The sequence below is a fragment of the Neochlamydia sp. EPS4 genome (assembly GCF_000813665.1).
Taxonomy (GTDB): domain Bacteria; phylum Chlamydiota; class Chlamydiia; order Chlamydiales; family Parachlamydiaceae; genus Neochlamydia.
The window spans coordinates 1-57671 of sequence record NZ_JSDQ01000037.1 but is presented as its reverse complement, the minus strand read 5'-3'; the positions used below and the strand labels follow the sequence as shown (position 1 = coordinate 57671).

General features: G+C 38.0%; 46 protein-coding genes (1 of these 46 running past the window's edge). 32 read left to right on the top strand and 14 right to left on the bottom strand.

Features of this window, described 5'->3' with window-relative positions; genetic code table 11:
• Both rho and DB42_RS03255 read left to right on the top strand, forming a co-directional pair.
• Positions 1-192, top strand: partial view of a transcription termination factor Rho gene (rho, locus tag DB42_RS03260; protein WP_039386142.1) — the 3' portion only. Its footprint begins 1176 nt before the window's first position; 192 of the gene's 1368 nt are visible here — the last part of the coding sequence; its start codon lies off the left edge, out of view; it ends in the stop codon at positions 190-192.
• A 93-nt stretch (positions 193-285) separates the two neighbouring features.
• Positions 286-1146: a hypothetical protein gene (locus DB42_RS03255; RefSeq protein WP_044881715.1), complete on the top strand. Its 861-nt coding sequence runs from the start codon at positions 286-288 to the stop codon at positions 1144-1146.
• A gap of 1370 nt (positions 1147-2516) precedes the next feature.
• Here the strand turns inward: DB42_RS03255 and DB42_RS03250 are convergent.
• Both DB42_RS03250 and DB42_RS03245 read right to left on the bottom strand, forming a co-directional pair.
• Positions 2517-3374 carry an AMP nucleosidase gene (locus DB42_RS03250; RefSeq protein WP_044881714.1) on the bottom strand — a complete coding sequence of 286 codons (858 nt, stop codon included), beginning with the start codon at positions 3372-3374 and terminating at the stop codon, positions 2517-2519.
• Between the two features lie 420 nt (positions 3375-3794).
• Positions 3795-5024, bottom strand: coding sequence for an MFS transporter (locus DB42_RS03245; RefSeq protein ID WP_044881713.1), 1230 nt, complete (start codon positions 5022-5024; stop codon positions 3795-3797).
• 242 nt (positions 5025-5266) lie between these two features.
• On the opposite strand from DB42_RS03245, the gene DB42_RS03240 reads away from it, so the two are divergent.
• Positions 5267-6871 (top strand): peptide chain release factor 3, encoded by a 1605-nt coding sequence (locus DB42_RS03240; protein ID WP_044881712.1) that lies wholly within the window; start codon positions 5267-5269, stop codon positions 6869-6871.
• A 197-nt stretch (positions 6872-7068) separates the two neighbouring features.
• Here DB42_RS03240 and DB42_RS03235 read toward each other — a convergent pair whose 3' ends face one another.
• Positions 7069-7638, bottom strand: a complete 570-nt coding sequence (locus tag DB42_RS03235; RefSeq protein WP_044881711.1) for a flagellar export chaperone FlgN — start codon at positions 7636-7638, stop codon at positions 7069-7071.
• On the opposite strand from DB42_RS03235, the gene mutY reads away from it, so the two are divergent.
• Together mutY and DB42_RS10305 are read left to right on the top strand one after the other, a co-directional pair.
• Positions 7633-8703 carry an A/G-specific adenine glycosylase gene (mutY, locus tag DB42_RS03230; RefSeq protein WP_044881710.1) on the top strand — a complete coding sequence of 357 codons (1071 nt, stop codon included), beginning with the start codon at positions 7633-7635 and terminating at the stop codon, positions 8701-8703. The two genes, DB42_RS03235 and mutY, sit on opposite strands and share 6 nt — an antisense overlap.
• Positions 8704-8933: 230 nt before the next feature.
• Complete coding sequence (locus DB42_RS10305; protein ID WP_052435948.1) at positions 8934-11549, top strand: leucine-rich repeat domain-containing protein; 2616 nt, start codon at positions 8934-8936, stop codon at positions 11547-11549.
• Positions 11550-12453: 904 nt separating this feature from the next.
• Here the strand turns inward: DB42_RS10305 and DB42_RS03220 are convergent.
• Complete coding sequence (locus DB42_RS03220; RefSeq protein ID WP_052435947.1) at positions 12454-14073, bottom strand: leucine-rich repeat domain-containing protein; 1620 nt, start codon at positions 14071-14073, stop codon at positions 12454-12456.
• A gap of 567 nt (positions 14074-14640) precedes the next feature.
• On the opposite strand from DB42_RS03220, the gene DB42_RS10300 reads away from it, so the two are divergent.
• Positions 14641-15849: a leucine-rich repeat domain-containing protein gene (locus tag DB42_RS10300; RefSeq protein ID WP_052435946.1), complete on the top strand. Its 1209-nt coding sequence runs from the start codon at positions 14641-14643 to the stop codon at positions 15847-15849.
• A 295-nt stretch (positions 15850-16144) separates the two neighbouring features.
• Here the strand turns inward: DB42_RS10300 and DB42_RS03210 are convergent, their stop codons facing one another.
• Positions 16145-16888, bottom strand: coding sequence for a glycosyltransferase family 2 protein (locus DB42_RS03210; RefSeq protein ID WP_044881709.1), 744 nt, complete (start codon positions 16886-16888; stop codon positions 16145-16147).
• 618 nt (positions 16889-17506) lie between these two features.
• On the opposite strand from DB42_RS03210, the gene hemB reads away from it, so the two are divergent.
• Complete coding sequence (hemB, locus tag DB42_RS03205) at positions 17507-18532, top strand: porphobilinogen synthase (RefSeq protein WP_193365274.1); 1026 nt, start codon at positions 17507-17509, stop codon at positions 18530-18532.
• 576 nt (positions 18533-19108) lie between these two features.
• Complete coding sequence (locus tag DB42_RS03200) at positions 19109-21505, top strand: phosphoketolase (RefSeq protein ID WP_044881708.1); 2397 nt, start codon at positions 19109-19111, stop codon at positions 21503-21505.
• A 202-nt stretch (positions 21506-21707) separates the two neighbouring features.
• On the opposite strand, the gene DB42_RS03195 is transcribed toward DB42_RS03200, so the two are convergent.
• Together DB42_RS03195 and DB42_RS03190 are read right to left on the bottom strand one after the other, a co-directional pair.
• Positions 21708-22694 carry a glycosyltransferase gene (locus DB42_RS03195; protein WP_155117404.1) on the bottom strand — a complete coding sequence of 329 codons (987 nt, stop codon included), beginning with the start codon at positions 22692-22694 and terminating at the stop codon, positions 21708-21710.
• Positions 22695-23566: 872 nt separating this feature from the next.
• Positions 23567-25705: a YjbH domain-containing protein gene (locus DB42_RS03190; RefSeq protein WP_052435944.1), complete on the bottom strand. Its 2139-nt coding sequence runs from the start codon at positions 25703-25705 to the stop codon at positions 23567-23569.
• A 1174-nt stretch (positions 25706-26879) separates the two neighbouring features.
• Between DB42_RS03190 and DB42_RS03185 the strand changes: the two genes are divergently transcribed.
• The 13 genes from DB42_RS03185 to DB42_RS03125 all read left to right on the top strand — a co-directional run bounded on the left by DB42_RS03185 (position 26880) and on the right by DB42_RS03125 (position 34560).
• Positions 26880-27161 carry an F-box-like domain-containing protein gene (locus DB42_RS03185; RefSeq protein ID WP_044881707.1) on the top strand — a complete coding sequence of 94 codons (282 nt, stop codon included), beginning with the start codon at positions 26880-26882 and terminating at the stop codon, positions 27159-27161.
• Positions 27162-27306: 145 nt separating this feature from the next.
• Positions 27307-27690, top strand: a complete 384-nt coding sequence (locus DB42_RS03180; RefSeq protein ID WP_044881706.1) for an F-box protein — start codon at positions 27307-27309, stop codon at positions 27688-27690.
• Positions 27691-27835: 145 nt separating this feature from the next.
• A complete protein-coding gene (locus tag DB42_RS03175) occupies positions 27836-28210 on the top strand; it encodes an F-box-like domain-containing protein (RefSeq protein WP_044881705.1) in 375 nt (124 codons plus the stop codon).
• 144 nt (positions 28211-28354) lie between these two features.
• Positions 28355-28729 carry an F-box protein gene (locus tag DB42_RS03170; protein ID WP_044881704.1) on the top strand — a complete coding sequence of 125 codons (375 nt, stop codon included), beginning with the start codon at positions 28355-28357 and terminating at the stop codon, positions 28727-28729.
• A gap of 145 nt (positions 28730-28874) precedes the next feature.
• The gene (locus DB42_RS03165; protein WP_044881703.1) at positions 28875-29252 is read left to right on the top strand and encodes an F-box protein; all 378 of its coding nucleotides are present in this window, start codon (positions 28875-28877) and stop codon (positions 29250-29252) included.
• 316 nt (positions 29253-29568) lie between these two features.
• Positions 29569-29946, top strand: a complete 378-nt coding sequence (locus DB42_RS03160) for an F-box protein (RefSeq protein WP_044881702.1) — start codon at positions 29569-29571, stop codon at positions 29944-29946.
• Positions 29947-30090: 144 nt separating this feature from the next.
• The gene (locus DB42_RS03155) at positions 30091-30465 is read left to right on the top strand and encodes an F-box protein (protein WP_042244125.1); all 375 of its coding nucleotides are present in this window, start codon (positions 30091-30093) and stop codon (positions 30463-30465) included.
• A 316-nt stretch (positions 30466-30781) separates the two neighbouring features.
• Positions 30782-30982, top strand: coding sequence for an F-box protein (locus tag DB42_RS03150; RefSeq protein ID WP_162180747.1), 201 nt, complete (start codon positions 30782-30784; stop codon positions 30980-30982).
• A gap of 322 nt (positions 30983-31304) precedes the next feature.
• Positions 31305-31688, top strand: a complete 384-nt coding sequence (locus tag DB42_RS03145; protein ID WP_044881700.1) for an F-box protein — start codon at positions 31305-31307, stop codon at positions 31686-31688.
• A gap of 145 nt (positions 31689-31833) precedes the next feature.
• The gene (locus tag DB42_RS03140; protein ID WP_044881699.1) at positions 31834-32211 is read left to right on the top strand and encodes an F-box-like domain-containing protein; all 378 of its coding nucleotides are present in this window, start codon (positions 31834-31836) and stop codon (positions 32209-32211) included.
• A 455-nt stretch (positions 32212-32666) separates the two neighbouring features.
• Positions 32667-33638: an IS5 family transposase gene (locus DB42_RS03135; protein ID WP_080502705.1), complete on the top strand. Its 972-nt coding sequence runs from the start codon at positions 32667-32669 to the stop codon at positions 33636-33638.
• Positions 33613-33957 (top strand): hypothetical protein, encoded by a 345-nt coding sequence (locus tag DB42_RS10820; RefSeq protein WP_080502704.1) that lies wholly within the window; start codon positions 33613-33615, stop codon positions 33955-33957. The genes DB42_RS03135 and DB42_RS10820 overlap by 26 nt, the downstream gene beginning before the upstream one ends.
• A gap of 387 nt (positions 33958-34344) precedes the next feature.
• Positions 34345-34560 carry an F-box-like domain-containing protein gene (locus DB42_RS03125; protein ID WP_162180746.1) on the top strand — a complete coding sequence of 72 codons (216 nt, stop codon included), beginning with the start codon at positions 34345-34347 and terminating at the stop codon, positions 34558-34560.
• Positions 34561-34892: 332 nt separating this feature from the next.
• Here the strand turns inward: DB42_RS03125 and DB42_RS03120 are convergent, their stop codons facing one another.
• From DB42_RS03120 to DB42_RS03100, 5 genes are all read right to left on the bottom strand, one after another.
• Entirely contained in the window at positions 34893-35762 is an 870-nt protein-coding gene (locus DB42_RS03120; protein WP_044881696.1) for a hypothetical protein, read from the bottom strand.
• A gap of 29 nt (positions 35763-35791) precedes the next feature.
• Positions 35792-36052 (bottom strand): hypothetical protein, encoded by a 261-nt coding sequence (locus tag DB42_RS03115; protein ID WP_042240358.1) that lies wholly within the window; start codon positions 36050-36052, stop codon positions 35792-35794.
• Positions 36053-36270: 218 nt separating this feature from the next.
• Positions 36271-37617: a hypothetical protein gene (locus DB42_RS03110; RefSeq protein ID WP_044881695.1), complete on the bottom strand. Its 1347-nt coding sequence runs from the start codon at positions 37615-37617 to the stop codon at positions 36271-36273.
• A 982-nt stretch (positions 37618-38599) separates the two neighbouring features.
• Positions 38600-39991: a Na(+)-translocating NADH-quinone reductase subunit A gene (locus DB42_RS03105; protein ID WP_044881694.1), complete on the bottom strand. Its 1392-nt coding sequence runs from the start codon at positions 39989-39991 to the stop codon at positions 38600-38602.
• Between the two features lie 334 nt (positions 39992-40325).
• Positions 40326-40733 carry a hypothetical protein gene (locus DB42_RS03100; protein WP_044881693.1) on the bottom strand — a complete coding sequence of 136 codons (408 nt, stop codon included), beginning with the start codon at positions 40731-40733 and terminating at the stop codon, positions 40326-40328.
• Between the two features lie 366 nt (positions 40734-41099).
• On the opposite strand from DB42_RS03100, the gene DB42_RS03095 reads away from it, so the two are divergent.
• From DB42_RS03095 to DB42_RS03065, 8 genes are all read left to right on the top strand, one after another.
• The gene (locus tag DB42_RS03095) at positions 41100-42506 is read left to right on the top strand and encodes a hypothetical protein (RefSeq protein WP_052435943.1); all 1407 of its coding nucleotides are present in this window, start codon (positions 41100-41102) and stop codon (positions 42504-42506) included.
• Positions 42503-45082, top strand: a complete 2580-nt coding sequence (locus DB42_RS03090) for a type II secretion system protein GspD (protein ID WP_039386173.1) — start codon at positions 42503-42505, stop codon at positions 45080-45082. The genes DB42_RS03095 and DB42_RS03090 overlap by 4 nt, the downstream gene beginning before the upstream one ends.
• Positions 45069-46697, top strand: a complete 1629-nt coding sequence (gene gspE / locus DB42_RS03085) for a type II secretion system ATPase GspE (protein WP_080502702.1) — start codon at positions 45069-45071, stop codon at positions 46695-46697. The genes DB42_RS03090 and gspE overlap by 14 nt, the downstream gene beginning before the upstream one ends.
• Before the next feature lie 6 nt (positions 46698-46703).
• Positions 46704-47888, top strand: coding sequence for a type II secretion system F family protein (locus DB42_RS03080; protein WP_044881692.1), 1185 nt, complete (start codon positions 46704-46706; stop codon positions 47886-47888).
• Positions 47889-47908: 20 nt separating this feature from the next.
• Positions 47909-48298: a type II secretion system protein gene (locus tag DB42_RS03075; RefSeq protein ID WP_044881691.1), complete on the top strand. Its 390-nt coding sequence runs from the start codon at positions 47909-47911 to the stop codon at positions 48296-48298.
• Positions 48276-48929, top strand: coding sequence for a Tfp pilus assembly protein FimT/FimU (locus tag DB42_RS03070; RefSeq protein WP_044881690.1), 654 nt, complete (start codon positions 48276-48278; stop codon positions 48927-48929). Before DB42_RS03075 ends, DB42_RS03070 begins: the two co-directional genes overlap by 23 nt.
• Positions 48930-49281: 352 nt before the next feature.
• Positions 49282-49449: an IS630 transposase-related protein gene (locus DB42_RS10815; protein WP_080502701.1), complete on the top strand. Its 168-nt coding sequence runs from the start codon at positions 49282-49284 to the stop codon at positions 49447-49449.
• Positions 49446-49784 (top strand): transposase, encoded by a 339-nt coding sequence (locus tag DB42_RS03065; RefSeq protein WP_080502700.1) that lies wholly within the window; start codon positions 49446-49448, stop codon positions 49782-49784. Before DB42_RS10815 ends, DB42_RS03065 begins: the two co-directional genes overlap by 4 nt.
• Before the next feature lie 18 nt (positions 49785-49802).
• Here DB42_RS03065 and DB42_RS10295 read toward each other — a convergent pair whose 3' ends face one another.
• Positions 49803-53816, bottom strand: coding sequence for a tetratricopeptide repeat protein (locus DB42_RS10295; RefSeq protein WP_052435942.1), 4014 nt, complete (start codon positions 53814-53816; stop codon positions 49803-49805).
• Positions 53817-54548: 732 nt separating this feature from the next.
• The gene (locus tag DB42_RS03055; RefSeq protein ID WP_044881688.1) at positions 54549-55580 is read right to left on the bottom strand and encodes an aldo/keto reductase; all 1032 of its coding nucleotides are present in this window, start codon (positions 55578-55580) and stop codon (positions 54549-54551) included.
• Positions 55581-55961: 381 nt separating this feature from the next.
• Between DB42_RS03055 and DB42_RS03050 the strand changes: the two genes are divergently transcribed.
• The 3 genes from DB42_RS03050 to DB42_RS03040 form a co-directional block, all read left to right on the top strand.
• On the top strand, positions 55962-56570 hold the full coding sequence (locus DB42_RS03050; RefSeq protein WP_052435941.1) for a hypothetical protein: 609 nt from the start codon (positions 55962-55964) through the stop codon (positions 56568-56570).
• Between the two features lie 37 nt (positions 56571-56607).
• On the top strand, positions 56608-57285 hold the full coding sequence (locus DB42_RS03045; protein WP_155117402.1) for a hypothetical protein: 678 nt from the start codon (positions 56608-56610) through the stop codon (positions 57283-57285).
• Positions 57286-57301: 16 nt separating this feature from the next.
• A partial coding sequence (locus tag DB42_RS03040) for a hypothetical protein (RefSeq protein WP_044881686.1) occupies positions 57302-57671 on the top strand: 370 nt, incomplete at its 3' end.

Here is a 57671-nt window from a genome sequence, read left to right as displayed (position 1 = left end):
CCAGCGATTGATATTATTAAGAGTGGAACCCGTAAAGAAGAGCTTCTCTACCATCCTAACGAGCTAGAAAAGGTCTATTTACTACGGCAAGCTGTAGCTGATCTAGCGCCTAACGATGCGATGAATCTAGTTGTAGGCCGCCTGAAAAAAACTAATAGCAATGTGGAATTTTTATTATCTATGAAAGAATAAGTTATTTAAGCTACTTTTTTTATTTGATTAATTTAAGTAAGCAAAAATGCCTTTATTTTTTAAGTCGAACACATACAGAAAATAGGATGCAACATGCGCAAAATTCAACTTCTCGTCATTTCTTTAATCCTTCTAGGAGGAGGATGGTGGCTCTGGTCTAATAAGGGAGATGTAAAAAATATAGTGAGTCGCTATGTAGAAAATGGTGAATTTCAAACACTAGAAGCGCGCTATACTCCCCAGCAAATTATGGATGCTCATTCTCGCGAGCTTCTAGGAGATACTAGCTATCAATATAAGGAACCCCAGTATAAATATCATCCTTACTTGCTGATGGAAGTTAAATTTACAGCCGATAAAAAAACACGCGAAGGGGTAATTTTATGGAGTTTAACAGATGGAGAAATGGTTCTAAACACTGAAACATGGGAAAGGACCCATGGTTTTGAAGATGCTATTAATGCACAGGCCACACGTGAAGAATTTAAAATACTTAACGCTTTAGCCAAATTTAATGGCATTCGCACGAAAGAAGATTTGCTAGCAGATCTGCAACTAGAAGCTGATGTGGTAAACCCATGGATTGAAAGTGCTCTCCAAAAGCAGCTAATCACCCGTAAGGGCAATCTATTGCAATTACATTTTGAAAACCCTAAAATCCTTGTGACTCCACAAACAAAGTTTAATAGAATGTTGGTTTCTAAGCCTTACAATTATTCTCAACGTGTTTCTGAAAAGTATACTCCTTCTCAAATCGAAAGGGTTGCTAAATGCGCTTTTGGCCATGATTTCAGCATTCGTCGTATAACTGAAGTATATCTACCTGTTTACGCCATCCATGTGGAAAATCCCGATGGTTCTCTTACCATCACCCATTGGAATGCTGTAACAGGCCAGATGATCAATCCTAAGTACTTTAAAAATGGCCAAGAAAGAATTAAACCAGCCGGGTAACAGCAGCAGGCGCGCACTTTGAAAATATACATGGCGTTTTTGATCGTTAAGAAGCCATCTTAACCACGCGGAATATTTTAATAGTTTTTGCCTGATCACTTAAGATATTTAGGTTTATTAAGCCCCTTCATGAGAGAGGATAATATTTGCTTATCACCTCAAATTCTATCCTCTCTTTTTAAGCAACCTTCAATAAAAACAGGCTGAATGTTTAGCTGCTAGTCTAAGCTTCCTACCTGCATCGGAAATTTAGAAGTCCAACGATCGTGGCAATTCTCAATTCTTTCTAATGTTTTACTCGCCCTGCCTCACCTTATCAACTGACGCAAAGCGCAAATCTTTTACCTCTATTTCTCTATCGATCGAGTATGTTGTTACTTTACCTGAGGAGAGGTAATAAACTGAGTGTAGGTGATCTACCTTACATTCTTCAGCATAAAAAATAATTTGGGGGTTCTAAAAGACTATCGAGTAAAATATTTTCTATAATCTAAATAAGGAGATTAAGAAATAGGCAAATAGATATGCAAAACGCTGACCATTCAGGATGGGTAGCTGAGAATATATGAGGATATAGGATGAGTTGGCTTTATTGATCAGGCAGTAGGCAACAAGGCAAAGAATAAGCATTTAGCCTATGGACAAGCTGTTAAATGCACAATCTTTAATGAAGAGAACTTTGTAAGCCACCCCCCTTTGCATGTATTCTGAATATTTTGAAGACAACCCGATGGGGCATTTATTAGATACGCTCCTATTCCCTAGCCAGATTGAGAAGAATATTTTTAAGGAGAACACTTGATAAGATATTTGGAATGGGAGTGACTAGGCTTTTTACTAGGGTAGCTTTGCATACGATTAAAGTGCTTGGCATCCAAGTAAAAGCCTACATTTAAGGGTGACAAGTTTTCATCCAGATGACAGCTAAAGGGGGGCGTGTATTTAGCACAAGGGAGAATCGTGCATTCGTCTAGCCAAAGGTTATAATCGCAATCCTAGACTAGATTTCAATCAAGCTGCCTTGCAAGTTATCAGTTCCAAGGAAGGAAATATCTCTTTATATATGCTGCAAATGGCATTAACAGCAACAAAACAACGTCGACGTTACTTATTGCCAAGCACTCTACTAAGGAGCTTGCCTCAGGCAGAAGAGAATCGCTATACAGTAGTAGACTGCGCTCTTTAGACCCCGGACACCTTTTACATAAGCCTTAAAGAAAGTACAGAGCTTATTTACCATGCCTATGCCCATGAAAATTACTATAAAATTTTAAAACAAAATATTTATAGATTATTTTAATTGCTAAGAGGTTTTAATATCGGTAGCTCCTGATCCCCTACCTGGCAGTTGTAGCTTAAAGCATTGGTTACTAACTGTCAGAAATGGCTACCTTAGGGGACTCAAAGCGGCGCCTTGCTCCTCGAAAAACACCTTTGGCTTGATGATTTAAAGTCGCATCCAGTTCAAGCATAATTTTCACGCCTTTATCTACATGATCGATCGTATATTCTTGGTAAACTTTTTCAGAGCTTTGTTTAGTTTTCACTCCATCTTTACCTAAAGGCAGATCGGAAATAAGAAGAAGAGCCCCAAGGGGAAGCTTATGGTAGTAGCTAGCCATAAAAAGGGTGGCGCATTCCATTTCTATCGCTTGAGGACGTGTTTTTTCTAAACGGCTTTTAAAGTTTTCGTTAAACTCCCAAAAACGCTTGTTCGTGGTATGCGTAATGCCAATGTGATAAGTGGAATTTTGCCGATCAAGAACATTACTTACACATTTTTGTACAAGAAAATTAGCCATCGAGGGCACCTCTTGCGGAAAATAAAAGTCTGATGTTCCTTCTCCCCTTATACCTGCCACCGGCACAAAGTAATCCCCAATTTTATGATGCTTTCTCAAGCCTCCACACATACCTAGCAACAAGGCGGCACGAATAGGCAAAAAAGCGCACAGATCGATGATAAGGGCTGCTGCTGCAGACCCTATTTTGAAATCCAAGATACTTACTTTTTCCTCTGGAGAGTGGGCTACAGAAAACATAGATCCCTCTAGGATAGGTAGATTACGATCATTAGCAAATTGCCTAACATAGCGAGGGAAATTAGTAAGCAGCAGGTAAGGTTGAAAATCTTGCACGGTCGAGCCTGAATAACGCTCTAAAGTATCTGTAGCAATCTTTTCTTCCAGGGGATTCACATTGAAATTATAATTACAATCTTCTTCCATTAAATTTACCTTATTTATTAGTGTCATTTCTCAACTTCTAACGAATCAAAGTTGCGTATAAAAGGCCAAGGAGCAATTTCTCAGCTACTCCAAAAAGAATAGTAACCATTCAAAAAAAGACTTTAAAAAAGCAATCTAGCCCGGGCCTCATTCTTTTCTCAAGCATTCTTTGTCTCTATCCTTTTAAGAAAGGGAGAGATAGAGCTGTGACAAGTGATTTGCCTGTCTTTTTCTTCTTTTAAGATCTTTTTGGTTCCTCCCCCTCTTCTTCGATAAAAAATGCATTTATCATTGTGGGAAAAAAAGTGCTACCTTTTTATACAAAAAGAATATTAATCCCCTCTTAAATTTTTAATCCACAATTCATGAGGGAAGCCCATTATCTGCAGAATTTAAAGTGGAGAGATTCCCCTATTTTTACTAAGAAGGTTTTGACAAAAGTTCCTTCTCTGCATATTTCTTGCTACTGTAGATCGCACACCCTGTTCCACACAGGCAAAAAAACCCTCCAACTATTAAAGGTAAATAGGAATTAGCAATAAATCCTAGATAACCTCCTAAAAAAGGACCTACACATCCTCTAAGTCCCACCAATACTACATTGATTCCCGTGAAGGCAGCACTATTTTCTTTCCGAGCAAACCTAGGCCCTGATAGATTCCAACACATCTCACTGCCTGCCTGCATAATTCCATAGACAAAATAAGCCACGTACACCCATATCCAATGTAAGCTAGCTGTTATCAAGAATATAGGGAATAAAGTAGCTAGAAAACAAATCAAAAAAGTTAAAATATAAATGTTTATCTTATTAAAAAACAAAGCCCATATACGGGTAGTCAACGCAAAGCCTATCCCTTTGCAAACAGAGATAGCAATGACTAATTCAGTATAAGAAAGGTGTAGCACTTCTAATGTAAAAACAGGTAATGCTGGCTGCATAATCATAAGCCCAAGCCCTCCACACATAAAGATCAGTTGAAAGTGGGCAAAGTCTGGACGCGCTCTCATTAACTTGATAAAATTTCTCCACGGCTGCACGAGGGTGTCTTTTAAATTCTGCTTATCATTTAGAGGAGGGGGTTCCTCTTTAGGCAAAGGGATAGTAGCCAATAAAAAATTGCTCAATAAACTTATTCCTGCTGCTATAAAAAATCCCCACCGCCAAATGCCAGGACTGTGATCCATCCATCGAGAGATAAATAAAGGAAAGAAAAGGCTAGTTAAATAATTAATTGAAGAGCCTACGGAAAAGATTTTACTTCTTGCTTCGGCATGAATTTTAATTTTTAGGATTTCCATCCATGCAGGTATAATGGCTCTGCTGGCCATCATATAAACTGCAAAAGCGAAGATATAAAACCAATTATTATCAATAAAGGGGAAGAAAAAACAGGGCAAAAGTCCTATAACACTTGCACATCCTATGCTCTTCTTTAGCAAGTCATGCCTTTTCTCTACAAAGGAGTTCCAATAGAATGAAGCAATAGCTACTACAGGCTTAGAACTAATGAGCAAAGTGATCTGTAAAGGCGAGGCATGCAAATCTTTATAAAAGATAAAAACTAATAAAGTATACATCGCCCAAAGCGGGGCATTTAAGAGATGGCTCCCTATAAAGACATAACGTGTGTTTTGGCAGACTTTCATAGCAGAGAATTGTATAAATTATTTTCTGAAAATACAATAAAAAATATGGAGGGCTTTTAATAATTAAGCCTCTAGTAGCTCAATCCTTTATTAAATTATTTTAATTAATAAAAGAAAGCCTTAAGCTTCTCTAACATTCACCAAGCTAATTTATCGGAACTTCCTCCTTTAAGATGTTTGGGTTATATTAGCTAAAATGTTACACTACTTTTCATTTTAAACTAAACAATTACTGGAAAGATGTGAGCCCCTTAGAAAATAAAGTAGACCTGCAAGCTGAGATTTTTAAACGCCGGACATTTGCCATTATCAGCCATCCTGATGCGGGCAAAACGACTCTGACAGAAAAGCTGTTGCTTTATTCCGGTATGCTTCATACCGCAGGAATTGTACGGGGGCGTAAAGGACGCAAAGCTGCCGCTTCCGATTGGATGGCTATGGAACAAGAAAGAGGGATTTCTATTACCTCCTCGGCCATGCAGTTTCCTTACAAAGAAACATTGATTAATATTTTAGATACCCCTGGTCACGAAGATTTTTCTGAAGACACCTATAGAACTCTCACGGCTGCTGACTGTGCTATTATGGTTATTGATGCTGCTAAAGGGGTTGAGAAACAAACGCGTAAGCTCTTCGAAGTGTGCCGACTTCGCAAAATTCCCGTCTTGACCTTTATTAATAAAATGGACATGCCTGGACGCGATCCCCTCGACCTTATGAATGAAGTAGAGAATGTGCTCGGCATTCAATCTACAGCTTTTAATTGGCCGATTGGCTGCGGAGCTTCTTTTAAGGGTGTATACGATCGATTAGAAAAGCAAGTGCTTCTTTTTGCAAAAACATCAGTAGGTGGCGCGCAAAAAGCTGAAATTACCCGTTATCCTCTAAACAGCCCTGAAATCGTTCTGCTTATGGGAGAAGAAGCTCACCATCATTTAATGCAAGAGCTAGAATTATTAGAAATGGCTGGTAACCCTTTTGATTATAAGCATTTTTTAGCAGGTAACGTGACTCCCGTATTTTTTGCATCGGCTTTAACCAATTTTGGTGTTGAACCTTTTTTTGATGCCTTTATCCATCTTGCCCCGCCTCCGCAACCGCGCCTAATTAATCTAAACAATGGAGAAGAAAAAACGCTCGACCCTGTGGAAGCACCGTTTAGTGCCTATGCTTTTAAAATACAAGCTAATATGGATAAAAAACATCGTGATAGCATGGCTTTTTTAAGAATTTGCTCAGGTAGATTTGAGCGCGACATGCTTGTTAAGCATCATCGCACGGCTAAAGAAGTGCGCCTTTCGCGCCCTCATGGCATGCTAGCTGGAGAACGTACCATTGTGGATACAGGCTATGCTGGCGATGTAATCGGTGTAATTAATCCAGGTGTATTTTCCGTAGGCGATACCATTTCGACTAAAGGCGGTTTCAACTTTAAACCTATTCCGCATTTTCAACCCGAAATTTTTGCGCATGTTTCCCCCAAAGATGTGGGTAAGCGTAAATCCTTTGATAAAGGTGTTTATCAATTAACAGAAGAAGGAGCCATACAGCTTCTTAAACCTTACGAATATGGCGCTGAGCTAATCTTTGCTGCTGTAGGACAGCTACAGTTCGAAGTGATGCAATACCGCTTAAAAGATGAATATGGTGTCGATACAACAGTTTCTTCCTTACCCTACAAATGCAGTGCTTGGCTACTGGGTGATATTAAAACTTTTCAAAAACCTAGTAACAGCTTAATCGTCCAAGACCGTTACAATCGGCCGATCGCTTTATTTACTGAGACATGGGAAAAGCAGTATGCTGTTAAACAAAACCTTGAGCATCAACTGGTAGATATCCTCTAATAAAAAAGTTCTTTTTAAAATTTTCATTAACTTTTTTGCTAAAGCACCTAACTTTTATCTGGGTTAAAAGCTTAACAAGCATAACTTTGCTTAACCTTGTCCCCTCAGCCTTCAAAGGCCAAGCTTTACTACAATAGACTTTAAGTGAGCTAACTTATGGACTGTTTCCTAAAAAATTAAAGACCTATCTAAAAGCTTTAATTTTCTTCGGCCGTTCTTTCTATTGTTTGAAGAATCTGCTTAGGGAGAATAGAACTTTTTTGAGGCTTAACCCTAGCGGCTAGTCGAGGTTTGTATTGATGGGAATAATTTTCAGTATCAGACTCATTTTGCTGATTACCTAAAAGTAGTTTATTATAACTGTTTTGCTTTTCCATCTGTTCTGAAAGAGCTAAAATTTGATCCCGCAGAGTTAACAGCTCAATGTTATCAGCGCCTGCCAATCGAGCTAAATTTTTTAACCTTTCTTGATCGCTTTCAAGATCGGCGTGCTCGGGATGAAGGTCTTTTAACTTATTGATTTCCTGCACCATTGCACCTCTGAAAGCTTGCATAGAATTTAAAAGCGGCTCTCTGCTATTCATGATCACTTGAAAAGCTGGAGCATTTTGCGCCATAATAGCATACTGCTCTTCTTCCATATTGGCTAACAACTCGCGCAAAACATTTACGAGAGCGCTCATGGCAATTTTTAATGCTTCGTCTATCATCTTTACCTCATTAAGCTCATCACGTATAATATCATCTTTTCTATTGGAAAAATGCATATTTTATTAGGTTTTATGTATTCAATTGATTTTAAAAGACTTAAAGAATGGTTCTTAGCTGAGAAACGCTCTCTTCCCTGGCGTCATCATCCATCTCCCTATGCTGTCTGGGTATCGGAAGTCATGTTGCAGCAAACTCAAGTCTCCGTGGTTATTCCTTACTTTCATCGATGGATGCAGCGCTTTCCCTCTATCGCTTCCCTTGCTGAAGCAGACCTTGATGAGATCATCAAATTATGGGAGGGCTTAGGATATTATTCAAGAGCAAGAAGCTTACATCAAGCCGCTCAATATGTTGTAAATCATCATCAGGGGCAACTCCCTTCTAATGAAGAGGAATTAAAAAAAATAAAAGGATTAGGCCCTTACACCGTGGGGGCCATTTTAAGTTTTGCTTTTCGCCAACGTGCTGCAGCTGTAGATGGCAATGTTATTCGCGTCTTATCCCGTTATTTTGAGATTAAAGAGGATTTTGCTAAAAATAAAACCGTAAATAATTTACGTAAAATTGCCCTAGAAATCCTTCCTGAGGATGAGGCTTGGATTCAAAATGAAGCTCTCATTGAACTTGGGGCAACAATATGTAAGAAAAAGCCTAAATGTATGGAGTGTCCTTTAAGATCTAGCTGTAAGGGCTATAGGAATAGTACAGCTCAGCAATTACCCTTTAAATCCACCAAAGTGGAAACAAGCTATCTATATCGAGCAGTTCCTATTATTATATTTGATAATAAATTACTTGTCAAACGAGGGCAAAAAGGTGAAATCATGTCCGATTTGCATGAATTTCCTTATTTTGAAACTCCTCCCCTAGGCTGGAGCTATCAGCGTCTTCAGGAAGAGATGTTTTTGCAATGGTCTTTAGAAACTCAATATATTAAAGAGCTTCCGCAAGTTAAGCACTCTTTTACAAGATATCAAGCTAGTTTAAAGCCCGTACTCTTTCACTCTTCGTATGAAAGGCCTATTACGGATCATACCTGGCTTACTCATGAAACGCTGATGCAGCTGGCCTTTTCCTCAGGCCATCGTCGTATCTTCATGGACCTAAATTTAAAAACATGACTTTAAAGGCTCCTTTTTTTCCACCCCTCACAGTGAAAGCTTTAAAATTTATCCCTTAAAATGCTAATAATCTTACCAAAACTCCCCCTTAAAATAGCGGCGCAAGCTTTTGCCTTTATTAAATAACAACTTGCTAAAAAAAAGTATGAGGAGTAAATCTATTAGGCAAAAAGGAACACCTTCACCTAAACCTGAAAAAAGTGTTAACTTATAAAACTCAAGGAGCCTAAATGATCCCCTCCAATTCAACCTCTAGCATACAGACAGACTTTCGAGCTACAGTTTCAGCGAATATAGAAGATGCTGTGTCAGGGGAGTTGATGACTAAAGCGGTTACCTTAGTCCCTTGTGGCCATACCTTTAATGAAGATACCATCATCCAATGCTTAGCTCGTAATAAGCTCTGCCCCTTAGATAGGCAGCCCATCAAAAATTATGTACCCAACTATACGATCAGACATCTGGCTGAAACAGCCACCTCTCATCCTTTAGAAAAAGAACCTAGTGAAGAAGCCGAAAAGCATTTTTTAAGAGGTAAAGAATATGTTGAACAAGAAGACCATGAAGCAGCCATAGGAGCTTTACTGCAGGCTTTACAATTAAGCCCTACTTATGAAAAAGCCCAAGCCTACCTAGAGTTTTGCCTTAAACGCCCCTCTCATTCTTCTTCATTTCACCCATCTTCTTCACTTCCTCAGCCTATTTCTCGCCCTCTTTCCGAAAAATCCCAGGAAAAGACACTTTCCTCTTCAGGACATTCTAGGGAAGGTTATACTGAACTTTTATTCAATCTTTTAGAAGAGCCCCCAATTCAAGAGAATTTAGCTTTAAAGAAAATGCTAGAAAGCCAATTGGAAGAGTTGATGAGCCAGGAGAGTGAAGAGCTGACCGAGAAAGAAAAGATAAGCTATAAATGGACAAAGAATTTGCTAGGCGAAAATAAAAAGATAAGGCAATTTGCGCTAGAAAAACTACAGCAAATCCATAGACCTTCTTCCCCTCTCCCAACAGTTGTTCCTCAATCTCCTGCTTCCTCATCTTCTTTAGCTATTCCCGCAGCTAAAGAAACTCAAGCTGTTTCTCCGCAGCCAATTTCTGCGGTTACTCCTCAATCTCCCCTTTATACACCTCCTTTATCTAGCTTACCTGTTAAAGAAATTCAAGCCCATTCTTCACCAGCTATGAGCTCTCTTTACTACGAGATAGTACATTTCCATTTTCCTCACAAAGGGGGAGATTTTACAGAGCAAGCTCGTATTATAGATCAGATTTATAAAATTGAACCTACCCTTGCTGTGGAAGAAAAAGCCCCTTACATCTTTAAGCAAGTCTTAAGCCTAGCCAAAGATCTTTCTCCTATAGATTTTGGAGAAGAAAATACCATCAATGAAGCTCTCACCCTCTCTAATTATTCTTCCTATCTACTCAATATTAATCGCCTCATACTTTGGCAGAAGCTGCCTGAAGGGAAAGAGAACTTAAGCAAAGAAAGCATTAAAGCTTTGCCTTTAAAGCAAAAAGGAGAGCTTTTAAAGGCTTATATAGAAGAACTAAGCAAATGGATGAAAGAGCAAGATAAAAGTTTTACTCACCTAGATTTAAGTGAATCAGGCTTAACTTTTTTACCTCCAGAGATAGGGCAGCTGTCTCAGCTGCAAGAGCTTGACCTAAGCAAAAACAACCTCACCACCCTCCCTGCTGAGATAGGCCAGTTAGCTCAACTATGCAAGCTTAGCTTGCAGCAAAATCAGCTAGTGGCTCTCCCTGTTGAAATTGGGCAGCTTTCTCAGTTAGGATCGCTTGGCTTGCAACAAAACCAATTAACCGCTCTTCCTGCTGAAATGAAACAGCTTTCTCAATTAAGATCGCTTGTCTTAGATGGCAACCAGCTAACCTCTCTTCCTGCGGAAGTAGGGCGCCTTTCTCAGCTGGAAAAGCTTTTTCTATTTGGCAACCAACTTACCTCTCTTCCTGCTGAGATAGGGCAGCTTTCTCGGCTACGATTGCTTTGGCTAGACCAAAACCAGCTTACCGCTCTTCCCTCTGAAATTGGACAGCTTTCTCAGTTGAAAGAACTTTACTTAAGCAACAACCAGCTAACCGCTCTTCCTGCTGAAATGAAACAGCTTTCTCAGCTGCAAGTGCTTAATTTGAAGCACAACAAGCTAACCATCCTTCCTGCAGAGATAGGGCAGCTTTCTCAGCTGAAACACCTCGGGTTAAGCAACAACCAGCTAACCACTATTCCTGCTGAGATAGGGCAGCTTTCTCGGCTACGATTGCTTTGGCTAGACCAAAACCAACTTACCGCTCTTCCCTCTGAAATAGAACAGCTTTCTCAGCTGCAAGAGCTTTACCTAGACAGCAACCGACTTGCTTCCCTTCCTGTTGAAATTAGAAAGTTGCCTCAGCTGGCATATCTCGGGTTAGGCAACAACCAGCTAAACGCTCTTCCTCCTGAAATTGGACAGCTTTCTCAGTTGAAAGAACTTTACTTAAGCATCAACCAGCTAACCTCTCTTCCTGCGGAAGTAGGGCGCCTTTCTCAGCTGGAAAAGCTTTTTCTATTTGGCAACCAACTTACCTCTCTTCCTGCTGAGATAGGGCAGCTTTCTCGGCTACGATTGCTTTGGCTAGACCAAAACCAACTTACCGCTCTTCCCTCTGAAATTGGACAGCTTTCTCAGTTGAAAGAACTTTACTTAAGCTTCAACCAGCTAACCTCTCTTCCTGCGGAAGTAGGGCGCCTTTCTCAGCTGGAAAAGCTTTTTCTATTTGGCAACCAACTTACCTCTCTTCCTGCAGAGATAATAGAGCAACTTTCTCAGTGTGTCATTTTGGATTAAATAAATAATTTTTTTTGGAATTTCTGATGAAGAATGCAGATAGGCTTCTTGCGCTTTAGCGAATCTAGAATCTTTTTAGAATAGAAAATAGACATCCTATAGCTAGTTATGTTGCTTAGTACTACTAGTGGCCACTAATAAGCTGGTAGACGCTTTTATAGGAGGGTAAAAAAATATCAAGGAATGGGCTACCCTTTTTGCTCTCAACATTAACTAAAGAACGTCTAATTGCTCGTGTGAGTGCAATAGCATCTACCTTGAATACCTTTAATTTTATCTAATTTGCTATACCGAATTAAAACAAGAGCATCCCTGTATTTTACTTTAAGCAAAGCATTTCCTTTGCTCTGGCAACAAGCTGTAAGCTCCTTAAGATGTATGCTTATACATAGACTTAGGGGTCAAAATAAAAAATTTATCGAATAAAAGATTAAGCCAAATTCTTAAAAAGCCTTTTTAACTTAATCTTGTTGAGCAAAGGACCATAAAACTGAAAAAGCTTATAGATTACTCGCTTTCAAATTTAGCACAAAGGCAACCCTTCGGGTCCTCTTAAATGTTAATCAAACGAGCCTTTGATCACAGAGCTGGCTTATCTAATAAAAAAAATGGGTTACTTAGATACAAGCAATAAAGATGCTTCTACCCGCTCCTTCTCTAGCCTAAAGTACACCTTTTCAACCCACATTTTGTTTTCTCCTAATCTCTACATGAGCAAGTAATTCTTTCTACCTTCACTATCCATTCTTAATCTGCAAGTTCCAAGCCTCAGCAATTTCTTAATACCATCCTATATATCCATAAAATTGAGAAGAGAAAGAAGAGCAGCATGTTTAACCTCCACTATTAAGGATAGTTAAACAAAATGCGAGAAGACATTTTTTCTTCTAATAAAGCAAAGCCTCTACGGCTGAAAATGCTGCCTAATCTTTTCAGGAATAGTTTTAAAAGGATTTCCCGTTAAATTTAGCTCATATAAAGATGGAGATAGCTTTTCTATCTCAACAGGAAGGGAGTTGAGCTGGTTATAGTCTAAATGAAGCCATTTTAGCTTGGGAAGATTTCCTATATTAGGAGGAAGGCAGATAAGAAAGTTTTGGCTTAAATAAAGTTCTTCCAACTGATTCAGTTGATCGATTTCTGCAGGTAGGGAGACAAGCTTATTTTGACTTAAGCAAAGCTCTTCTAGCTGCGTTAATAGCCATAACTGCTCAGGAAGAGTAGCAAAATGGTTTTGGTTTAAGTTAAGACCATATAACTGAGTCAGCTGGCCTATCTCTGCAGGAAGGGAGGTTAGCTGATTTCGGCTTAAGTTAAGCGTCCTCAATCGAGCTAGTTGCCCTATTTCTATAGGAAGAGATTTGAGCCGGTTTTTGCTTAGATCAAGCCTCTGTAACTGAGTCAATTGACCTATCTCTATAGGAAGGACATCCAATCTATTATGATTTAAACATAGCCATTCGAGCCTAAAAAGCTTTCCTAACTCTAAAGGAAGAGAGTTCAGCTGGTTTTGACTTAAATCAAGCTTTTGCAAACGAGATAGCTGAGCTATTTCTTTAGGCAAAGAAGTGAGAGAGTTTTGGCTTAAGTGAAATGCTTCTAAATGAGTGAGCTGGCCTATTTCGGCAGGAAGGCTTTTAAGACAATTTTGGCTTAAGTTAAAATTTTTTAGCAAAAACAGCTGGCCTATTTCTGATGGAAGGGAATTAAGCCGGTTTAAGTTTAAATAAAGATTTACTAGTTTAAAAAGCTTTCCTATCTCTAAAGGAAGCCAGCTGATTAGGTTGTCACTTAAGTCAAGCGTCCGTAGATGAGAAAGTTGACCTATTTCTCCTGCTACAAGGGTAAGACGATTACGGCTTAAGTAAAATCCCTCCAGCTGAGTTAGTTGGCCTATTTCTTTAGAAAGAAAGGTCAGCTGATTGTAGCTTAAATTAAGAGAAACAAGAGCAGAAAACATGCCTATTTCAGGGGGCAAATAAGTCAAGCCTAATCTAGATAAATCTAATCCTTTGATTCCTTTGCCATAGCTTTCAATCCACTGACTAAAAAGCTTACCTTTTTCTTCCAAAGATAAAAGCTTAACTTCTTCTTGTGCTAAGTATTCCTTTCCTCCAGGGATTCTTTTCCAGATAAGCAGACGATTAATGTTTAAGAGATAGGAAGAATAGTTAGCAAGCGTTAAATATCTTTTTTCTTCCGTTTTATTTTTAAACTCTAAAGGAGAAAGAGATTTAGCTAAGGTAAAAACTTGCTTAAAGATTCGATCCACTTTCTCTGAAGCAGCCAATTTAGAGTCTAATTGATAAATCTTGTCTAAAAGGCGAGCTCGCAGCTTTTCATTTCCATTAATGACATGCATAGCCGCTATTTTTTTATAAAGGGAGGGCAAGATTTCAATAGCCCCAAGCTCTTGCCATCTTTTACAGATGCTAAATAAAGGAGGTGTGATACATTCCTTTAAGATAGGCAGCAGCAATTCATTAGGTAGGTTATCAATAGAGGTAGAAGAAAAAGGCTGCATTATATTTCCTTTTAAAGTTTCTTAACAGCTGGAGCGGTATTTCTATAAAAGTCGATCAAAAAAAATTAAAAGGCCTGAACTGGTTATGAGTTTTTTAACGATAGGCTAAACCTTTATATATTTCATGAAGAGTAGCAGGAGGTATCTTTTACTCTTAAAAAGCTCTTAGCTCTTTCTTTTGCACTTTTTTTCTCAAATTAGCCTTTTTCGAACTTTAAGCCTAGAAATTTTTACTCGGCTAGCTATTTGCCTAAAGACCGACTATCCTCTTTTTTCTTTAAAAATTTTTCGATCTGCTTTAAGCGATAAGCGCTTAATTTTGTCGCCCATCTCCTAGAAGTTAATCCTTTCAAAACAAGGCAAAATGCCAAATATAAAAATTGATATTTATTAATATAAAAGGCTGCCAGTAATCTCTCCTTCTCTTTAGTTGCCTAATAATCTGAAGGTCCCTGCTGCCAAACTTCTTCTATTTTCATACAGCAGCCCAAGATGCTGCCCTAACTTTTTAGATGCTTTTTATAAAAAACTAGATAATAATTTGAGAAAATTTAAAAAGGAAATACAATGCAGCCTTTTTCTTCTACCCCTATTGATCATCTACCTAATGAATTGCTGATTCCTATCTTAGAGGAATGTGTCACACCTCCTTTATTTAGCATCTGTAAAAGATGGCAAGAGCTTGTGGCTATTGAAATCCTGCCCTCCCTTTATAAAAAAATAGCGGCTATGCATGTCATCAATAGAAATGAAAAGCAGCAAACTCATCACTTGGACAAAATTTATCAATTAGACTCTAAATTGGCTACTGCAGAGAAAGTGGATCGAATCTTTAAGCAAGTTTTTACCTTAGCTAAATCTCTTTCTCCTTTAGAGTTTAAAAATAAAATGGAAGAAAAAAGATATTTAACACTTGCTAACTATTCTTCCTATCTCTTAAACATTAATCGCCTGCTTATCTGGAAAAAAATTCCTGGAGGAAAGGAATACTTAGCACAAGAAGAAGTTAAGCTTTTATCTTTGGAAGAAAAAGGTAAGCTTTTTAGTCAATGGATTGAAAGCTATGGCAAAGGGATCAAAGGATTAGATTTATCTAGATTAGGTTTAACTTATTTGCCCCCTGAAATAGGCATGCTTTCTGCTCTTGCTTCTCTTAATTTAAGCCAAAATCAACTAACCTTTCTTCCTAAAGAAATAGGACAATTGACTCTGCTACAAAACCTTAATTTAAGTCAAAACTACCTTACCTGTCTTCCTAAAGAAATCGGCCTGTTTCTTCAGTTACTTTCCCTTAATTTAAACGAAAACCAACTCACCTGCCTTCCAAAAGAAATAGGCGACTTACATCGGCTGCGACATCTTAACTTAAGTAACAATCAACTCGTCTCTCTTCCAAAAGAAATCCAGCAGCTGTCGCGGCTATATTCGCTTAACTTAAACCAAAATCGACTATCTTTTCTTCCCAGGGAAATAGGTTTGATACCTCGGCTAGGATGGCTTTATCTCAACCACAACCAATTGGCCTCGTTTGCTATGGAAAGCAGTCTATTCTCTCAGTTGTATTCTCTTAGCTTAAGTCATAATCAGCTCAGCTCCTTCGTTATAGCAATGGGGCAGCTTTTTCCGATGCAAAACCTTGATTTAAGCTATAACCACCTTAACACCCTTCCTACATCAATAGACCAATTACCTCAACTTGTCTCCCTTAAAACACAAGGAAATCCACTCGAAAATATTTCAGAGGAAATAAGGCAGCGTTTTCCACCCATGGAATAATAAGCCTTGTTTTAATTTAAAGAAGGGCTAAAAAGAAATAAAAGGTTTTTGCTAGCCATGTTGTAGGCTAATGAAAATAATATTTTTAGACTCGCATCACTCTTATACGCTTTAAAAAACTTAGCCTATCTATTTAAACCCTCTGCAAGCTATCTTTCTCCTTAACGAGAGTCCTTTTATAAAGTACGGGGCTGCATAAGAAGTAGTTTAAAAGCGGTATTCTCGTCTGTCATAAAGATTAAAAAGTCCAACTCCACCTTTCTGTTTTTTTAACCTTGAGAATGGATCTAGCTATTTATTTGCGATTAGCTTCGTAAAGTTTAAGATATTTATAAAAAGCGGTATGTCCATTATAAGCAGAGATTATAAACCCCTCATATCCCCCCATAAACCCTCTTTTAAGGATATAACTCTTAAGGAAAGAAAAGATACCATGCGTCAAAGCTTTAGATAAGGAGGCAGTTTTTTTACCTTTGTTCTGCTCAGCAAATAATGTCGAATAGGTCTGCATCTTACTTAAAAAGTCAGCGATAGAATTATAAGAATAATGAATAAGAGGGCTGTTTAAAGGTACATGTTGCATATGCTTGACAATGATAGCTTCATGCACTTGAACATTAGTAAAGCCTGTTTCTTTTTTATTATATAGCCGATATTGACGATCTGGATACCAACCACACCAGCGAATAAACTTATTATTAAAATAATTATGGCGTGGGAAAGAATAAACTACTTTTTCTTGCAAAGAAGTTGCTAAAATCTCTTGAATCATCGCTGGTGTCACAAGTTCGTCACTATCTAAAGATAAGATCCAATCATGTTTTGCATAAGCAGAAGCCTTATTATGAGTAGGACCAAATCCTTCAAAAGTAGCTAAGATAACACGCACATTAGAGTAACTTTTTGCTATCTTTATAGTATCATCTACAGATCCCGTATCATAAATTAGGACTTCATCAAAAAGACTTACACTATCTAACACTTGAGCCAGGTATTGGCAGCTGTTCTTGGTCAAGATAGTGACTGAAATAGGTATCATGACATCCTCATCATTTTAATTTTTTAATGTTTTTTATTCTTTCTGGTTCGCCTATCTTCCCTATTCCTCTTTTCATCTTAAGATGGCAAAAAATTGTCCTCTTAAAACAACTAAAGCTAAGCCTCTATAACTTTTCATGCTTCAAGAGTCAATCCTCCCTCCTCTCTTAAAAAAATTTAGCCACCAGCCCAGGCAAAAACCTATTCTTTTGAAAACAGTTTTTGATAATTAATTTCTTGATAAGGTTTTTTAGTAGATTAAACAACAACTTGAGGTAGGATCTACCCTTCTTGCTAAAGAAGCAAGCTTTCTATGTAAATGCTAAGCGTTTTATTTCAAAAGTAAAGTAAGGGCCTCTAAGCTTTAAAAAAATTATCGAACGATAGCAAACAGGAATATAATGCTTTAATTCTACTAAAAAGATTTATATTTCCCCACCTTGGAGGTTGTAAGCCTTCACAAATTTCTCATTTGTTTGCTCCATCATAAGATTCCTTAGGTTCATTGGTCAAAATAAATTTCATCCATATTGACAGGGATTAGCAGCTTCTATATTTTTTCGTATTATAAAGGTTATAAATGCCTAAAAAATATGCCAAATATTAAGGAAAGCTATTTATGCGTCCATTACTCCCAGACTCCCTTATTAGCAGCCATCATGTCGATTTAGCCATTCGCCCTCGCCGTAATCGCAAAAGTCCTGCTATACGCTCTCTTATCCAAGAAAACCATCTCCTTCCCCATCAGCTGGTCGCTCCATTATTTATCATAGAAGGCCATCAACGCCAAGAGATGATTGCCAGCATGCCTGGCATCTCCCGTATCTCTGTGGATCTGCTTGTCAAAGAAGCCACTGAACTTTATCAATTAGGTATTCGTGCCATTGATCTTTTTCCTGTTATTCCTGAAGAAAAAAAAGATAACTTAGGTAAAGAAGCCATAAATCCTCATAATTTACTCTCTCGAGCTATACAAGCCTTAAAGCAAGCGATCCCTGAGATGTGTGTAATAGTCGATATTGCCTTGGATCCATACACTAGCCATGGTCATGATGGAATTGTAAACGAGTCAGGCCATATCCTCAATGACCCTACCCTTTACATGCTGGGAGAAATGTCTATCCTTGCAGCACAAGCTGGTGCTGACATTGTCGCTCCAAGTGATATGATGGATGGACGTGTAAGATACATTCGTGAAAATTTAGATAAAGCAGGCTTTAAAGAGGTTAATATTTTATCCTACGCAGCCAAATATGCCTCCTCTTTCTATGGCCCCTTTCGTGAAGCACTCCATTCTGCTCCTAAATTTGGTGATAAAAAAACTTATCAAATGGATCCTGCCAATAGCCGAGAAGCCATTCTTGAATCTATTTTAGATGAAGCGGAAGGAGCGGACATGCTTTTGATTAAACCTGCCTTAGCTTACTTAGATATTATCTCTATTATCCGAGAAAAAACTCTTCTGCCTCTTGCTGCCTATCATGTGAGTGGGGAATATGCCATGGTCATGGCTGCTGCGGAGAAAGGATGGCTAGATGCAGATAAAGCTTTTATGGAAAGCCTTTTGTCCATCAAACGAGCAGGCGCTGATTTTATTCTTACCTACGCTTCAAAAAGAATCGCTCGCTTAATTAAGATGCAATAGCCTTTTCCTTGTTTTTTTCATTCCCTCCACGATTGGAGGTAGATGATAGGAGATCAAACTTCTTTTAACTTTTCCCGCACTAGCTTAGGGAAAAGAAGTAAATGAGACGAGGTTAGACAGCGGATGGGATACAAAACTACTGAGCTTTAATTCAGCTTCCTACCTTTAAAAGATGCGAAAAAAATAAGCCTACTTGATTAGCTTGACAAATAAATTATAGTAAGCGGTTGTTTAGCAAGAGGATAGCTTATCTTTCTACATAAGGCTCTTTTTATACCCTTCTTCATTAAGCTTTAAGAGTAATTGTGAAATTTATCCTTTTTTTCTGCTTATTTTTTTAGTTAATGCTCAGTCTATCTTTCCATCCCACGCTTAAATGAAGGGCTTTAATTGTTAGCACTACCTTCATTCTCTTTTGCCTACATTTACGTTTCATTATTAGTGGCTTAAGTCAAAAAAAATTTTTTTAGTTATTTTACTCAAACTTTAACTACAGCTTTTCTTTAATCCTCCATTGAATTAAATAAATTACTAGTTGTATGAATAAAATAACTACAGGATTTTTAAGGAGTAAGTATGGTAAGAGAAATTCCTAGTACCATTTGCCAAGGCGGACCCTTAACAGAGGAAGACCTTTATAAAATGGATGCTTATTGGCGGGCAAGTAATTATCTCTCTGTTGGGCAAATTTATCTGCTTGATAATCCGCTTCTTAAACGTCCCCTTACTATTGAAGATATTAAGCCGCGCCTATTAGGTCACTGGGGAACAACCCCGGGCTTAAATTTTATTTATGTGCACCTAAATCGCCTGATTAAAGCTAGAGATTTAAATATGATCTACTTAGCAGGACCCGGTCATGGCGGTCCAGGTCTGGTAGCCAACGTCTATTTGGAAGGAACTTATAGTGAATATTACCCTAACATTTCTTCTGATGAAGAAGGTTTGAAAAAACTTTTTAAGCAATTTTCTTTTCCTGGTGGAATACCTAGCCATGTAGCCCCCGAAACTCCCGGCTCTATTCATGAAGGAGGAGAGTTAGGTTATGTACTTTCTCATGCCTACGGGGCTGTTTTTGATAACCCCGACCTTATTGCGGCATGCGTAGTGGGAGATGGAGAAGCAGAAACAGGACCGCTTGCCGCTTCCTGGCATTCTAACAAATTTCTTAATCCCGCAAAAGATGGTGCTGTTCTTCCTATCCTTCACCTCAACGGATATAAAATAGCTAATCCTACTCTCCTAGCTAGAATCAGTCCTGAAGAGCTAAAGAGCCTTTTCGAGGGATATGGCTACAAACCTTATGTAATCGAAGGTTCCAATCCTTATCAGATGCATCAAAATATGGCTCATACACTTGACATTGTCATAGCAGAAATTAAGAAAATTCAAGAAGATGCGCGTAAAAACCAACTTATCGAGCGTCCACGTTGGCCTATGATCATTCTTAAAACTCCTAAAGGGTGGACAGGGCCACAAGAAGTCGATGGCAAAAAAACTGAAGGATTCTGGCGCTCCCACCAAGTTCCTTTATCCAATATGGCTGCTAAACCTGCCCATGTACAGCAATTAGAGAAATGGATGAAAAGCTATCGTCCTGAAGAGCTCTTTGATGAAGATGGAAGATTCCTCGCTGAGCTTGCCGCTTTAGCTCCTCAAGGGAAACGTCGTATGGGAGATAATCCCCATGCTAATGGAGGTTTACTCCGCAAAGAATTAAAAATGCCTGATTTCCACGAGTATACCCTTAAAATTGAAAAGCCTGGCCAGATTGAAGCTGAGTCCACCCGTATCATGGGAAAATTCTTACGCGATGTCATGAAAAACAACCTACATAACTTCCGCGTGATGGGTCCTGATGAAACGGCTTCCAACCGCTTAGATGCCATCTATGAAGTCTCAAAAAAAAGTTGGATGGCTGATTATCTTCCCGAAGATGAAGATGGTAGTGAGTTATCTGCCGAGGGGCGCGTGATGGAAATATTAAGTGAACATACATGCATGGGCTGGCTGGAGGGCTATGTTTTAACAGGCAGGCACGGTTTCTTTTCTACTTACGAGGCTTTTGCTCATATTATAGATTCTATGTTCAACCAACATGCTAAGTGGCTACATACCACCTCCTCCTCTATCCACTGGCGTGCACCTATTTCATCGATTAACATTTTGCTAAGCTCCCACGTTTGGCGACAAGATCACAATGGTTTTTCCCATCAAGATCCAGGCTTTATTGATCATGTGATGAACAAAAAAGCTGAAATCGTACGTGTGTACCTTCCACCCGATGCTAATACCTTATTATCTGTTACCAATCACTGTTTACGTAGTAGAAACTATGTGAATGTGATCGTTGCAGGCAAGCAACCGGCATTGCAATACTTAGACATGGAATCTGCTATTAAACATTGTGCCGCAGGCATAGGAATTTGGGAATGGGCCAGTAACGATCGCGGACATGTTCCTGATGTAGTGATGGCTTGTGCTGGTGATGTGCCCACGCTAGAGACTCTAGCCGCTGTAGATATTCTTCGCCAACAAATTCCTGAGCTAAAAGTTCGAGTAGTTAATATTGTCAATTTGATGAAGCTCCAAAATCCCACCGAGCATCCGCATGGATTATCTGATAAAGATTTTGATGAATTATTTACCACGGATAAACCTGTCATTTTTGCCTATCATGGTTACCCTTGGCTCATTCATCGACTTACCTACCGCAGAACTAATCATGAGAATATTCATGTGCGTGGATATAAAGAAGAAGGCACAACTACAACCCCTTTCGATATGTGTGTGCGCAATCAAATCGATCGCTTTAGCCTTGTAGGAGACGTGATCGATCGAGTACCCAAGTTAGGCTATCTGGCAGCCTATATTAAGCAAGATATCCATAATAAGCTTATCGAACATGAAGAATATATCACTAAATATGGAGACGACATGCCGCTTGTTCGTCAATGGAAATGGCCTTACTAATGCAAGCATAAAGACAGAAGATGGCATGCATTTTAAAAAAGTATATTGTTACTTAAAAGAGAGTAAGCTGCTTATTACCTTCTTCTTTATTTAAGAACATACTTTAAACATACTTTTTTAAGTGCATAGATAGACAAGGAGCCGCTTGAACGAATAAGGCAGATAGCATTCATTAGTTCCCTTTATCTTTAAAATTGCTTTTTTATTTAACGCTATCTATCAATTTTTTCAGGCTGTTAGTAAATTGGTAGGTTTTCTTTAAATACATGGCTCTATTTTCTAAACCTATTCTCCTTAATTCTTCGATAGGTAACTCTTTTAGATTATTAATAGCCACCTCAAGCTGTACCGGATCCACATAATAGTTTGTTCCTAATAATTGTGGGCTACAGTCCTTGAAGGGAACAAGGCAACGTGGATCCTTGATAAATTCATTCATCGGAGGAGCATCTACCGTGACGACTACCGCCCTAGTTGATAGGGCTTCCATAATATAATGACCGAAGCCCTCCGTTTCACTGAGACATAAATGAATTCCGCAGCTATTTTGCAAATCTCTTAGTGTAGGCTCTTCTACCCGGTGAGTAATCCAATGCAAGTTAGCTTGGCGCGGTCTAACAGTGCAAAAATGTTTAAGGATAATTAATAAAGGAAAAGAAGAATTACGTAACCAGCTATCCACTATCGGCTGCGTTCCTTTCTGCTCACTTCCTCCTGCTAAATGAAAAAACAAAGAAAAGTCTTTTTTTATATGGGAGAGATAACAATCATGACTTGTAAAGCCTAAGAAAAAACATTTTAGTTTTAAGTTTTCAAAAATCCTTTGTGTTTCTTGAGTACGGCACAAAACAAGATCTATTAAGTTTAAAAGCTCTAAATCTTGCGTATACCATTCGGCATTAGGAATAAACCAATTGAGGGAAGCATAAGGAAGCCATGAAGGATTGATAGACTGAAAGAATATATTAATATCTACCTCAGAGGGATGGGGCTCATCATATATATTTCCTAAGTAAACTTGATGTCCCAGCTCTTTAAGAGCCCTGCTAAGGATTTTTTGGTCTGCTTCCAATCCCTTTCCATTCAACTCACTCAATATATTAAACTTAAGTTCTGCAGTTTGAACTGAAGGGGGCGTTAATAGCCAAAAGCTTATTAAAAGCCCTAGTCCTACCATTATTTGATACATATCCTTTAACCTAGGAAAAGTCTCTTTTAAAAAAGGAAATAAGGAGACCAAGATTGAGAGGTATCGATCCCTTTTTCCTTTTTACAAATTTATAGTATATATGAATAATATCGAAATTAAGGAAAAGAGATTTTTTAATTCTTCCCCATTTTTGTTAGGGGATGCCTTAAAATTCTTGTTTTACCTTTATTGGGGTGCCCATTATTAAAGAAATTCTAAAATCCGTAGCTTAATCCCTTATAAGGGAGAACTAGATCTATTTGCCGATGATTAAGCTGATGTTAAGCCGGATTAATAAGTTAAAAGAAAGGTTTTGAGATAACTGCTTAGTTTGAAGGAAACCCACGGCTTGAAATCTCTTAAAAAACTTTTGAATTTTAAGCCATGGGGCAAGCTTCCTATGAAACTAAAATTAAAAGTACTAAAAATTTAAAATTTTCCCCAGCTCTGTTAAAACACACTACATTTACATATAATTTAAAAGAAAATTTTATCTTTTAAAGTCTCTTTTTCTGCTTAAAAACAGGTTCTCGTATGGATTATGTTCACCTAAAGAGCTGCTTAAGTATGTATTAATTTTTTCTTTCAACAGACTTTTAAAGTTAGTAGAAAACTCGGGGAACCATACAGATATTTTTTATCTTACAAACGCACCCATTTCTAACCTAGCTAATTTAGGCAACCAAGCTTTACATAAAGCTTCTCTATGTCTGTTTTTTAATTTCTTTCTTTTTATCATGCCATTTGGCTTTAAAAAGCAGGATTGAGAGATATTTACAGAAAAGCTAATAGACCACCTGAGCTATCTATATAGAGATAGTTTTTTTAAGAAAGCTAAAATAAATGGTTTTTATATCTATCCTCTTCATCCTTTAGAAAGGACTGCTTTGAGTAGAAATCTTCCAGCGCTCATCTTGGATGAGGTCATAAAGATCTCGGCCAGTGAAAGCTGTCACCCCTACATCTCGTAGCCATGCAGAAAGCCCATAGCGCCAGTAATCACGAGCATAGCAGGTATAGAAGACATCCAACGGCATAGAAAAAGATACCCCTTTATCATGATAAACAGAACCGTTAATGACATCATGGCCATTAGTATGGGTGTACCAAATAGTGATAGTAAGCCCACTCTTAAATTTGCGAGACACCTCCCCGCGGATGCCCCAGTCGTTGGCAAGAAATTTTCCTGCTTTTAATTTAAGGTTTACATTCGCCCACTCCCAATTATAATAAAGATTTAGAAAATATTGGGAGCCAATAAATTTTTTATGAGTGAGCGTGTAAGAATGAGGAGTAGAGAACTTTAATTGACGAATTTTATTCGTAAACCAAACGCCATTTAATGCACGCTTTCCAACTAAAGCACCTTCTATACCTACAGCCAAGGGCTTGTTAAGCGGGCAATATAAAAATTCTGTCGCTAAGCCGCCATATTCCTCTTCAAAGAGCCCCAAGGCTACTCGGCTATACCACCCTTTACCCATATTCCAATTTTTTTGAAGATATGCCTCATCAACAGTTAATCCTTTTTGTTGGAAATAGCGAATCATATCTGTACGCACATGAATAAGATGCGAAGGATTCAACCGATCCACGGGAGAAATATGGTGAAGATTAGAAAAAATATTCCACCCGAGTAATACACTATAATAAACATCTCCTGCCAAGAAGCCATTAAAACCAGCGTTTAATCCTAGCGAGTACTTCATTTTGCCACGAGAACTGCCAAAAAAAGAATGAGTCTTAGGAAGCAGCTCAAAATTAAAGCAAGAGCGAGTATTTTTGAACAGCTGTAAATCTTCTCTTGCCGGTGAGGAGGAAAGCTCTGTTCTATGGGTTAATAAATCTAATTCTTGTGCGCCTCTTTTCCCCTCGCCAAATTGTCTGACCCACTTCATATGATACTGATATTCTTGCACAGGAAAACCTAAGTCCGATTCCACGACTATGTTAACTTTTTCTATATCGCTGGGGATCAGCCCAGCTAGAAGATAAGACAGCTGCTCTTGCACATCATATTCCGAGCGAAAAAGACGATTGATTAGATGAATCCGCAAGGCCGTTGGGCGACAGACAGAGGTGTTTTGATTCGCAAGCCTAATTTGTAGGATTTCAAAACCTTGCTCTCGAAAAGCATTGATAAGTTCTTGAGCAAGAATAAAAGGAGGCCTTAACTCTCCCATAGATTCACGGTTAACGGGGGCCTTATAAGGTAGAGGAGTGCCAACTTTAGGAAGAAAACCTTTAGTCGTACCGAAATTGTAAAAAGTCGATAGGGAAAAGGCTAAAGTATGCCCTTTGACATAGCTAACAGCCAAATCATACTGGTCTGCTAATCGATATTTAAGCCCAAAATTTATAGGACTTTTTTTTACCCTTCCTCTTGGATGCTTTTCTATTTCTGGATCTTTATACGGTGTAGCGTCATATTCAGCAACCAAAGCAAGATTTTTAAGGTAATTTTGCTGACTTTGCCGAAAAGGTATCCACACAACCCCTCCAAACCATTTTTTTAAGCGCTTAGTGCCATATCCTAAGCTTAATTCCAAGTTTTGGTTAAGCAACACTTGGGTAAAGACTATATAGTTAGCTATAAAATTTTTAGTTCCCATGAAGTCTTGCAAGCCTACAGCTACACCGGGCAGCTTATAGCCACTCTCTTCAGGAAGTAGGAGAGCAAATTTTAAATTGGCCCCCTTATCGGATAAATCTCCAAAGCCAAGAGGCGTTAAAATGGGATCTGCCACTCCCTTAAAGACCCTATAGCTTCCTGAGACTTCAAGTCTGCTAAATAGTTGAGCTCTTAAGCTAAAGTTTTTATAAGGATGAACATGAGAATATCCTACACCTATTTCACCTGGCTCTCCCATGCGTGCTGAGGGCATATTAAAATAACCGCCCTGCTGATAAAAATCATAGGTAACAGGCATCTTTTCAGAAAGCTTACGGTTAACATATTCAATAACGATAAGATCATTAAAAAGCCTCTCCGCTTGATCTTCAGCACTCATGCAGATGGACCCTCTCCCTATAAAGGAGAGTACACATGCCGAAAAAAATATGAATCTGTAGAAAAAAGATGCTTTTGTCATGAGCCAAGTTAAGCTTTTATAATGAAAAAAAGAATAATTCTTCATCATAGAAATTGCAAGAGGGAAAGCTGATCACTTTCTTCTCTAGCGTTGTTGCATAAATGGGAAAAAGCATCTGCAGTAAGATGACCCTCTAACGCTTAAAAGCTATAAAATTTAATCTGCTAACTCACAAAATTTAAGGCAGATAATGCAAAAAAGCTCACCTACCGCCTATGCAGTTAGCTCAAATATAATACAGCTTTAGCCTAAAAGAAGAAGCATAACTTAATGATCATAGGAATAGAGTTATTAAAGGAGGGTGGGAAAATAAAAGCACAGCAAAGATGAGGTCTATTCTAATAACTCCGTCCTATACGCGTTGATGGATAAGGCTGCTAGCATTTACTTCTTCCAAGCTCAACAAGAATTTTTATTGTTGCTGATTGCCTTGCTGGCTTTATGACTACCTGTTCCCTGTTATCCTTGCATTTACAGGCACGCTAGAGAGCTTGGGCAGTATCTTAAAAAGTTAAGTAGCAAGCGTCCAAAAGAGATAACCTTCGATTCGGGTAGAGTAAAGGTTTAGGGCGAAGGGGAATGAAAAGTGTACCAGCATGCCAACACTAAGCGGAGGACATGAAGTAAGACTCACCTAGACGTCTGCTTAGATATGCATAAAATTATTTTTAAGTGAGCTAATAAAAAAAGCAGTAAAGCCGATGAGCTGATACCCAACATAGATGTATCACAAGCTACCAAAAGGTATAAAAAACACTTACAGAGATGGCCGTTATAATAAATAAGCTTTCTACCGATCATGTACATTCAGGCCATAGATGCTCGAGAGTCCTTCTTAGAAGAGGAAGAAGACTACAAAAAAGAGGCAAATCATCCTTTAAGAGACGAGTTTATTAAGCGTTTTATAAAAAAGCACCACATTATTTAAGCTTTAAACAAAAATATATTGACTTAAAAAATAAAAACAAAAATAATAATTAGTTTAATTAAAAAACAATAACAGATTTTTACCTGCATATGTTGGCAACCATACAAATAGGCTTATTATTTTCCCTTACTAAATTTACTGTTATCTCTATAAGACAGCTGCCCGATGAGCCTGCTAGTGCATATTTTTTCTTTTCTACAAGCTCTCGACCTTTTAGAAGTTGAACTAACATGCCATCGATGGAAAAATTTGGCCGAGGACAAGACCTTATGGAAAAACCTATATCAAAAGCATCTTAAAATATATTGGCGTGAGGGGAAATCTAACAAAAAAAGTTATTTTATCACCCTTCACGGAGAGCGTGAAGATGAAAAAATAATGGCATTTTTAGGGTCTATAAAACATGTGCATAACCTTGAATTAGCAAAATATATAGGTCTGCCATGAAATCTGTAAAACCGATGATGAGAATAATAAATTCTTAATCTTATCTTTGAAAGCAAATCAACCTACAAACAAGAGTAAAGCGGGGTTTGCAACCGCTAATAGTTTACACAAAACGTTCATTAAACATGATAATCAAGGAGAAAAGATGGTAAATACATTGACAAATGCTGATAACCATAAAAATGGGACGACTATTTCCCCCAATGATTCTACTGTTACATCTATAAAACAACTGCCAAATGAGCTGCTACTGCATATTTTTTCTTTTCTGCAAGCTTTCGACCTCTTAGAAGTTGAACTGACATGCCATCAATGGAAAAATTTGGCCCACGACGAGACTTTATGGAAGGATCTGTATCGAAAGCATTTTGAAATATATTGGCCCGATGAGGGACCTTTCAAAGAAAGCTATTTTGCAGCCTATCGAGAAAAGCGTGGACATGAAAAAATAATGACATTTTTAAGCTCCTTAAAACAGGTGGAGCGAAACTTTGAGCTAGGAAGATATATGGGTATAGGTCTGCCATAAAACCTGTAAAATACATGAAGAGAATAATATATTCTTAATTTTACCTTCAAAAGCAAATCACGCTGCAAAGGCAGTGAAGCAAAGGTTGCGGCTGCTAATAGTTTATACAAAAACGTTCTTTATACATGATATTCAAGGGGATAAGATGGTAAATACATTGGCAAATGCTGATAACCATAAAAATAAGATAGCTATCTCTTCTACTGAGTCTACTGTTATCTCTATAAAACAGCTTCCTGATGAGCTGCTATTGCATATTTTTTCTTTTTTGCAAGCTTTCGACCTCCTTGCAGTTGAACTGATATGCCACCGATGGAAAAATTTGGCCACGGACGAGATTTTATGGAAGAATCTTTATCAAAAGCATTTTGAAATATATGGGCCCGATGAAGGACCTTACAAAGAAAGCTATTTTGCAGCCCATCGAGTAGAGCAAAGAAATAAAAAAATTGATGAAATTTTTCGGTCCTTAAAGCATGTGCATAACCTTGAATTAGCAAAATATATAGGTCGGCCATGAAATCTGTAAAATGCATGAGGAGAATAATAAATTCTTAATCTTATCTTTGAAAGCAAGTCAACCTACAAAGGCAGTGAAGCAGAGTTTGTAGCTGCTAATAATTTATACAAAATGTCCTGCGCACACCTTAATTAAGGAGATAAAATGGTAAATACATTGATAAATGCTGATAACCATAAAAATAAGATAATTACCTCTTCTACTGAGTCTACTGTTATCTCTATAAAACAGCTGCCCGACGAGCTGCTATTGCATATTTTTTCTTTTTTGCAAGCTTTTGAACTCCTTGCAGTTGAACTAACATGCCATCGATGGAAAAATTTGGCCCACGATGAGACTTTATGGAAAAATCTATATCAAAAGAATTATGAAACAGATTTGCCCGATGAGGGACCCTACAAAGAAAGCTATTTTGCAGCCCATCGAGTAGAGCAAAGAAATAAAAAAATTGATGAAATTTTTCGGTCCTTAAAACATGTGCATAACCTTGAATTAGCAAAATGTATAGGCCTGCCATGAACCCTGTAAAATACATGAGGAGAATAATAAATTCTTAAGCTTATCTTTGAAAGCAAATTAACCTACAAACAAGAGTAAAGCGGAGTTTGCAACCGCTAATAGTTTATACAAAATGTTCTTTAAACATGATAATCAAGGAGATAAGATGGTAAATACATTGACAAATGCTGATAACCATAAAAATGGGACGGCTATTTCCCCCAATGATTCTACTGTTACATCTATAAAACAACTGCCCGATGAACTACTATTGCATATTTTTTCTTTTTTGCAAGCTTTCGACCTCTTAGAAGTTGAACTGACATGCCATCGATGGAAAAATTTGGCCGAGGACAAGACCTTATGGAAAAACCTATATCAAAAGCATCTTAAAATATATTGGCGTGAGGGGAAATCTAACAAAAAAAGTTATTTTATCACCCTTCACGGAGAGCGTGAATATGAAAAAACAATGGCATTTTTAGGGTCTTTAAAAAAGGTGGAGAGAAATTTTGAGTTAGCAAAATATATAGGTCTGCCATGAAACCTGTAAAATACATGAGGAGAATAATAAATTCTTAATCTTACCTTCAAAAATACATCAAATAGCAAAGGCAGTGAAGTAAAGTTTGTCGCTGCTAATAATTTAGTAAGCGGTCACGAGGGTTAGCAGTGATTAAGTGTTTGACGATAAAACAATAATGTAAATTAATAAGTGCAGTAGATAGAAAAACAGCTATTTGCAAGCATTTTTGGCTTTACAGATGCCCGCAGAATCACATCTAAAGCTAGGTATACCCCTTGACCGCTTACATCCTTCACACAAAACGTTCTTTAAACATGATAATCAAGGAGAGAAAATGGTAAATACATTGGCAAGTACTGATAACCATAAAAATGGGCCGGCTATTTCCCCCAATGATTCTACTGCTACATCTATAAAACAACTGCCAGATGAGCTGCTACTGCATATTTTTTCTTTTTTGCAAGCTTTCGACCTCTTAGAAGTTGAACTGACATGCCATCAATGGAAAAATTTGGCCAACGACGAGACTTTATGGAAGAATCTTTATCAAAAGCATTTTGAACTATATGGGCCCGATGAGGGACCTTTCAAAGAAAGCTATTTTGCAGCTCATTGGGAAAAGTGCCTAGACGAAAAAACAATGGCATTTTTAGGGTCCTTAAAACAGGTGGATCGAAACTTTGAGTTAGCAAAATATATAGGCGTGCCATGAAACCTGTAAAATATATGAGAAGAATAATAAATTCTTAATTTTACCTTCAAAAGCAAATCACGCTGCAAAGGTAGTGAAGCAGGGGTTACGGCTACTAATAATTTATACAAAACGTTCTTTAAACATGATAATCAAGGAGAGAAGATGGTAAATACATTGACAAATGCTGATAACCATAAAAATGGGACGACTGTTTCCCCCAATGATTCTACCGTTACATCTATAAAACAACTGCCAAATGAGCTGCTACTGCATATTTTTTCTTTTCTGCAAGCTTTCGACCTCTTAGAAGTTGAACTAACATGCCATCAATGGAAAAATTTGGCCCACGACGAGACTTTATGGAAGGATCTTTGTCGAAAGCATTTTGAAAATTGCTGGGTTGATGAGAAGCCTTACAAAGAGAGCTATTTTGTAGCTCATCGAACAAAGCGTGAACACGAAAAATTAATGGCATTCTTAGGGTCTATAAAACATGTGCATAACCTTGAATTAGCAAAATATATAGGTCTGCCATGAAACCTGTAAAATACATGAAGAGAATAATATATTCTTAATTTTACCTTAAAAAGCAAATCACGCTGCAAAGGCAGTGAAGCAGAGTTTGTCGCTGCTAATAATTTAGTAAGCGGTCACGAGGGTTAGCAGTGATTAAGTGTTTGACGATAAAGCAATAATGTAAATTAATAAATGCAGTAGATAGAAAAACAGCTATTTGCAAGCATTTTTGACTTTACAGATGCCCGCAGAATCACATCTAAAGCTAGGTATACCCCTTGACCGCTTACATACTTTACACAAAACGTTCTTTGAACATGATAATCAAGGAGAGAAAATGGTAAATACATTGACAAATGCTGATAACCATAAAAATGGGACGACTATTTCCCCCAATGATTCTACTGTTACATCTATAAAACAACTGCCCGATGATCTGCTACTGCATATTTTTTCTTTTTTGCAAGCTTTCGACCTCTTAGAAGTTGAACTGACATGCCACCGATGGAAAAATTTGGCCCACGACGAGACCTTATGAAAGAATCTTTATCAAAAGCATTTTGAAATATATGGGCCCGATGAGGGACCTTTCAAAGAAAGCTATTTTGCAGCTCATTGGGAAAAGTGCCTAGACGAAAAAACAATGGCATTTTTAGAGTCCTTAAAAACAGGTGGATCGAAACTTTGAGTTAGCAAAATATATAGGCCTGCCATGAAACCTGTAAAATATATGAGAAGAATAATAAATTCTTAATCTTATTTTTGAAAGCAAATCACACTACAAAGACAGTGAAGCAAAGTTTGTAGATGCTAATAATTTATACAAAATGTCCTGCGAACACACTAATTAAGGAGAGAAAATGGTAAATACATTGACAAATGCTGATATCAATAAAAATGGGATGACTATTTCCCCCAATGATTCTACTGTTACATTTATAAAACAACTGCCCGATGAGCTGCTACTGCATATTTTTTCTTTTTTGCAAGCTTTCGACCTCTTAGAAGTTGAACTGACATGCCATCGATGGAAAAATTTGGCCCACGACGAGACTTTATGGAAGGATCTTTGTCGAAAACATTTTGAAAAATGCTGGGTTGATGAGAAGCCTTACAAAGAGAGCTATTTTGCAGCCCATCGAGCAAAACGCCGATATGAAAAAACAATGGCATTCTTAGGGTCTTTAAAAAAGGTGGAGAGAAACTTTGAGCTAGGAATATATATGGGTATAGGTCTGCCGTGAGACCTGTAAAACATATGATCAGAATAATAAATTTTTAACCTTATTTTCGAAAGCAAATCAACCTACAAACAAAAGTAAAGCGGAGTTTGCAACAGCTAATAGTTTACACAAAACGTTCTTTAAACATGATAATCAAAGAGAAAAGATGGTAAATACATTGACGAATGCTGATATCAATAAAAATGGGACGACTATTTCCCCCAATGATTCTACTGTTACATCTATAAAACCGCTGCCCGATGGGCTGCTATTGCATATTTTTTCTTTTTTGCAAGCTTTCGACCTCTTAGAAGTTGAACTGACATGCCATCGATGGAAAAATTTGACCAACGACGAGACTTTATGGAAGAATCTTTGTCGAAAGCATCTTGAAAAATATTGGGTTGATGAGGAGCCTTACAAAGAGAGCTATTTTGCAGCCCATCGAGCAAAGCGCGGATATGAAAAAATAATGACATTTTTAGGGTCCTTAAAACAGGTGGAGCGAAATTTTGAGTTAGCAAAATATATAGGTCTGCCATGAAACCTGTAAAATACATGAAGAGAATAATAAATTCTTAATCTTATTTTTGAAAGCAAGCCAACCTACAAACAAGAGTAAAGTGGAGTTTGTCGTTGGTAATAATTTAGTAAGCGGTCACGAGGGTTAGCATTGCTTAATGCTTTTGATGCTAAGGCAATAACGTAAAATAATAAGTGCAGTAAATAGAAAAAACAGCTATTTGCAAGCATTTTTGACTTTACAGATGCCCGCAGAATCACATCTAAAGCTAGGTATACCCCTTGACCGCTTACATACTTTACACAAAACGTTCTTTGAACATGATAATCAAGGAGATGAGATGGTAAATAGTCCGACATGATTTAAAGAGTATTTCATGCTGGAACAATATTTTGAGAGCATTTTTTCCCCTCAATTGCTATGATTTCTTTACGTATAAATCATTTTAAAGCTCTTAATTTCTTGCAAAGTTTACTATGAAACCAATCAAACTAGATAACCAACAAGGCCCTCTTTCTAAATCCCGCTTTAGCGATGAACTTAATCCAGATCATCCTCTTATCCAGCTATCCAAATTGATTGAATGGAAGCAGCTGGAAGAAGAGTTTGATAAGCTGTTTGTAGAAAAGATAGGGCAGCCAGCTAAACCTGTAAAGCTAGTTGTAGGGCTCTTTATCTTGCAACACATGTATGGACTTTCGGATAAAAATGTAGTTTATCGATGGGTAGAAAATCCTTATTGGCAATACTTTTGTGGGTATGGCTTTTGGCATCATGCGCTGCCTATCCATCCTACTTCTTTAATTAAATGGAGGCATAGATTAGGCGAAGCTGGACTTAGCAAGATTTTACAAGGGACGATTGCAGCAGCTGTTTTGACAGGCGCAGTGAAAAAAAGAAGCCTTAAAAAAGTCATTGCCGATACAACCGTAATGCCTAAAGCTATCGCTTTTCCTACCGATGCCAAGCTTTACTTTAAGTCTATTCAAGTGATTGTGAAAATGGCCGATAATTGCCAAATCACTTTGCGCCAAACCTACAAAAAGCTAGCTAAGACAGCATTGTGCATGCGTGCTCGCTATGCCCATGCCCGTCAGCTGAAAAGAGCTAAAAGAGAAGAAAAAAGGCTGCATAATTATTTGGGAAGAGTAATACGAGATTTTGAAAGAAAGATAGAAGGACAAAATCTAGATCAGGAAAGCGCCTTTCTTTTAGACACTATTAAACGTATTTTTAACCAAAAAAGAAACGATTCACCTAAGGTGTATAGCCTGCATGAGCCTCATGTAGAATGTATTGCTAAAGGCAAAGTGGAGAAAAAATATGAATTTGGCCGCAAAGCTTCGCTAGTCATCACTCATCAAGAGGGGTTAGCTTTAGATCTTAGAGCCATCCATGATAACCCGTACGATGGGCACACACTTGAAGAAGCCATTAAGAAAGCTTAAGCATAATAGCGGCAAGAACATCGAAGTAGCGTTTGTCGATAAAGGCTATCGAGGCCATACAGTAGAAGGTAAAACCATATTTATCTCTGGGCAAAGAAAAGGCCTCACACATTGGATTAAATCCCAAATCAAAAGACGCCAAGCGATAGAACCTCATATCGACCATATGAAGAATGATGGCAAACTGGGACGCAATTATCTTAAAAGTCGGTTAGGAGATTGTTTTAACGCCATTTTATGTGGAATTGGCCATAACATGCGTTTAATTTACAACTGGCTAGCCGCTAAAAATTCTCCCAAGCGTCTTTATTCAGGCTAAAAAAGCTCATTTTCTTTTTTAATTGCTTTATCACTCTACCTGGAAGGCTACCTCCTGCTCTAAAACTCTTAATTTTTAGCCAATTTTCATGCTCATCAGCAAAAATTCTTGGATTTTCAGTTTTTTCGCTTAGTACGAAAAGAAATTTCACAATTTTTCTTTCTAAAATGGATGCAATGAAGAAATTTTTTAGGTTAATTCAGGTCGAACTAATCCTACTTCGTTAGGTTTAAGAAGTATCAAAAAATAGCCTTTTAGATGAGTCATGAATAGCTTGGCAAAAAGGGCAAATGATAATCCCGACTTTGACAGCTGTTTTCTAAGTAGATAATTATTAAAGGATTACATTCAAAAATTCAAGCACAACATAGGCGTTGTAACGTAGTAGTGCTAAATACATTGACAAATGCTGGTAACCATAAAAATGGGGCTACTATTTCCCCCAATGAGTCTACTGTTACATCTATAAAACAGCTTCTCGATGAGCTGCTATTACATATTTTTTCTTTTTTGCAAGCTTTCTGCCTTCTTGAACTTGAACTAACATACCATCAATGGAAAAATTTAGCCAAAGACAAGGCCTTATGGAAAAACCTATATTAAAAAACTTTTGAAATATATTAACCCGATAAGGGACCTTAAGAAAAAAGCTATTTTGCAACCTGCCGATTAAGGCGCCGTATCATGAATAGTTGAGAGAAAGTATTCTATGATAAAATTTTTAAAAAAGACACAAAATAGTTTATACTTCATCTTATCCGGGTGTAAACAAAAGTGTTGGCAATCTTTTTTAAGCAGCAGCCTTGTAGGAATTCCAGTAAGCTTCCCAATGACCATTTAATCTACCTATTCTTAAGCTTAGCATCGCATTAGCATTTTCTGCCTTCCACCAAGCTCCCGCTATTTTCAGCCTCTTTTGTACCACATGCCTATGGCTACTTTCTATCTATCTCACCTGACCCAATCGGTAAGCCTTTATCTAAAGCGCTTTTATAATTCATCATATCCAGTCTTTTCTCCATATATCTATAACATCTCACTAAGCCATTCTCCTGCTCAGGATGATCTAGCGCCTTGAACTTAATTTCAATCTCTTTGAAAACTTCTCGGCTTTTTCCAGCTTTTAACTTCTCTTTACTTTCTTCTAACCACTTTTTTGGCTCAAAAATATTGCACCAAATTGCAGCCTCGGATAAATATCCACATAGATGATAAAAATCAATTAAGTGGCCGCTTCGATTGCAAAACTTTAGTTTTATTTGTTCAGCTATCCACGGCGCTCCATCACTTATGGCATGCACATAGCTGCTTTCTTTCAGACCCGCTATAAGAGCACATTCTAGCATCTGTTGACCTGCTTGTTCTGCCGTTCCAATACTACCAGCATAAAAGCGGTTGGCTCTGTCCTTGCCTCTCGCCAAACTTAGTTTGGCTTCTTTCCAACACACTTTCCTTGCTTTTCTTGCATCTTTTTTTGCTTGTTTGTCAATCTCGTCTATCTCCACAATGGGTACCATACTCCCATCTGTTTCATTGATAATGATTGCTTCTTGACTAACCGCTTCTTTTTTTAGCTTAGCTATTTTGCTTGCATGCTTTTGGGCAATCAATCTAACCATGGAAGAAGAAGCTTCAATTCCGTAATGCTCCTTCATCTTTTCCCCTACTTTTCCAAACGTAATATCTGCTCCAAAGTCGGTTATTGCTCGCTCTAACGGTAAAGAATACCCTCTACATCTAACCTTGGAAGATAAGGAAAAGGGTCTAATCAATTTTCCTGCTTGTAAGAAGCATCTTTCTTCCATGCCTACTATCCCAAATGTCGTATACCAACTTAGTTTTTTTTTGAACGCTGTCTTAATTTCATTTCCCGAGCCTTAGCTTCTTGTTCATTTACTTGATGCTCTGCCCAATCCTCAAGGCATTTTTTCCCTAAACCCCTAACTTCGGGAATAAGAGCAAATTCAGCATCATCCGCCACTTCAATCCCTTTAATTCCTTCGGTAATATCTAATAATTCTCTAATGGATTCTAATAAGTTGGGATGATTCTTTAAGCGATTTACTACATTATTAACTTCTTCTTCGTTAAGCATATGCAACCTCCTTTTGCTACGCTTTCAGTATGTATTAATCCTTCCTTATCTTGCCAACACTTTTAATTACACCCATCTTATCCTCTCCTTTCCACATATCTTGCAGCATTCAAGCTTTCTTTTTTCAAAAAAATTATCTAGATAGAGTTTAAACAAGTAAGACAAAATGTTATCAAAAGTTTACCTTAATTCCTTCTCCATTCTTAAAGAGCTTGGCTTTATTTCAATTCGAGCAATTTGTTTATAGTAACAGTTAAAAGTTTAGCTAACATGATGTCATCTTCCGTAGCGATACGTTTTTTCCTTTCTATCTCTCCCCATATTGCATCAAAACTTCCTTTAAATTGTAAAGCTAGAGATTTTCTGTTATCTACTGCTTGTATATGCTCAATATTTATTATAAGGGCTTGATAGATGGCATCTTGGCCGCTTTCTGCTGAAGCTTCGCTAGCCTGTATCTCTTCTTTCTGAGATTCATCGGTCTCTGCAGCAGCTACTGAAGAACTAGAGGCATGAGAAATAATCTCTGTGGGGGAGAGATCTTCTGTTTTATTGCTCGCTTGCGATTCCCTCTTCTCAGCATCGGACGGTACAGAATCATTCAGCCATTCAGGAGGAATAGGTTGAGTCTGAATGTGCTCTTCTGTTTCAGTAAAAGTATTTAATGAAGGCGCATCCAAGATTATATAGGGAGTTTCTGGTTGTGATAGGCTTTCCCTCACCATTTGAATGCCCTCTTTGATAAAAACCTTTTCTGTTTCAGAAAAAGCATCACTGCCAAAAAGATGAGCCTTGCCTGCAATGACTATAATTTTATCAGCAGAGCTTAGACTCTGCTGAATATTTTCTACCATCCCCCTGTTACGCTCAGGAATCGGTTGTATCGTTATTTCTCTTACTATTTCGTGAAACGTTTTTACATATAGCCTTAAAGAGTATAAGAAGCTTAAGGATGCTTCCTTTTGATTGACATGAGATTGAAGTTCTTGGAAAAGACTTTTTAAGTCATCTAAATAGCTTTCTACAGTTGAACGTAATGATGGATGGTTATTATCTTCTATCCATTCAGGTATCTGCGCAGATGTTAGATTCTTCAAGATATTTCCAATTTTTCTCCTGTTACTTGTAGAAGAGTCAGATAAATAGACCATAAAGGCATGACACAAACTTATATGAAAAGGGCTAGCAACCTTATTATAGAAAGACTCTATTAGTGCTTTTGATGCATCTGTATCCCACGATGAGATGTGGATATGCTCCCGAAAAGCACTACGTAATGAGGCTATGTACTCTGCTCTTTTGTTTATATCTCCTTCTACTAAAAGCTTAACCTTACCCTTATTTTCGCTTAAATATTGAGAAGCTACCGCATTTACAAGCTTACCTATCTGTTCCGTTGCTTGCCCATGAATTTCGCCAATCATGATGACTTTAGCCTCCATAACTTGAGCCGGGAGAGAGCCTGAGCCCTGGCTTTCCTCCGAAAGATTACTTGCTACAGCAGTAAAATTGAGTAAGTGATTGGTTAAATCGTTTCTTGAATTGAAAGAAAGATCTGGTTCCATAATGTTATTCTCCTTGAATGAACATGAATTTAAAGCAGTACCTTTCTTGCAATTCCTATGCCAAGATGGGAAAAACAGCTTGTTTGTTACAAGCAAGAGAAAAAGATAGGGAAGGACGTAAAGATGCTGAGGGATGAATTGCTGAAATGTTAGCGAATTAAGCCACCCTCTTAGCTCTAGTCGTAAGGTTGTCACATTTAGAAAAAGCGATACGCTTATAAGCGACTCTTACTTAGACTGATAAAAAGCTTTAAGTGAACATAGGCAATCAATGAAAGAGGAAAAGGAAAATCTTTTCTTTCTAGCCTATTTTTCTTAGGGATTTTTTTAGACCGTCGAATGATAAAAATACGGAAATTAAATTTAAGGAATGTTTTTTATGTTTTTGAAGTTTAAAAGCTTAAGATTAAGTATGGAATGCACGATTTCGTGTTAAAGAAAAATAATTTTTGAGTTAAAAATTACAAGAAAGGGAGCAAAAACTTGTGCCATTAGAAAGCCCCTTTGACCTATTACCTCAATCCCCCCTCCAACTCTTTAAAAATAGATCGAGATACGCAAGACTTAGCTGTAGAGAAAGAAATTAGATCATGAAGGTACCCGGCAATCCAGCCCCCTAACAACTATATAATAATTTTTTAAAAATAGTGTTTAATTTATATTTCCATTGCTTTTTTGCTGCCAAATGACACTACTGATTTAAGTTTAAGATAAACGAAAGAACGCTACCACCATTCCTGGCCCGTCAATTAAAACAATAAGAAGGTAATAGCTTAATAAGATAAAGCAAAAAGGTTGAGAAGCATGAAGGGTATATTTGTGTAGACACTTCAAAGGTATCTATAAACACGCCATCTGAGAGCTGACACTAAAAAAGGATGCCGAAAGTTTAATAACACGGGTAGAAAAATGCCTAAGCGTATTTTCTGTCCTTGCCAAGATCTGCGAGGTTATAAAATTGTAGCTTTTAGGCAGTTTTACGTTAAGCTAAGACCTCGCTTGCATAGCGTTTTAAGCCCTGATCTATAATCTCCCCCATTTCTATTTTAGAAGGGTCTACAAAGGAGGGTAAAGCAAAATCTTCTCCACAGACCTCTAACAACCCTAAAAATTCTGCTAATTCATAATCTTCTGCCATGACTGCTTTCACTAATAGCATAGTGGGTATAGCTAAAGGTTGAACTTGGTCGTAAAGGGTAGAATCAATGAAAGCGCGCTGCTCGCCGTGTTGATTGGTTGTAAAGCTATAGTCTTTCTTAAATCTAGCTAAATGCCCGGAAAGATAACCTTTACTAAAAGAATATTTATTTATCCCTAATCTGAAAAAATGAAGAAACTCTCGCGAGTTATTTTCAGGAAATACACAGCAGGTATAATCTTCGCTGCCTAAAAAATCAGTTTCTTCTACCTTGCGTCCTGTTAAAGGATCTCCTGAAATCAAACGTTGGCAGCCTGGTTGTAGACGTCCGGCTAACAAGGAAGCGATGGGATAGCCTGCTTGCACTTTAAAGTAGCCTGTGCGATCAGGTAGAATACCGGGACCGGCTATACTGATGACACGTTCGATATGATAATGACCATGGGCTAAAAAATATCCTAAGGCTACCACCTGCTGGGCATTAACTACCCATACAATATCATCGGCCCTCTTGATAGGATCTAAAGCTTGGATATGCACCGACACATTGCCAATAGGGTGAGGCCCTTCAGCTGTATGTTGCTGAACATTTTGTGCTTCAATAAAAGCTTTACATGTAGAGCCTGCGCGATAAATTAAGTGGACTGTACCGGTAGTTAACTTTGCAAGGGCATTTAGGCCTAGCTGAAATTCATCTTCATAGCCTTGCACTTGCATTTCTGCCGGCGGATTATAAGGAGCCGACTCAATTGCTTTGACAAAGATAGAGCGCGGAGCCTTATGAGGATCGGCTAAATTATTAAAAGGCCTAACACGAATATTAGAAAAAAAACCTTTTTCTTTCATTAACTCTATAAGGTTTTCTTTAGGCATTCCTTCAAGAGGTTTAGCAGGGCGCTCGGCAAAAGGTTGGTCTTCACTTACAGTAATTATAATCTCTTGTAAGATCCTTTTATACCCTCGCCTTATCTCTTTAATAATTCCTGAAGCAGGGGCGACAAACATTCTCCCTGGGCATCCCTTATCTTCTACAAGAGGCTGGCCTATTTTGACAGCTTCATCTTGTTTAATAAGAAGCTTAAATTTCAGGTCAGCAAAAGGTTTTAAATCTAGAGAAACTGTAGAGGGAGCATCCAAAGAAATTACTTGGCTTGCAGAGGATAAAGAATGCGCATGCTCATTAGGTTTCCCACTTAAAGGGATATCTAAGCCTCTTGTTATTTTTATATATGCCATGAATGGATGCCTCAAATAAATATAGCAATTTAATGGAAAATTACTGAAAAGAATAGTTTTTAGCAAGCATTCAAGGAGGCTTAAGAGAATTTTTTTAAGGATTAAACAAAACTTTCTCTCTTATCACACTCACCTTATTGATCCCTTATTTGACCTTTACTTTTAATTTAAAAGCAACAGCTTACAAGCAGCTCCCTTCTCTTTAATAAATTTTTAACGCACTTTAGCCCAGTAGGGAAAAACAAAAAAACCTAAAAACTCATAAAAATTTATTCTTTTTGAAAGTTAAATCATGAGTTATAGGTTTAGTAGGTAAAGTGTAGGCTAAAAAAATTTAAGCACTGCTAGGGCTAAAAAGATATTTTACAATGACCGCTAATAGGGCCCCTACAAAAATCCCTGGAGCAGAAATAAATAGAGCAATAGCTACCACTCCTAGTACAATTCCCCTCACGATTCCTTGCTCATCAATAAACTCATTAAAGTGGCTAAAAAGCTCTTGAATTTCTACAGAATAATAAAGTCCTGAAATAATCCCTATCAGCATTCCTCCTGAAAATTGTTCAAAAAACAAGAGAATAATGCCTAAAATCATAATAATATAAGCAATGGAATCTTTCGTATTAGTCTTAGCAAAATCGATCAAACCATGGATTTTCTTCTCTCCCTTCTTAGGATGATCTGCCTCTACTTCCTGTATACCCTCTTGAGATGGATCCTTATTCTCTTCGCCAGCGTTCATTTAGCCCCCTTATCGGTAGTATTATTACTTGTTTGTCAATATAGATCAGGTTTCAAGAAATATTCAATAAAATAATTGATAAAAGAAAGTGAATTAACCTTTACAATAGGCATGCTTCAAGTCAAATCTTCCTAAGCTTCTAATTGTAAACAGGCTAAAATCTATCTACTAATTTTTATTTCTCTATCCCCTACTAGGAAATTCTTAAACAATATAAAGGAGATATTTTAAGGCTTTTCATTAAAATTTTCTATAACCCTTTCTTTCACTCATATAACCCACTAAATTTCATAAATCTAATAAAATTTCTCCATCAAAATGAGGGGGATCCGTTATAATTCTTCCTTGGTAACTATAAAGTGTGATATGGAAAAAAAATGGCTTTTTGGCGTTAATTTAGCAATGACTTTTACAGTTATAGCACTCTTGATAAGTGCTTTAGCTTATCGCTGGACTCGTCCTCTTGAAATTCCAGTCAACACGCTTACTGATATAAAAAGAAACTTACCCAGAAGCTGCTACAGTCAAACACAAGAGGCTTACGATGCAATCAGGCATTCCATTCTCCAGCTAAAACACTTTCCTATTACCCTGCAGTTACCCGATCTACGCAAACATCTAATTTACTACGGCACAAATGATCGACCCGATGCAAAAGAAGCTCTCCCTTTGCTTCATTTTGCTTTTAATGGAAATCCTTCGGTTTCTTCAATTTCCCCGGCAGAGAAAATGTATATTTCTTATAATCGCCAGGCAAATCCTTCGCAATACGTGTTCAATCCCGACAATCTCCCAACCCCTCTTTGGCTTCAAGCTACAGCAAACGATCAAGACGCTAGCGTAAAAGTCAATATGATAGATGATAAAGGTCAGATCATTCAAGAACCTTGCTCTTACGCTGAGTTTACTTTGCCTAAAAAAGAATATGTGCGTACGCATGTTCCCTGGGAAATAGGAAAGTGGCGTGTTGACGGTAGCTTATTAGCCCGCCAAAAAGCACGATGGTATGGTACAGACCGTTTTTTAGAAGATCATGGAGGCAGCGAGCATAGCCTAAATATGGGTAAACAAAGGCTTGATTTTGGCGAAGGCGAAGGGGTTTATTCACTTTTTGTTGGCTTAGGGGATACATTGATATGGAAAGAGGACCAATGGAAACTTGTCAAGCCAGGTATGGATTCTTTAGGTTACCCGTTATTAGTTATCAAAAAAATTGATGATCGTTTGATGCAGCTAGAGCTTTGGGATATAGAGGGGCGTTCCAAGATAGCTCTTAATCTTCTAAAATCTTCTGAACCTTGGATGCCTCAGAATGCCTTACAAAATTTTAAATTTTTAGGATCCCATACCCATTCTCAATTTGTTTTTGAGATTAGTAAGAAAAGAATATTATTAAAGCCTAAAGATTGGTTAATCTTAACCAGTAGCGGATGGAAAAAATTAAGTAAGCCTCAAGAGGTTGATGACTATGTCTCCCGCAAATTGGTGGGCATATTATTCATATTTGGGGGTATCGAACGTAAAAATGAGCAACAATTGTTAGTAGGTACTCTTTATAATTCGTCGCGTTCGGAAGCTAAACCCTTAGAGCTTCCTATTACTTCTGCATTTTTAGGTAGAAGAAAAGCAGAAGGAAAGGAAAAAGATCTACCCTCCAATAACTCTTTGCCGCCAACCTCTTCCCCTGCGGATCTAAATTCTCCCCCACCTCTCCCTATAATATCTAAAAGATTTGAAACTGAAAAAACTCTGGAACCCTTGAATAGCTTATGAAAACAACTAAAAATTTCTTTTGCTTTTCTCTATTAAGCATTTTTATTTTCTTAACAAGGGTATTATCACCTTTATGGGGGCAAACAATTGCTGAGAAAAAAGCTAGTTTTACGCAAAACAGTAATGATCTCCATCCAGAGATGCAAGAATATTTAAGGGAGATCAATCATGAGCTAAAAGAGCAACAAAGCCAGCTACGCGATTTATATGCAGAAGTGGAAAAGCTCTACAGCATGAATGCTCCTGAAGAAGCTTACCACAAGCTTTTAACTCAAATTAACACCTTACGTAAAAGCATTCAAGATGCCCAAAAAGGGTGGCAGCAACTGTCGGCTGAAATGGCGGCTACAGAAGGTTACTCTTTATGGCATCAACCTGACACTAATATTGGGCAACTTGTTATCGACTATGGTTCTCAAAATTATGTTTATTTGCTTTCTCCTGAGATTGCAACAGTAAAATTAAGTGTGGATTCTAATCTCCCTATTCCCCGGGCCTCGTGGGATGAAATGTTGGAATTAATTCTTGTACAAAACGGCATAGGTTTTAAACAGCTAAATGCTTACCTGCGCCAACTCTATTTTCTTAAGCAAGATAGATCGAATTTAAAGATGATTACTAATAAGCGAGAAGAGTTAGACCTTCTACCTGCAGAAGCACGTGTTCTTTTTATGCTTTCCCCTGAAGCTGCCGAAATCAAACGTGTTTGGCATTTTTTAGATAAATTTATCAACCCTACCACTACCGTTCTTCAGTTGATTGGTCGAGACATTTTAGTGGTAGCACCTAAGATAGACCTTCAAGAACTGCTCAAGCTCTATGACTTTATCTCTGCCAACCGGGGAGATAAAGAATATAAACTCATCCCTTTAAAACGTATTGCGGCTGAAGAGATGAGTAAAGTTCTCTCCGCTGTTTTCGAGCAACTCTCGGGAACCTCTCCTTCCCTGGGAAAGATTTCTGAAAGAAATGAAAAAACATCTGCTCACTTAGATCTTGCACGCGTAGCCAACAACTTTTCTTCCGAAAATAACAGCTCGACTGTAGAAGCTAACAGCCTGCGTATTATTCCTCTTAGCAACTTGACTCCCGCTCTTTTTCTTTATGGAACCAACGAAGAGATTAAAAGAGCGGAAAAAATTATTTGCGAAGTAGAAAGCCACATGGGAGGAGTTAGCGAAAAAGTCATCCATTGGTATACCACACGCCACTCTGATCCTCTTAAATTAGCCGATATTCTTCTCAAAGTCTATGCTCTGATGGTTCAGCAACGTCCAGGCATGCGCACTGATAATCAAGCTTTCTCTGAATCATCTTCTCCTGAGCTTGCTGCCTCCTCGAATGGGAAAAAAGAATTAAATAACGGCTCTCCTTTCAACGCTTTTGAGGGAGGCTACTATTTAAATGACCGTTATATCGTTAATCCGGATCCTTACGAAGAAAACAACCGTGCTATCGATCCCAATGGGGGCCGTACCAACTTTATAGTAGACCCAAAAACAGGAGCCATTGTCATGGTGGTAGAAGCTGAGCTTCTTCCCAAGCTTAAAGAATTAATTAGAAAATTAGATATTCCTAAAAAAATGGTACAGATTGAAATTCTCCTTTTTGAAAAAAGGATTAGCAACCAAGATAATATTGGCTTAAATTTATTAAAGATTGGCTCGGATGCTTTAAATGCCCATGCAACCGGCTTAGATTATAATGTTAACTTTTTCCAACCTCTCGTTAATAAAATCCTGCCTGATAATAGGGGCATTACCACCTTTTTTATGAATCGAAAAAAATCAAGTAGGATTCCTGCATATGATGCAGTGTATCAATTTTTAATTTCACAAGAAGATATTTCTATCAACGCCAGCCCCTCAGTATTGACTTTAAATCAAACGCAGGCCCACATCGCTATCGAAGATGAGATCACTGTTAATACAGGGGTGATCATTACCCCTGTAACTAATACCACTGCCCTTAACAACACCTTCGCTCGTGCACGGTACGGGATTAGAATTGACATCACTCCTATCATCCATACAAGCCACGAAGGGTTAGGGGGAGAGCCTAATAGCAATTTTGACGATCATGAGGAGGAAGGCGATTCCATTACACTCCAAACAGATCTGGTCTTTGAAACAATTAATGGTGGCCTTAATCCCTCGCAGCCTGATGTAACTAGGCGGGTGATTAACAATGAAGTCCGCATACCTGACGGCCAAACCGTTATTTTAGGAGGATTAAGAAGAAAAATTACCGATGATGCTAAAGATTCTATCCCTTTTTTAGGAGAAATTCCTGGTCTGGGCAAGCTTTTTAGTTCGACTGCAATGACGGATAATAGTGTAGAGATGTTTATCTGTATTACTCCCAAAATTGTTGCTGACCCCAAAGAAGATCTTGAGCTTTATCGCTATAGAGAGCTTACACGCCGTCCAGGAGATATTCCTTCTTTCTTGTATGCCCTTGAAGAAGCAAAGAATGCTGAAAAAGATCGCTTATTACGGGGCACGGTACAGCTTCTCTTTGGAAGAGAACAAGAGCGCTGCGAGCCTTTACCTTTGGGAGAATATGACGGAAGATAAATATATAACCTCAGGCTCACTGCATTCAAAAAAAGAATCGCCCAAGCAAAATGATGACCATAATCGCCATCTTGCTCTTCAATTCGGCATGGTTATTTATAATGATCTTTCCTCCTTCCGTATCTCTAAAGAACTAATAAAAAAAACCCCCTACACTTTTGCTAAGAAAAATTTTATCCTTCCTCTTCAAGAAGATAAAGAGACGGTGTTAGTCGTTATAGCGGATCCCTTACACCTTGAAGCTTTAGAAGAATTGCGTCTTATCCTCAACAAGACAATTAAAGCCGCTTATTGCCCTAAAGATGTGATCCTTGCTTCGATCAATGATTGCTATAATTTAGAACATGGCGAAGCTTCAGAAATGCTCGCTCACCTCACGCGCGGCGATGAACGGGTAGAAGCTGAAATTGAAATATATGACCTTTTAGACAATAGCCAGCATCAAGCCCCTATCGTTAAAGTTATCAACTTAATTTTAACAGAAGCTATCCAACAAGGCGCCTCCGATATCCATTTTGAGCCTTCTGAAAATGGCTTGCGCGTAAGATATCGTATCGACGGGGTCTTACAAGCGCGTCATAGTCCTGCTCCTGATCAACAAGCTCAGTTGCTCACACGTATAAAGGTGATGTCTAGGCTCGATATTGCTGAGCATAGGCTTCCTCAGGATGGACGCCTTAAGCTAAAGATGGGACGCCGTGAGATTGACTTTCGCGTCAGCACAGTTCCTGTATCTGGAGGAGAGCGTATTGTCATGCGTATTCTTGATAAAGGTAATGTCATTTTAGGGCTAGATAAAATTGGCATGCCCTCTAATTGTTATAAGGACTTTAAAAAATTAATCGCCGTTCCTGAAGGCATTATTCTTGTGACTGGACCTACCGGAAGTGGTAAAACCACGACATTATATAGCGCTATTTGCGAGATGTACAATGATGAAACCAATATCATGACAATCGAAGATCCTGTAGAGTATAATTTGAAAGGCATTGCTCAAATAGGAGTCCATCCAAAAATCAAGCTAGATTTTGCCACAGGCTTACGGCATATTCTACGGCAAGATCCAGACATCATCATGATTGGTGAAATCCGCGATAAAGAAACCGCAGAGATTGCTATTCAAGCCTCTCTTACCGGTCATCTTGTATTAAGTACTCTTCATACCAATGACGCTCCTTCTGCCATCACCCGTCTTGTGGATATGGGCATCGAGCCCTACCTACTCTCCTCTTGTATTATTGGGGTACTAGCCCAACGTCTTGTACGCAAAATATGTTCCCATTGCAAAACTTTTTATACTCCTACAGATCAAGAAATACAAAATATAGGCTTAAAAAGAGAAAATTTATCGGAAGGGCATCTTTTCCATGGTACAGGCTGCCAGGCATGCTATGGTTCAGGATATAAAGGACGCCATGGTATTTATGAATTAATGCTTGTCAACCATGCCGTCAAGCAGCAAATTGTTAAAAGCCCTGACGCGGTAGAACTCCGAAGAGTGGCTTTACATGCAGGCATGATGAGCCTATTAAGTCATGGCAGCATGCTAACTAAACAAGGGATTACCACTGTTGCTGAAGTTTTACGTACCACGCGTGGCATTGAGGAGGGCTAAGACCTTATGCCCCTATATAGCTATGAAGCCCTTGACTCCTTGGGTAAAAAACGCACCGGATTGATTGAAGCGCAAACTGAAAAAGAGGCTAAGGAAAAACTGCGCAGCCAAGGCACCATGTTAAAAAAGCTTGCCTTGCGTACAACTATCTCTAAAAAGCAAAACCTTAAAGGTGATGTCCTTTTAGCTTTTACTTTACAGCTCTCTCAATTAGTCAGTGCAGGAGTTCCTCTCTATGAAAGCTTATTAGCCTTAGAAGAGCAATACCGTACAGACTCCTGCCATCGGGTAGTTTTAAGCCTTTGCGAACAGATTAAAGCTGGCCAATCGCTCTCACAAAGCATGGGTAACTTCCCTGATAGTTTTGATAAACTTTATTGTTCAATGATTACCGCCGGGGAGGCTGTAGGAGCGTTAGATATAGTCCTGGACAAACTTAGTCAATTATTGCAAAAGCAAAATAAATTGAAGAAGCAAATCATTACAGCTATGGTCTACCCTGCTATCCTTGCTGCATTTTCATTTTTAATCATTCTTATGCTGCTAGGGTTTGTTGTTCCTTCAATTGAGGGCATCTTTGTCGATCGCCAATTAAATGGCTTTACAGAATTTGTACTAGGAATGAGCCGAGGGTTTAGGAGTTACTGGTGGATTGCCCTACCTTCAGTTCTAGCGGGGATTATCTATCTTGTTCACTTCTTGCGGAGCCTCCATGGTAGGCTCTGGCTTGAACGTAACCTGATCAAAGTTCCCTTGCTTAAAACGCTCATTATTCAAACCTGTGTAGCGCGCTTTTGCCGCACGATGGGAACTTTGCAGCAAGGAGGATTGCCCGTTATCAACTCTTTGCGCATTTCGCGTGAAGTGATGCATAATATTGTGCTAGAAGAAGAGGTAAAAAAGGCAGAAGGAAAAATTATTGAAGGAAGTTCTTTAAGTGCTGAACTGATGCATTCTCGTTACATTCCTAAGCTAGTTCCTCGCATGCTAGCAGTAGGTGAAGAATCAGGCAATGCGATTGCCATGTTTAATAAGGTGGCAGATATATATGAAAATGAGATAGAAAAGTCACTAGAGCGGGTAATGGCGCTTGCACAACCTGTGATATTAATCGTGATGGGAACCATTATTGGCGTCGTGCTACTAGCTATTTTGCTCCCCTTAACAGACGTAAGTTCATTGACTATGTAATTGCATCCTATGGAGGTTTCATGAAATCCTATGTGTTTAAAAAAAGATATATTACTCTAATTGAAATTATGATTGTGATGTTTTTGATTGCCTTAATAGCGGGGGTTATTACTTACAACTACCGAGGGAGCTTAGATGAGGGCAAAGCTTTTAAAACGCGAGCGGCAATAGACAAAATCGAAACAATTTTAAATTTGAGTGCCGCTGAAGATCCTGCTTTGTTAGATCACTTAGATTCTGAATGGAAGAAAGTAATCATTGCCTCTCCTCTAGTAAAAAACCCTGACGATCTGATTAAAGATGGCTGGGGGCATGAATTTAGAGTCACTTCTGAAAATAATGCTATCCATGTCTCTTCGGATAAATATAACGAATATAAAAGAAGCCATGCGACCTTATTCAAAAAGTAAGCATATCAAAAAGCGTTTCATCACCCTTTTAGAGCTGCTAATGGTAATGGCAATCTTAGCTCTGACCTTAGGAGTAATAGGCTTTAATGTCCATAAAGCTTTACGTGAACAGCGCTTTAAGACCGAAACCGACCTAGTCGTAGATTACTTAAGGCTAGCTCAAAACTTAATGTTGATCATGAATGCTGATGTGCATGTTATCTTTGAGAGTGCTCAAAATAATCAAGCTAACCTCATGCGCCTTAAAGTAGAGGGTAATCTAGATGATAAGTTACTAGAGCTTGTGACAAATAAAGAAAAACCTCTGCACTCTATTCAGCTGATTGAATTTTATGATGAAAATAGAACCCATCATGAATCCAATAAAATAGATGTTAAGTTTTTCTCCAAGGGCTCAGTGATGAGCAAAGGAGTGATGCGACTGGCCACGCATGCACAAAGCAACACATCAGGTATACTGGAAAGGTTTATCTACTTGCCTGGTTATCCTCAACCGATCGTTAGTACGCTTACTAACAGTCCCGGCCTCACCTCTAAGGAAAAGCAAAATGCCGATTTTGAGATAAAACTCATCAATGCTACCGTGCAAGAAATTCAAGAGAAAAAATTAGCCAAGAGTAATAGTTTATGATTCTCCTTAAGTCTACAGAAAACATTTTAACAATTTTCAACGTTCGATAGGATGAAGGCACCTCCAGCATACTCGAAAGGCAGCCTAAAAGTTACTCTAGATCCTTGATCAGCAGCGACCTATAGGATAACTTCTAAAGCTGATTAGATGGCGTCCCTAGGGCTTAAAAGTTATAAAAAAACTATTTTTGCCTAGCCTGTGTTAAATAAACCTTTAAGAAGAGGCCTAGTAGGTTATTGCAAAATGTTGTTACAGTGGGATGATTTCCCATATAAGCGGTAGGCGAGCTCTAAGGCTTTGCTATAATTATTTAAATTCTATTTTTCTAAGGATGTATGTATAATCAATTGGCATGGTATATTCACACGATTTAAGAAAAAAAGCTTTGAATTATATAGAGAATGGCGGCTCAATGGTCACAGCTAGTGAGGTGTTTGGCGTAAAAGTTCGCACGTTAACAAACTGGATTAAGCGGAAAAAACAAGGTGATCTAGCTCCTATGCTAGAGAAAGCTTTATAGCAGCTAAACAGAAGTCTAAAATTTTAGCTCCTTTTTGTTATACAGGTACTTGTAATTCTCTTTTGTTTAACTTTTGGCTAGAAAAAATATTGATACCTGAACTTAAAGCAGGACAAGTTCTGATAATGGATAATGCTACCTTCCATAAATCGCAAGCCACTCATGAGCTTATCAAAAAGGCAGGGTGTGAGATTTTATTTTTACCGCCTTATTCTCCAGATTTAAACCCTATTGAAACTTTTTGGGCTAATTTTAAGAAGATTGTGGCAGCAAACTTAAGCAAATTTTCTATTCTTGCTCAAACCATTGATTACTCTTTTTCAAGTATATGTTAATGGTAAGAAATTTAAAATTTAAACCACTATAGTATGCTCAAATGCCTTATCAAAATTGCCTTGTTGTTGATAGATACCTCCTAGATTATTATAAAGAATTGCTGTGTTTGGATGATTTTCACCAAAAAGCTTAACGCTAATGGTAAGCGCTTTGTTGCTATACTCAGCTGCCTTGCCTAAATTGCCTTGATCTTTATAGATTTGTCCTAGAGTGCTGTAACAAATTACCACCCTAAGATGATTTTCACCAAAAAGCTTGAACTCAATGTCAAGCGCTTTGTTGATATGTTCTGCCGCTTTGTCTAAATTACCTTGGGCTCTATAAATTTGTCCTAAATTGTTATAATGAGTTGCCACACTAGAATGATTTTCACCATACAGCTCAAGGTTAATGGCAAGCGCCTCTACCATATACTTTCCCGCCTTATATAAATTGCCTTCGTCTTTGTAGATTGCTCCTAAATTATTGTAATATCTTGCTATGTTGGGATGATTTTCGCCAAATAACTTAAGGTCAATGGCAAGCGCTTTGCTGCCATACTCTGCCGCTTTTTCTAAGGTACCCTGGTCTCGGTAGATTAGTCCCAGGTTATTATAACAAATGGCAACGAGGGGATGATTTTCACCAAATAGCTTAAGATTAATGACAAGTGCTTTATTTAAATACTCTGCCGCCTTTTTTAAATCGCCTTGTTTTTTATAGATTTGTCCTAGGTTATTATAATAAGTTGCCACACTAGAATGATTTTCACCATACAGCTTAAGATTAATGGCTAGCGCTTTCTGGATATACTCCCCTGCCTTGTCTAGATCGCCTTGAACGTTGTAGATTTGCCCTAGGTTGTTATAATGAGTTGCCACACTAGAATGATTTTCACCATAAAGCTTAAGGTTGCTGGCTAACGCTTTGCTGCTATGCTCTACCGCCTTTTCTAAATTGCCTTGCTCTTTGTATATTGCTCCTAAGTTGTTGTAATCTCTTGCTACGTTGGGATGATTTTCACCAAAAAGCTTAAGATCAATAACAAGTGCTTTGCTATTATATTCTGCCGCCTTGTCTAAATTACCTTGTTCTTGATAGATTTGCCCTATGTTATTGTAACGAATGGCCACTTTAGGATAATTTTCACCAAATATCTTAAGATCAATGACTAGCGATTTATTAACGTATTCTGCCGCCTTTTCCAAATTGCCTTGCTCTTGGTAGGTTTGTCCTAGGTTATTGTAACAAATGGCCAACTTAGGATGGTTTTCACCATAAAGCTTAAGGTTGATGGCTAACGCTTTGTTGCTATACTCCACCGCCTTGGCTAGATTACCCTGGTTTTTGTAGATTGCTCCTAGATTACTGTAACAAGCTGACACAGTAGAATGATTTTCACCATAAATCTTAAGGTTGATAGCTAACGCTTTAGTACTGTACTCTACCGCTTTGTCTAAATTGCCTTGATCGTGGTAAATGTTTCCAAGAGCACTTAAAACCTCCGAATTTTCTGGATTTTCTTCTGTTGCGAAAAGATAGCATTTTTCTGCTTTTTTATATTGAAAAAGCCTTAAGGCTATATCCCCTTGTGTCTTTGGCGAATTATCTTCCAAATCAGAAGATTTAAGTATGCCTTCATTGCCTGTTAGAAATGATGTAATCGCTTGATAGAAAGGAATAAAGATCTGATAGATTTTTTTTATCTTTTTTAAAGCTTTATGATCTAAGGCAAACTGCTTTTTAGTAAGCTCTTGGTCCTCAAATCCAAAGGGGTTAAGGAGAGGATTCATCATCTCCTGTTGCGCTTGATAATGAAAATAGGTTTTAAGGCGCATGAATAATCCTAGGCTCATCCATTCCCTTAACCTTTCAGTGGCTCCTTTCTTTATAATCTCTAACTCGCTTAGCTTATCAATCCTAGTAAAAGTATCGGTAGCTGCTATTCTTTTAAGAAGAGCTAGCCTATCCAAAGCTAAATGAGGAAAACGATAAAAATCATTTTTAGCTTTAAAAAGCATGCCATTCCTGTCTAAATCACCCATTCCTGGGTTAAAAGCTTCCATATCAGCTTTCACAAGGTGCTTCTTAGCTAAGTACTGGCGAAGGTTAAATCCTTCTCGATAAGTAATATCCAGCTTCTCTTGAAGTTTTTCACCATATTGCCGAGTTAATTCCGGATTACCTATTAGATAAGTAAAGGTTAAAAGCTCCATCGGAAGGTGAGGCTCTTTTTCATGCCACCACTGGCCTTTTTCATCTTTGCCAATATACTGGGCCATCATTTCAGGAGTTTGTATAAGCTCAAATGTCTTACCATTGCCTAAAGGAGTTTTACACCCTTTTCCTTCTACTCCTGCCCCATCAAAGGCAAAGCCTCTTGATGTTACACCGTCAAAAAAATTGATGACTTTTAAGCAAGGAATGTTTAAAGCAGGAAGGATAGTTTCTCCTAAGTTGATCACTTGCAAGTGAAGAAGGATTGTAAAACTCTTGAAATATTCTCTATTTACTGAACTATCTTCTTTTATAAGAATACCAAATTCTAGGTCTGAATAAGGAGTCATCTCTTCTCTAGCTAAGGAGCCAAAAGCTATCATGGCGTATTCACATGGAACAGCCCCTAAATTGTCAAAAACTTGTATTGCAAGCTGCTCAAAGAAAATTTTTATCTTACAAGCTATCTCAGCATAAAGCTCTCTTACTTTTTGAGAAGAAGGATTCTCAGGCAGAATTTGTATTTTCTCCTCTATTTCTTCTCTAAAAATTTTTAAGGTGCAGCGATTGCTTTCAAATTGTTTCTTCATCACCTTAGAATCAGAAGGTTTGCCGTTACATTGTTTAACAAGAAGATTTTGAACTTGGGAAAGTCTATCTTTAAGAACTTTTTGCCGCTCTTGAGAAGCTAGGCGTAAGGCATAATTGTAAAGGCCCGCCGCTTGCAAAAGCGTTTCTGATGCCTCTTTTCTTAAATAAAGATCACCTAATTTTTCTATGCAAAAGCTCTCTTGAATAGGGTCTTTCTCTTCAACAGCAAGTTTTAAAGCTTGCGTGTAGGCTTCTTCTGCTTCTTTTATCTCCTCATCAGATAAAAGCTCCCTACTACCCAATGTCTCTAGGGGGCTTTTTAATGCATTCATAGGTAAAGAATTAGAAAGAAAAACAGTAGAAGAGCTTTTCGAATTTAATAGAAGAGAAAGGTCTAGCTTTAAATGCTTCTGCGCATACACAAAGTGACCCCCTAAGTCCACGATAAAAATGTATTCTTTGGGTCTTTCTTTTTGAGGGATAGTTTTCCATTCCTGCGATCTATTCTCTTCAGATAAGCCTTGTTCTGAAAAGATTAGCCTATCATGTATACCACAAACCAACTTCTCTTCATTAATCGTTACTAGCCTGATAGGAATAGATAAGGCCGAGGCTAATAGATCACCTTCACCTAAGCCACTTATCCAAGCAGCTTTTCTTTTTATTTCTTCGGCTCTTTCGCTGTCGGTGTGTTTAACAATATCAGCGAGCACTTGCCTTAAATAAGGAATTTTATCTTTACAATCGTCTAATAAAGGAATTTTTCTAGAAAGGCATGCATAGCTTCCTAAAAAAGCGCTAAAGAAGCAGTCTCCATCACTAGCCACACCTTTTAATTCAAAGCCTTCTTCTATTAGGTAAGCAGCTGCGGCATTTACTTTTGCTTTTATCGAATCACTAATGATAGTAGTAGAATCCTGCCATAGAGCCACTGCTATTTGAGTTTCGTCCCAATGGCAAGAAGAAAGATCTACGGATTGTACCTTATCACCAGGTTGCTCTTCTTGCAAACCAACTTCGAAGCTTTCTGGATACAGCTTTTTCCATAAATGGGTTTGTTCAACTAATCGCTTCCATTCTTTGCAGACTAAGCTTGCCTGGCATAGGTCTTGGCATCCCAGTTTTTCGAAGATCTCTAAGCTAATCTCGGTATAGGGGCCTAGTTTTCGATCCTGTTCCCTTTTTTCTATTTCTTTAAATTCAGGAAATGTAAAAGAGCTAGTGGATAAATTGTCTAGATTCATTCGCCTATCCGGTTTTTAGCTTTACTTGTATTTCAATGCACGTGTTGCGTTATATGCTCTTCTTCTTGACTATAGTTCACTTGCTTATACAAACAAAAAATTAAGGTTTTTTTCTGCTTTTCTTCTCTCTCATATTCAGAGCTTTTTAAGCAAAATTTCTTTCTATCTCACTAACATCTTGAACAAAAGTTCGATACTCTTGGCTTAATCCCCTTTATGTTATCTTATCGCTTCAGAGGTTCCGCATACCTCTCCGAGGCCTATCTTGTCCAAAGTAGCTGCCAAAATTCTAGATAATACTCGTGGTGGTGCAGCATCGCTTATTTGCTAGCAAACTATTATCTTCTCCATCTCCCTATTCATATTCTGCTTCAAACGATTTGCTACAAATTGCTGACTCTTAATTTTTGCCTGCCTCTTGTACACTAAGTTAATTTTTGGTAGGCAATGTGCTTATCATCTTCTATTAATGAGTATGGGCAAGCAGGCCTATAGGCAACCTTTTCTTTTTAAATTGCTGAGGCGATTTTTCATGTAAAAATATTAAAATTCATTTTAAATTAGCAGATTCATGGAGCCTACATACTCAAGCTATTAATCCGCCCTAAAACAGCTTCTAGAAAAGCTTTTACATTTTTTTCCAAGCTTATTCATGCATAAGGACAAGATAATCTCATCGCTAAACCCCCTCTTAATTCTCTTGAGTATAATCCATTGATCTTCTTTTATTGTTTACCTCATTAAAGGAGAAGGATTTCTTTCACGGGAAAAGCGTTGATGCCAGTAAGGATAAGAAGGCATCTTTTCACTCACCTTGTCAAGTTTGGCCACTTGCTCTTGAGTCAAATTCCATCCTATGCTTCCTAAATTTTGCTTAAGCTGTTCTTCGTTGCGTGCTCCTAACACGATGTTAGCCACTGTAGGACGCTGTAATAGCCAATTGATGGCCACTTGAGGAATAGTTTTCTCAGTTTCTTGTGCAACTTCCTCTAAAACATCGAGAACATCGTATAAGAATTCATCGTCAACCTGAGGACCTCCTATATCGCCGCCAGATTTAAGCCTTCCTTCGGGTAAAGGCATCCCTCGGCGAATTTTCCCCGTAAGCCTTCCCCATCCTAAAGGACTCCAAGCCATTAAACCGATGCCCTGATCTAAGCCTAGAGGCATAAGCTCTTCTTCATAATCGCGTCCTATTAAAGAGTAATAGCCTTGGTAAACGACGTAACGAGCTAAGCCATATTTTTCAGAAACGGCTAAAGACTTCATCACATGCCATCCGGAGAAGTTAGAACAGCCGATATAGCGCACCTTACCGCTTTGAATTAAATGGTCTAAAGCTCCTAAAGTTTCTTCCACAGGAGTGAGCGCATCAAAAGCATGCATAAAGTAGATATCAATATGATCGGTATCTAGCCTTTTTAAGCTAGCCTCACAAGCTTTTATGAGATGAAAACGGGAAGATCCCTGGTCATTAGGCCCCTCACCCATTTGGAAGGTGGCTTTAGTAGAAATTAATACCTTTTCTCTTTTACCCTTTAAAGCCTGTCCTAAAATTTCCTCGGATCTGCCTTGCGAATAAACATCCGCCGTATCGAACAAATTAAGTCCCTTATCCAAGCAAAGTTCAACTAGCCTAGTAGCTTCTTTTACATCCGTTTCACCCCAGGGCTTAAAAAATTCGTTAGTACCTCCAAAGGTAGCTGTCCCAAAGCTTAATACAGGAACTTGAAGGCCCGACTTTCCTAATTGACGATACTCCATACTTAAACCCTCGTGATTTTTTGTTACTCTAGAACTTTAACCATTAAAAATATTCATTTACGCAATATTTTTCGTTTCTTCTTTAAGAAGGAAAGAGAAGATCTTGATAAAAAACAACTAAGCAAAAACTCTTTATCTTTGGATATTAACCTACAAGATGTTCTTTACTCTTTAGTTAAGTGCTGACTTGCTCCCTTCCTATCCAGCTTAATCTTGCATCTGCCCTTAGTCTTATTTAATGTAATTCTTTATAAAAATCTATAGATAACTTAAAACCTTAAATATCTTTAGCAGTTAAGGTCGATAGTCTAACGCATTTGGATATACATTAAAAAGTCGGGTAAGATAAAATCAAAACATTTAACTTCTTATATTTAAAGCATGCAAGTTCCCTTTATCTCTTTTTTTGTATCGCTCTCAAAAGTATTACCTCCTCGCCTCTACTTAAAGCGCTCCAGCAGACCTTATTCTCGAAGGCATGTTTTACTTCTGGAAGTGCTTATCGCTTTTGCTCTTACCGGGTTGTGCATCTTTCCTTTAATCTACCCCCAAGTTGCCATCGCTAAATCCCAACGTGAATTTATCAAGAAGATAGAGCTTGATCGCGTAGTGACTTTGCTGTTTGCCCAAATTTATCAAGACTTATTTACTAATAAGATTAACTGGGCAGATATTGAAGAAAAAAAAAGTTTTGCCCTCTCCTCAGAAGATCTTAAAGCACTTAATCAACTACAAAGTCTGCCTTTTAAAGGCTCCTATCATTTCGAACCGATTATTCATAAACCTAAGGGAAATACTTCTCAGCAAGAGTCTACCGCCTATCTTATTCACCTGATCTTTAAATTTACTTCCGACCTTACCCCAAAAAATAAAATAAACGCTCAGCAAGCCCTAATTTATAAATATAAAATATTCATTTTGCGTGACCTTAGAGGTTCAAAATTAGCTCCTCAGGATCACGAACAATCTTCTCCCCTCTATGAAATATAAAAAAAAATTCATTACCTTAATAGAGCTAATGGTTGCTATGGCATTGACCTCATTGCTCCTTACGCTGCTTTTACATTTTTATCGTGATATGGAGTGGTGGAATCAAGATATCAATAAATCCCAAGTTAAAGCTTTTCAGATATTTTATGTGCAGAATCGTCTTTCTGATATCCTTTCCCATGCGGTCTCTCCCCGTACAGAGGAAAAAGATTTTTTCTTTTATACTAGCCAAGATGTTAATGGCTTATTAAAGCCTAATAATCCTAGCTTAGTTTTTACCTATCATTTTGGACCCAACCGTGATCCTTTATTTGCTAATCATGTACTAGGACGCCTGTATGTAGATGTTCATGATAATCTACGTTTAGCCACGCTTCCTTCTCCCAAATTTTGGCCCTCTCTTGCCTCTCTGAGGATGAGAAATGAAATTTTGATGGAAGGTATAGAGTCTTTAGCTTTCAATTTTTATATTCCTCCCCAAAAAGATCGTTCTTTAGTTGGCAATAAAGCGCCGCAAGGAAGTTTTAATAAAGATAATTATCCATTAGTAGATATTCAGCCTGCAGACAGCTGGGAACACTCGGAGTGGAAAAGCGAATATAACCAGTTACCTGCCATGATTAAAATTATCCTAAAAGCTAAAGAGAGAAAAGAACCGATTACTTTGATCTATCCATTCCCTTTTTCTGATTTTACCATCATTTATAATAAATAAGATTTAAGGTCTACCCATGAATATCCTTATCTATGTCATGAGCCTTTTAATGATGCTTACTTTATTGACGTATGGACGTTTAGAAATCTATCGTAGTTTTGTAATCACTCAAAAAGAACTGGAGCGCTACAGATCCAGGATTGGCCATAGTGCTATCGATAACGGCGCTAAGCAATGGTATGCATGGACTACTTTTTCAAGCCAAGAGAGTAACAAGAAAAATTCGGCTCCTAAAGAAGCAAGTCCCCTCATTAATCTCTATTGGTTACTTCATCCGGAGGCTAGCAATTTTTATCCTCAAGTCGAAGCTACTTACCGTAACCTATTAAAAAAGATTATCCACCAAGTTTTTGGCGAGCAAACAAATTTTAAGGAAGCCTTAAATA

Coding starts and splice junctions, on each gene's coding strand:
- DB42_RS03255 (WP_044881715.1), top strand. CDS start 286: ATGCGCAAAATTCAACTTCTCGTCATTTCTTTAATCCTTCTAGGAGGA.
- DB42_RS03250 (WP_044881714.1), bottom strand. CDS start 3,374: ATGGAAGAAGATTGTAATTATAATTTCAATGTGAATCCCCTGGAAGAA.
- DB42_RS03245 (WP_044881713.1), bottom strand. CDS start 5,024: ATGAAAGTCTGCCAAAACACACGTTATGTCTTTATAGGGAGCCATCTC.
- mutY (WP_044881710.1), top strand. CDS start 7,633: ATGCATATTTTATTAGGTTTTATGTATTCAATTGATTTTAAAAGACTT.
- DB42_RS03235 (WP_044881711.1), bottom strand. CDS start 7,638: ATGCATTTTTCCAATAGAAAAGATGATATTATACGTGATGAGCTTAAT.
- DB42_RS10305 (WP_052435948.1), top strand. CDS start 8,934: ATGATCCCCTCCAATTCAACCTCTAGCATACAGACAGACTTTCGAGCT.
- DB42_RS03220 (WP_052435947.1), bottom strand. CDS start 14,073: ATGCAGCCTTTTTCTTCTACCTCTATTGATAACCTACCTAATGAATTG.
- DB42_RS10300 (WP_052435946.1), top strand. CDS start 14,641: ATGCAGCCTTTTTCTTCTACCCCTATTGATCATCTACCTAATGAATTG.
- DB42_RS03210 (WP_044881709.1), bottom strand. CDS start 16,888: ATGATACCTATTTCAGTCACTATCTTGACCAAGAACAGCTGCCAATAC.
- hemB (WP_193365274.1), top strand. CDS start 17,507: ATGCGTCCATTACTCCCAGACTCCCTTATTAGCAGCCATCATGTCGAT.
- DB42_RS03200 (WP_044881708.1), top strand. CDS start 19,109: ATGGTAAGAGAAATTCCTAGTACCATTTGCCAAGGCGGACCCTTAACA.
- DB42_RS03195 (WP_155117404.1), bottom strand. CDS start 22,694: ATGTATCAAATAATGGTAGGACTAGGGCTTTTAATAAGCTTTTGGCTA.
- DB42_RS03190 (WP_052435944.1), bottom strand. CDS start 25,705: ATGAGTGCTGAAGATCAAGCGGAGAGGCTTTTTAATGATCTTATCGTT.
- DB42_RS03185 (WP_044881707.1), top strand. CDS start 26,880: ATGAGCCTGCTAGTGCATATTTTTTCTTTTCTACAAGCTCTCGACCTT.
- DB42_RS03180 (WP_044881706.1), top strand. CDS start 27,307: ATGGTAAATACATTGACAAATGCTGATAACCATAAAAATGGGACGACT.
- DB42_RS03175 (WP_044881705.1), top strand. CDS start 27,836: ATGGTAAATACATTGGCAAATGCTGATAACCATAAAAATAAGATAGCT.
- DB42_RS03170 (WP_044881704.1), top strand. CDS start 28,355: ATGGTAAATACATTGATAAATGCTGATAACCATAAAAATAAGATAATT.
- DB42_RS03165 (WP_044881703.1), top strand. CDS start 28,875: ATGGTAAATACATTGACAAATGCTGATAACCATAAAAATGGGACGGCT.
- DB42_RS03160 (WP_044881702.1), top strand. CDS start 29,569: ATGGTAAATACATTGGCAAGTACTGATAACCATAAAAATGGGCCGGCT.
- DB42_RS03155 (WP_042244125.1), top strand. CDS start 30,091: ATGGTAAATACATTGACAAATGCTGATAACCATAAAAATGGGACGACT.
- DB42_RS03150 (WP_162180747.1), top strand. CDS start 30,782: ATGGTAAATACATTGACAAATGCTGATAACCATAAAAATGGGACGACT.
- DB42_RS03145 (WP_044881700.1), top strand. CDS start 31,305: ATGGTAAATACATTGACAAATGCTGATATCAATAAAAATGGGATGACT.
- DB42_RS03140 (WP_044881699.1), top strand. CDS start 31,834: ATGGTAAATACATTGACGAATGCTGATATCAATAAAAATGGGACGACT.
- DB42_RS03135 (WP_080502705.1), top strand. CDS start 32,667: ATGAAACCAATCAAACTAGATAACCAACAAGGCCCTCTTTCTAAATCC.
- DB42_RS03120 (WP_044881696.1), bottom strand. CDS start 35,762: ATGGAAGAAAGATGCTTCTTACAAGCAGGAAAATTGATTAGACCCTTT.
- DB42_RS03115 (WP_042240358.1), bottom strand. CDS start 36,052: ATGCTTAACGAAGAAGAAGTTAATAATGTAGTAAATCGCTTAAAGAAT.
- DB42_RS03110 (WP_044881695.1), bottom strand. CDS start 37,617: ATGGAACCAGATCTTTCTTTCAATTCAAGAAACGATTTAACCAATCAC.
- DB42_RS03105 (WP_044881694.1), bottom strand. CDS start 39,991: ATGGCATATATAAAAATAACAAGAGGCTTAGATATCCCTTTAAGTGGG.
- DB42_RS03100 (WP_044881693.1), bottom strand. CDS start 40,733: ATGAACGCTGGCGAAGAGAATAAGGATCCATCTCAAGAGGGTATACAG.
- DB42_RS03095 (WP_052435943.1), top strand. CDS start 41,100: ATGGAAAAAAAATGGCTTTTTGGCGTTAATTTAGCAATGACTTTTACA.
- DB42_RS03090 (WP_039386173.1), top strand. CDS start 42,503: ATGAAAACAACTAAAAATTTCTTTTGCTTTTCTCTATTAAGCATTTTT.
- gspE (WP_080502702.1), top strand. CDS start 45,069: ATGACGGAAGATAAATATATAACCTCAGGCTCACTGCATTCAAAAAAA.
- DB42_RS03080 (WP_044881692.1), top strand. CDS start 46,704: ATGCCCCTATATAGCTATGAAGCCCTTGACTCCTTGGGTAAAAAACGC.
- DB42_RS03075 (WP_044881691.1), top strand. CDS start 47,909: ATGAAATCCTATGTGTTTAAAAAAAGATATATTACTCTAATTGAAATT.
- DB42_RS03070 (WP_044881690.1), top strand. CDS start 48,276: ATGCGACCTTATTCAAAAAGTAAGCATATCAAAAAGCGTTTCATCACC.
- DB42_RS10815 (WP_080502701.1), top strand. CDS start 49,282: ATGGTATATTCACACGATTTAAGAAAAAAAGCTTTGAATTATATAGAG.
- DB42_RS10295 (WP_052435942.1), bottom strand. CDS start 53,816: ATGAATCTAGACAATTTATCCACTAGCTCTTTTACATTTCCTGAATTT.
- DB42_RS03055 (WP_044881688.1), bottom strand. CDS start 55,580: ATGGAGTATCGTCAATTAGGAAAGTCGGGCCTTCAAGTTCCTGTATTA.
- DB42_RS03050 (WP_052435941.1), top strand. CDS start 55,962: ATGCAAGTTCCCTTTATCTCTTTTTTTGTATCGCTCTCAAAAGTATTA.
- DB42_RS03045 (WP_155117402.1), top strand. CDS start 56,608: ATGGCATTGACCTCATTGCTCCTTACGCTGCTTTTACATTTTTATCGT.